Annotated in this window: 50 protein-coding genes and 2 tRNA genes (1 of these 52 cut by a window edge); 26 read left to right on the top strand and 26 right to left on the bottom strand. The window is 68.0% G+C overall.

What is annotated here, in order from left to right:
- Together RBB46_RS08850 and RBB46_RS08845 are read left to right on the top strand one after the other, a co-directional pair.
- Positions 1-311 carry the 3' portion of an LON peptidase substrate-binding domain-containing protein gene (locus RBB46_RS08850; RefSeq protein ID WP_306028625.1) on the top strand. It extends 370 nt beyond the left edge of the window, so 311 of the gene's 681 nt are visible here — the last part of the coding sequence; its start codon lies beyond the left edge, outside the window; it ends in the stop codon at positions 309-311.
- 91 nt (positions 312-402) lie between these two features.
- The gene (locus RBB46_RS08845) at positions 403-654 is read left to right on the top strand and encodes a Trm112 family protein (protein ID WP_336623150.1); all 252 of its coding nucleotides are present in this window, start codon (positions 403-405) and stop codon (positions 652-654) included.
- A 97-nt stretch (positions 655-751) separates the two neighbouring features.
- Here RBB46_RS08845 and leuB read toward each other — a convergent pair whose 3' ends face one another.
- The 11 genes from leuB to tsaD all read right to left on the bottom strand — a co-directional run bounded on the left by leuB (position 752) and on the right by tsaD (position 10,159).
- Positions 752-1,861 carry a 3-isopropylmalate dehydrogenase gene (gene leuB, locus RBB46_RS08840; protein ID WP_306028624.1) on the bottom strand — a complete coding sequence of 370 codons (1,110 nt, stop codon included), beginning with the start codon at positions 1,859-1,861 and terminating at the stop codon, positions 752-754.
- Positions 1,862-1,983: 122 nt separating this feature from the next.
- On the bottom strand, positions 1,984-2,946 hold the full coding sequence (locus RBB46_RS08835; protein WP_306028623.1) for a threonine/serine dehydratase: 963 nt from the start codon (positions 2,944-2,946) through the stop codon (positions 1,984-1,986).
- 43 nt (positions 2,947-2,989) lie between these two features.
- Positions 2,990-3,772, bottom strand: a complete 783-nt coding sequence (locus RBB46_RS08830; RefSeq protein WP_306028622.1) for a sulfite exporter TauE/SafE family protein — start codon at positions 3,770-3,772, stop codon at positions 2,990-2,992.
- A 12-nt stretch (positions 3,773-3,784) separates the two neighbouring features.
- Entirely contained in the window at positions 3,785-4,579 is a 795-nt protein-coding gene (locus RBB46_RS08825) for a helix-turn-helix domain-containing protein (protein ID WP_306028621.1), read from the bottom strand.
- A gap of 93 nt (positions 4,580-4,672) precedes the next feature.
- Positions 4,673-5,842 carry a M20 aminoacylase family protein gene (locus RBB46_RS08820; RefSeq protein WP_306028620.1) on the bottom strand — a complete coding sequence of 390 codons (1,170 nt, stop codon included), beginning with the start codon at positions 5,840-5,842 and terminating at the stop codon, positions 4,673-4,675.
- Positions 5,843-5,996: 154 nt separating this feature from the next.
- Positions 5,997-6,665: a methyltransferase gene (locus RBB46_RS08815; RefSeq protein ID WP_306028750.1), complete on the bottom strand. Its 669-nt coding sequence runs from the start codon at positions 6,663-6,665 to the stop codon at positions 5,997-5,999.
- Positions 6,662-7,084 (bottom strand): EVE domain-containing protein, encoded by a 423-nt coding sequence (locus tag RBB46_RS08810; protein ID WP_306028619.1) that lies wholly within the window; start codon positions 7,082-7,084, stop codon positions 6,662-6,664. The genes RBB46_RS08815 and RBB46_RS08810 overlap by 4 nt, the downstream gene beginning before the upstream one ends.
- 3 nt (positions 7,085-7,087) lie before the next feature.
- Positions 7,088-7,375, bottom strand: coding sequence for a YciI-like protein (locus tag RBB46_RS08805; protein ID WP_067224394.1), 288 nt, complete (start codon positions 7,373-7,375; stop codon positions 7,088-7,090).
- A gap of 98 nt (positions 7,376-7,473) precedes the next feature.
- Positions 7,474-8,490 carry an NAD(P)H-dependent glycerol-3-phosphate dehydrogenase gene (locus RBB46_RS08800; RefSeq protein ID WP_306028618.1) on the bottom strand — a complete coding sequence of 339 codons (1,017 nt, stop codon included), beginning with the start codon at positions 8,488-8,490 and terminating at the stop codon, positions 7,474-7,476.
- Positions 8,487-9,008, bottom strand: a complete 522-nt coding sequence (locus RBB46_RS08795; RefSeq protein WP_306028617.1) for an NUDIX domain-containing protein — start codon at positions 9,006-9,008, stop codon at positions 8,487-8,489. The genes RBB46_RS08800 and RBB46_RS08795 overlap by 4 nt, the downstream gene beginning before the upstream one ends.
- A complete protein-coding gene (gene tsaD / locus RBB46_RS08790; protein WP_306028616.1) occupies positions 9,005-10,159 on the bottom strand; it encodes a tRNA (adenosine(37)-N6)-threonylcarbamoyltransferase complex transferase subunit TsaD in 1,155 nt (384 codons plus the stop codon). The genes RBB46_RS08795 and tsaD overlap by 4 nt, the downstream gene beginning before the upstream one ends.
- Before the next feature lie 50 nt (positions 10,160-10,209).
- Here tsaD and hemC point away from each other — a divergent pair, with 50 nt between their 5' ends.
- The 5 genes from hemC (at position 10,210) to RBB46_RS08765 (ending at position 16,500) form a co-directional block, all read left to right on the top strand.
- Positions 10,210-11,145, top strand: coding sequence for a hydroxymethylbilane synthase (hemC, locus tag RBB46_RS08785; RefSeq protein WP_306028615.1), 936 nt, complete (start codon positions 10,210-10,212; stop codon positions 11,143-11,145).
- Positions 11,146-11,150: 5 nt separating this feature from the next.
- Positions 11,151-11,873 carry a uroporphyrinogen-III synthase gene (locus RBB46_RS08780; protein ID WP_306028614.1) on the top strand — a complete coding sequence of 241 codons (723 nt, stop codon included), beginning with the start codon at positions 11,151-11,153 and terminating at the stop codon, positions 11,871-11,873.
- A 160-nt stretch (positions 11,874-12,033) separates the two neighbouring features.
- Positions 12,034-14,010 (top strand): COG4223 family protein, encoded by a 1,977-nt coding sequence (locus tag RBB46_RS08775; RefSeq protein WP_306028613.1) that lies wholly within the window; start codon positions 12,034-12,036, stop codon positions 14,008-14,010.
- 95 nt (positions 14,011-14,105) lie between these two features.
- A complete protein-coding gene (locus RBB46_RS08770; protein WP_306028612.1) occupies positions 14,106-16,037 on the top strand; it encodes a heme biosynthesis protein HemY in 1,932 nt (643 codons plus the stop codon).
- Between the two features lie 387 nt (positions 16,038-16,424).
- Positions 16,425-16,500: transfer RNA gene (locus RBB46_RS08765), tRNA-Thr, on the top strand.
- A 111-nt stretch (positions 16,501-16,611) separates the two neighbouring features.
- Here the strand turns inward: RBB46_RS08765 and RBB46_RS08760 are convergent.
- Positions 16,612-18,009, bottom strand: coding sequence for a PLP-dependent aminotransferase family protein (locus RBB46_RS08760; RefSeq protein ID WP_306028611.1), 1,398 nt, complete (start codon positions 18,007-18,009; stop codon positions 16,612-16,614).
- 133 nt (positions 18,010-18,142) lie between these two features.
- Between RBB46_RS08760 and RBB46_RS08755 the strand changes: the two genes are divergently transcribed.
- Entirely contained in the window at positions 18,143-19,036 is an 894-nt protein-coding gene (locus RBB46_RS08755) for a DMT family transporter (protein WP_306028610.1), read from the top strand.
- Between the two features lie 88 nt (positions 19,037-19,124).
- On the opposite strand, the gene RBB46_RS08750 is transcribed toward RBB46_RS08755, so the two are convergent.
- The 6 genes from RBB46_RS08750 to RBB46_RS08725 form a co-directional block, all read right to left on the bottom strand.
- Complete coding sequence (locus RBB46_RS08750) at positions 19,125-20,237, bottom strand: ABC transporter ATP-binding protein (RefSeq protein WP_306028609.1); 1,113 nt, start codon at positions 20,235-20,237, stop codon at positions 19,125-19,127.
- Positions 20,237-21,964, bottom strand: a complete 1,728-nt coding sequence (locus RBB46_RS08745) for an iron ABC transporter permease (RefSeq protein WP_306028608.1) — start codon at positions 21,962-21,964, stop codon at positions 20,237-20,239. Before RBB46_RS08745 ends, RBB46_RS08750 begins: the two co-directional genes overlap by 1 nt.
- 140 nt (positions 21,965-22,104) lie before the next feature.
- Positions 22,105-23,460, bottom strand: a complete 1,356-nt coding sequence (locus RBB46_RS08740; protein WP_306028607.1) for an ABC transporter substrate-binding protein — start codon at positions 23,458-23,460, stop codon at positions 22,105-22,107.
- Positions 23,461-23,635: 175 nt separating this feature from the next.
- Positions 23,636-25,021: a sigma-54 dependent transcriptional regulator gene (locus RBB46_RS08735; protein WP_306028606.1), complete on the bottom strand. Its 1,386-nt coding sequence runs from the start codon at positions 25,019-25,021 to the stop codon at positions 23,636-23,638.
- On the bottom strand, positions 25,018-27,024 hold the full coding sequence (locus RBB46_RS08730; RefSeq protein ID WP_306028605.1) for an ATP-binding protein: 2,007 nt from the start codon (positions 27,022-27,024) through the stop codon (positions 25,018-25,020). The genes RBB46_RS08735 and RBB46_RS08730 overlap by 4 nt, the downstream gene beginning before the upstream one ends.
- On the bottom strand, positions 27,021-28,400 hold the full coding sequence (locus RBB46_RS08725; RefSeq protein ID WP_306028604.1) for an ABC transporter substrate-binding protein: 1,380 nt from the start codon (positions 28,398-28,400) through the stop codon (positions 27,021-27,023). Before RBB46_RS08725 ends, RBB46_RS08730 begins: the two co-directional genes overlap by 4 nt.
- Positions 28,401-28,694: 294 nt before the next feature.
- Between RBB46_RS08725 and RBB46_RS08720 the strand changes: the two genes are divergently transcribed.
- Both RBB46_RS08720 and RBB46_RS08715 read left to right on the top strand, forming a co-directional pair.
- Positions 28,695-30,056: a lipopolysaccharide biosynthesis protein gene (locus RBB46_RS08720; RefSeq protein ID WP_306028603.1), complete on the top strand. Its 1,362-nt coding sequence runs from the start codon at positions 28,695-28,697 to the stop codon at positions 30,054-30,056.
- Between the two features lie 442 nt (positions 30,057-30,498).
- Positions 30,499-31,482 carry a GNAT family N-acetyltransferase gene (locus RBB46_RS08715; RefSeq protein WP_306028602.1) on the top strand — a complete coding sequence of 328 codons (984 nt, stop codon included), beginning with the start codon at positions 30,499-30,501 and terminating at the stop codon, positions 31,480-31,482.
- A gap of 24 nt (positions 31,483-31,506) precedes the next feature.
- Here RBB46_RS08715 and RBB46_RS08710 read toward each other — a convergent pair whose 3' ends face one another.
- Positions 31,507-32,427, bottom strand: a complete 921-nt coding sequence (locus RBB46_RS08710) for a LysR family transcriptional regulator (protein WP_306028601.1) — start codon at positions 32,425-32,427, stop codon at positions 31,507-31,509.
- 191 nt (positions 32,428-32,618) lie between these two features.
- Between RBB46_RS08710 and RBB46_RS08705 the strand changes: the two genes are divergently transcribed.
- The 5 genes from RBB46_RS08705 to RBB46_RS08685 all read left to right on the top strand — a co-directional run bounded on the left by RBB46_RS08705 (position 32,619) and on the right by RBB46_RS08685 (position 38,496).
- Positions 32,619-33,845, top strand: a complete 1,227-nt coding sequence (locus RBB46_RS08705; protein WP_306028600.1) for a urate hydroxylase PuuD — start codon at positions 32,619-32,621, stop codon at positions 33,843-33,845.
- 234 nt (positions 33,846-34,079) lie between these two features.
- On the top strand, positions 34,080-35,090 hold the full coding sequence (locus RBB46_RS08700; protein ID WP_306028599.1) for a methyltransferase: 1,011 nt from the start codon (positions 34,080-34,082) through the stop codon (positions 35,088-35,090).
- A gap of 152 nt (positions 35,091-35,242) precedes the next feature.
- Positions 35,243-36,073 (top strand): MipA/OmpV family protein, encoded by an 831-nt coding sequence (locus RBB46_RS08695; protein WP_306028598.1) that lies wholly within the window; start codon positions 35,243-35,245, stop codon positions 36,071-36,073.
- A 31-nt stretch (positions 36,074-36,104) separates the two neighbouring features.
- Positions 36,105-36,764 (top strand): DNA-3-methyladenine glycosylase, encoded by a 660-nt coding sequence (locus RBB46_RS08690; protein ID WP_306028597.1) that lies wholly within the window; start codon positions 36,105-36,107, stop codon positions 36,762-36,764.
- A gap of 157 nt (positions 36,765-36,921) precedes the next feature.
- On the top strand, positions 36,922-38,496 hold the full coding sequence (locus RBB46_RS08685; protein WP_306028596.1) for an ankyrin repeat domain-containing protein: 1,575 nt from the start codon (positions 36,922-36,924) through the stop codon (positions 38,494-38,496).
- Between the two features lie 39 nt (positions 38,497-38,535).
- Here RBB46_RS08685 and RBB46_RS08680 read toward each other — a convergent pair whose 3' ends face one another.
- The 5 genes from RBB46_RS08680 to htpX form a co-directional block, all read right to left on the bottom strand.
- Entirely contained in the window at positions 38,536-38,922 is a 387-nt protein-coding gene (locus RBB46_RS08680) for a YkvA family protein (RefSeq protein ID WP_306028595.1), read from the bottom strand.
- A 139-nt stretch (positions 38,923-39,061) separates the two neighbouring features.
- Positions 39,062-40,678, bottom strand: a complete 1,617-nt coding sequence (gene purH, locus RBB46_RS08675; RefSeq protein WP_306028594.1) for a bifunctional phosphoribosylaminoimidazolecarboxamide formyltransferase/IMP cyclohydrolase — start codon at positions 40,676-40,678, stop codon at positions 39,062-39,064.
- Positions 40,679-40,806: 128 nt separating this feature from the next.
- Positions 40,807-42,459, bottom strand: coding sequence for a heparinase II/III family protein (locus tag RBB46_RS08670; RefSeq protein WP_306028593.1), 1,653 nt, complete (start codon positions 42,457-42,459; stop codon positions 40,807-40,809).
- A gap of 277 nt (positions 42,460-42,736) precedes the next feature.
- A complete protein-coding gene (locus RBB46_RS08665; protein WP_306028592.1) occupies positions 42,737-44,209 on the bottom strand; it encodes an RsmB/NOP family class I SAM-dependent RNA methyltransferase in 1,473 nt (490 codons plus the stop codon).
- A gap of 100 nt (positions 44,210-44,309) precedes the next feature.
- Entirely contained in the window at positions 44,310-45,308 is a 999-nt protein-coding gene (gene htpX / locus RBB46_RS08660) for a zinc metalloprotease HtpX (RefSeq protein ID WP_306028591.1), read from the bottom strand.
- Between the two features lie 163 nt (positions 45,309-45,471).
- On the opposite strand from htpX, the gene RBB46_RS08655 reads away from it, so the two are divergent.
- The 8 genes from RBB46_RS08655 (at position 45,472) to RBB46_RS08620 (ending at position 53,460) form a co-directional block, all read left to right on the top strand.
- A complete protein-coding gene (locus RBB46_RS08655; RefSeq protein WP_306028590.1) occupies positions 45,472-45,705 on the top strand; it encodes a DUF1674 domain-containing protein in 234 nt (77 codons plus the stop codon).
- Positions 45,706-45,895: 190 nt separating this feature from the next.
- Positions 45,896-47,149, top strand: coding sequence for an aminotransferase class I/II-fold pyridoxal phosphate-dependent enzyme (locus RBB46_RS08650; RefSeq protein WP_306028589.1), 1,254 nt, complete (start codon positions 45,896-45,898; stop codon positions 47,147-47,149).
- Positions 47,150-47,152: 3 nt separating this feature from the next.
- Positions 47,153-49,927 carry a DNA translocase FtsK gene (locus tag RBB46_RS08645; protein ID WP_306028588.1) on the top strand — a complete coding sequence of 925 codons (2,775 nt, stop codon included), beginning with the start codon at positions 47,153-47,155 and terminating at the stop codon, positions 49,925-49,927.
- Positions 49,928-50,052: 125 nt separating this feature from the next.
- Entirely contained in the window at positions 50,053-50,694 is a 642-nt protein-coding gene (locus RBB46_RS08640) for an outer-membrane lipoprotein carrier protein LolA (RefSeq protein WP_306028587.1), read from the top strand.
- A gap of 52 nt (positions 50,695-50,746) precedes the next feature.
- Positions 50,747-51,946, top strand: a complete 1,200-nt coding sequence (locus RBB46_RS08635; RefSeq protein ID WP_306028586.1) for an ATP-dependent carboxylate-amine ligase — start codon at positions 50,747-50,749, stop codon at positions 51,944-51,946.
- Positions 51,947-52,059: 113 nt separating this feature from the next.
- Positions 52,060-52,314 (top strand): hypothetical protein, encoded by a 255-nt coding sequence (locus tag RBB46_RS08630; RefSeq protein ID WP_306028585.1) that lies wholly within the window; start codon positions 52,060-52,062, stop codon positions 52,312-52,314.
- A gap of 4 nt (positions 52,315-52,318) precedes the next feature.
- Positions 52,319-52,879, top strand: a complete 561-nt coding sequence (locus RBB46_RS08625) for a hypothetical protein (protein WP_306028584.1) — start codon at positions 52,319-52,321, stop codon at positions 52,877-52,879.
- Positions 52,880-52,935: 56 nt separating this feature from the next.
- The gene (locus RBB46_RS08620) at positions 52,936-53,460 is read left to right on the top strand and encodes a hypothetical protein (RefSeq protein WP_306028583.1); all 525 of its coding nucleotides are present in this window, start codon (positions 52,936-52,938) and stop codon (positions 53,458-53,460) included.
- A 143-nt stretch (positions 53,461-53,603) separates the two neighbouring features.
- On the opposite strand, the gene RBB46_RS08615 is transcribed toward RBB46_RS08620, so the two are convergent.
- Positions 53,604-53,679: transfer RNA gene (locus RBB46_RS08615), tRNA-Ala, on the bottom strand.
- 267 nt (positions 53,680-53,946) lie between these two features.
- Between RBB46_RS08615 and RBB46_RS08610 the strand changes: the two genes are divergently transcribed.
- From RBB46_RS08610 to folD, 3 genes are read left to right on the top strand one after another with little or no spacing between them, the layout of a single operon-like run.
- The gene (locus RBB46_RS08610; RefSeq protein ID WP_306028582.1) at positions 53,947-54,237 is read left to right on the top strand and encodes a YggT family protein; all 291 of its coding nucleotides are present in this window, start codon (positions 53,947-53,949) and stop codon (positions 54,235-54,237) included.
- 43 nt (positions 54,238-54,280) lie between these two features.
- Entirely contained in the window at positions 54,281-54,637 is a 357-nt protein-coding gene (locus RBB46_RS08605) for a DUF167 family protein (RefSeq protein ID WP_306028581.1), read from the top strand.
- A gap of 30 nt (positions 54,638-54,667) precedes the next feature.
- Positions 54,668-55,561 (top strand): bifunctional methylenetetrahydrofolate dehydrogenase/methenyltetrahydrofolate cyclohydrolase FolD, encoded by an 894-nt coding sequence (gene folD / locus RBB46_RS08600; protein ID WP_306028580.1) that lies wholly within the window; start codon positions 54,668-54,670, stop codon positions 55,559-55,561.
- A gap of 86 nt (positions 55,562-55,647) precedes the next feature.
- Here folD and RBB46_RS08595 read toward each other — a convergent pair whose 3' ends face one another.
- Positions 55,648-56,304, bottom strand: coding sequence for a VUT family protein (locus tag RBB46_RS08595; protein WP_306028579.1), 657 nt, complete (start codon positions 56,302-56,304; stop codon positions 55,648-55,650).
- Positions 56,305-56,437 lie beyond the last annotated feature (133 nt).

The raw sequence follows: 56,437 nt of genomic DNA, 5'->3' as shown, positions 1-56,437 counted from the left end.
TATCGGTCGAGGATTTCACCATGGATTTCGACACGGGACGTGGCGAGAGCGCCGTCGACAGGGAGGGCCTGGTCAAGGCGCTTCGCATCTACCTGGACGCCAACGACCTGGAGGCCGACTGGGAGAGCATCGACCGCGCGTCGACGGAGGTCCTGGTCAATGCCCTGTCGATGATGAGCCCCTACGGCCCGGCGGAAAAGCAGGCGCTGCTGGAGGCGCCGGACCTGCGCACGCGGGCGGAGACCCTGGTGGCGCTGACGGAAGTGGACCTTGCCCGACGCGAGGGCGACGACGGCATGACCTTGCAATAGGAGCGGCCGCATGGCAGCAATCGGGACGGCGGCGCCCCGGTTGGGATCGAAGAACGGAGGCCGCCGCGCCCCTATGCCGGAGACCTGTGCCATGGCAACCGATACCGCTTCCGGAACCGGGAATGACAGCAAGCCCGAGACCAGGCCCGACACTGGGCATGTGCTCGATCGCAAGCTTCTCGAGCTGCTCGTCTGCCCCTTGACCAAGACGACACTGGAATACGACAGCGAGCGTCAGGAACTGATCTCGCGGGCGGCCAAGCTTGCCTATCCGATTCGCGACGGCATCCCGATCATGCTCCCCGACGAGGCGCGCGCCCTGGACGACGACGCGACAGCGTGAGGTCCCGCCGCGCTTCGCGGCCGACAGGCAGAACGAACAAAAAACCCGGCGCCACTTCTGCGGCGCCGGGTTTTTCTTTGCGGTTGCGTGGCCTCTATCAGGCGCTCAGCGCGTCCAGTTCGGCGACGATGGCATCGCCCATCTGGGACGTGCTGATGGTTGCCTCGCCCTTCTGCGCGATGTCGCGGGTGCGCAGCCCCTTGTCGAGCGCCGCGGAGATCGCTTTTTCGAGCAGGTCGGCCTCGGCCACGAGCTCGAAGGAATAGCGCAGGCACATGGCGAAGCTGGCGATCATGGCGATCGGGTTGGCCGCGCCCTGGCCGGCAATGTCGGGGGCGGAGCCGTGCACCGGCTCGTACAGCGCCTTGCGCTTGCCGGTCTCGGGATCGGGCGCGCCGAGCGAGGCCGAAGGCAGCATGCCGAGCGAGCCGGTGAGCATCGCCGCGACATCCGAAAGCATGTCGCCGAACAGGTTGTCGGTGACGATGACGTCGAACTGCTTGGGCCAGCGTACCAGCTGCATGCCGCCGGCATCGGCGAGCATGTGCTCGAGCTTGACGTCCTGATAGTCGGCATGGGCCTGGGTGACGACCTCGTTCCACAGCACGCCGGACTTCATCACGTTGCGCTTTTCCATCGAGGTGACCTTGCCGCCGCGGGTGCGGGCAAGCTCGAAGGCGGCGCGGGCGATGCGATCGATCTCGTAGCTTTCGTAGACCTGGGTGTCGACGGCGCGCTTCTGGCCGTTGCCAAGCTCGGTGATCTCCTTCGGCTCGCCGAAATAGACGCCGCCGGTGAGCTCGCGCAGGATCAGGATGTCGAGGCCCTCGACCACTTCGGGCTTCAGCGAGGAAGCGTCGGCGAGCGCCGGATAGCAGATCGCCGGGCGCAGGTTGGCGAAGAGCTGCATGTCCTTGCGCAGGCGCAGCAGGCCGGCTTCGGGGCGCACGTCATAGGGAACGCTGTCCCACTTGGGTCCGCCGACGGCGCCGAACAGCACCGCGTCGGCGGCCATCGCCTTGTCCATTGCCGCGTCGGAGATCGCCTTGCCGTGGGCATCATAGGCTGCGCCGCCGACGAGATCCTCGTCCGTTTCGAAGCTGACCGTGCCGCGGGCGTTGAACCAGGCAAGGACCTTCTTCACCTCGACCATGATTTCCGGGCCGATGCCGTCGCCGGGCAGGAGAAGAAGCGTGTGGGTCGTCATGGGGCGTATCCTCGTTCGTTGGAAGCGTGAAACCTGTTTTCCGCTTCTGCTAGAGCCTCGCGCGGCCGATGGCAAGCGGTAGAGGGGGGAGGCGCGGCCGGGGCCAAGCGGTCCGACAGGCCTTACGTCGCGGCGATGGTCTCGAGCGCGACATTGCCGCCGCAGACGAGCACGCCGACCCGTTCGCCGGGCTCGGGCGCATAGGCTCCGGAGGTCAGCGCGGCCAGCGCCGTCGCGCCGCCCGGTTCGGCGACCGTCTGCAGATCGCGCCAGAGCCGTGTCTGCGCATCGCGGATGGCGTCGTCGCCGACCAGTACGCTTTTGGCGATGCGCGTGGCGCAGATGGCGTGGACGAGGTCGCCGCAGCGCTTGGCGCCGAGGCTGTCGGCGGCGAGGCTGTCGACGGTCACGTCGACCGGCGCACCGGCGGCAAGGGCCGCATGCAGGGCGCAGGAGCCTTCCGGTTCGACCGCGACGACCTTGACCCGGCCCTCAAGCCACAGCGCGCAACCGGAAATCAACCCGCCGCCGCCGACGGCGATCAGCACGGTGTCGAGATCGGGCACCTGTTCCAGCCATTCCAGCGCCGTGGTGCCCTGCCCGGCGATTGTCGCGGCCGCATCATAGGCGTGGATGTCCATGGCGCCGGTTGCGGCGCGGTGACGGGCACAGGCCTCGGCCGCGTCGGCGTAGCGTGCGCCGCCCACATGCAGGCGCGCGCCGGCGGCCCGGATGCGGGCGATCTTGGCGGGCGAGGAGGTCTCCGGCACGAAGATGTCGGCCGGCAGTCCGAGCGTGCGGGCCGCGTAAGCGACGGCCGCGCCGTGGTTGCCGCCGGAGGCCGCGGCCACGCCCGTCTCGGGCACGTCCGCCGACAGCAGCGTGTTGAAGGCGCCGCGCGCCTTGAACGAGCCGGAATGCTGCAACTGCTCCAGTTTCAGCGAGATGGAGATATCGAGCCCGAGGGAACCCGCGCCGCTTTCGATCACCGGTGTGCGACGAACATGACCGGCGATCCGGTCGGCTGCGGCTTCGATATCGGCGCGCGTCACCGGTCGGTCGGTTTGCGGCTTGGGTGCGGTCATCGGAAGGATCCTTGCGTTCAGTCGGAGCCCGGTCGAGGGGACATCAGGCGGTGAAAAGGTCGGCGAGCCCGCGCAGGAGAAGGCTGCCGGCAAGCAGCGTCATGACGAGGCGGAAGCCGGTCCGGAATATCGTTTCCGGCATGCGGGCCAGCACTCTGGTGCCGGCGAGCGTGCCGATGAAGCCGCTGGCGATCATCGCCAGGATGAGGCCCAGCCATGGGGCGAAGACGAAACCGAGCAGGCCGAAGACGACGATCTTGAAGACATGCATCACCAGTGCGGTCACCGCCTGGGTGGCGACGAAGGCCTGCCGCGCGAGGCCGATGGCGGAGAGCACGGCGCCGCCGATCGGGCCGGTGGCGCCGAAGATCATGCTGAGGCCGGTGGCCACCAGTCCGGCGCCGGCCATGGCCCGTTTCGGCGCGCGGTCGAAACGCGGCGCCCGGCCCCAGACCATCCACAGGATGAACAGGCCCAGACCAAGGCGCACGGCGGCGGCCGGTAGGGAGATGGCGACGGCGCCGCCGAAGACCGCCCCGGCGGCGGCGCCGAGCATGAACCACAGGGCCGCCGGCCAGTTGACATGTTTCAGCAGCACCAGCGCGCGTCCGGCGTTGGAGCCCATCTGGACGACGCCGTGAACGGGGACCAGCGCCGGGATCGGCATCGCCTGGGCCATGATCGCGATCAGCATCATGCCGCCGCCAAGGCCGAAGGCGGCGGAGACCGCCGAGGTGGCGAAGCTGACGAGCACGAGCAGGACCTGTGCCGTGACGGACATGCCGGGCGCGGCGAGAAGCCCGGGAAGCTCGGAGATTTCAGGCATGGGTGGATCGCCTCAGGGCCAGCGGGTGCGGGCATATTCCATCGCCTCGCGCAGCTCGAGCTGCCGGGTGGAGTTGCCGCTGCGGACATAGAAATGGGTCTTGCCGGCATCGTTCAGATAGACGGCGCGCGGCGCCGGCTGGACCAGCACCATGCAGATGTCGTGGCCATCGAGGCTGGCGAAGGTGGTCTGCAGCGCCGGACAAAGGTCGCCGCCAAGAAGCCGCGTGACGATGTCGGCGATGGCGCGTTCGAAACCGTCCCGGTTGCCGTGGCGCAGCGTTGCGTAGTCGGCCTCGAGACCGAGCACGGTGCCATCGTCCGCGACGCCGATCAGTAGCCGGCCGCCGCGGGCATTGAAAAAGCCTGCGATCGTCTTGGCGATCACCGTTTCCAGGGCCTTGTTGACCCGTTCCTCCTTGATGTCCCAACGCATCGTCGACTTGAACTCGACGCTGGCCGTCTCGCCGCCCCGGATCAGGGTCGGGATTTCGTCGCCATGGATCTCGCGAAAGAAGCGGATGCCGCGTGAAAGATCCAGATAGGCGCGGGTGAAGAAACCGAAACCGAGGCCGACCAGTGCTCCCACCAGGGCAAAGGCGACCGCCATGTGCAGATGGCGCGGCACGACGAGAAGCAGCAGGCGGTCGGTCAGGAATGCGGTCAGAGTGGGTGCGTCGGGCACCAGTGCGCTGTACTCGATCCAGGTTATGGCGAGCACTGCGGGGTGAATGACGACCAGCCCGATCAGGGCGCCGGCAAGCGCGTAAGCGGTCAGCAGGGACAGCCGGGAGACGACAGGGGTCATGGGCGCAAGGTCATCGGCGCAGGGTCACGGGCATGAGGTCATGGGCGCGGGGCGGGGGCATGGGTCTGTCCCCGCGCCGGCCATGCAGTGTCGTCAACCCGCCGGCATCGCCGTCTCGACGAGCTTTACCCAGTAGGAGCAGCCGACCGGAATCAGCTCGTCGTTGAAGTCGTAGGCGGGATGATGAAGCATCGCGCTGTCGCCGTTTCCGGCGAAGATGAAGGCGCCGGGGCGCTCCTGCAGCATGAAGGAGAAATCCTCGCCGCCCATGGTCGGGGCGACGTCCGTCACCACATTGTCCGATCCGGCGATGTCGCGGGCGATGCCGACGGCGAAGTCGGTCTGGGCCTCGTGGTTGACCGTGATCGGGTAGTCGCGAATGTAGTTGACGCTCGCCTTGGCGCCGAAGGCGGCGGCGATTGTCGGCACGATCTCCTTCAGCCGCTTTTCGGCGAGATCGCGCACATCCGCGTCGAGCGTGCGCACCGTGCCGCGCAGCACGGCCGTTTGCGGGATGACGTTGTCGGTGAAGCCGGCGTTGAAGGTGGTGATCGAGACAACCACGGACTTCAGCGGATCGACATTGCGGCTGGCGATCGACTGGACCGCCTGGACGATGTGGCTGCCGACGAGAATGGTGTCGACCACGTCGTTCGGCTTGGCCGCGTGGCCGCCGACGCCTTCGATGTCGATCTGGATGCGGTCGGCAGCCGCCATGATCGAGCCCGGGCGGATGTGGAACGTGCCGACCGGCGCGCCGGGCATGTTGTGCATGCCGTAGACTTCCTGGATGCCGAAGCGGTCCATCAACCCGTCCTCGATCATCGCCTTGGCGCCGGCCCCGCCCTCTTCCGCCGGCTGGAAGATGACCACCACGGTGCCGTCGAAATTGCGGGTCTCGGAGAGATACTTGGCCGCGCCCAGCAGCATGGCGGTGTGGCCGTCATGGCCGCAGGCGTGCATCTTGCCGGGGACGGTCGAGGCATAGGGCTTGCCGGTGATCTCGTCGAGCGGCAGCGCGTCCATGTCGGCGCGCAGGCCGATCACCTTGCCCGAGCCGGTGTTGCGGCCCTTGATCACGCCGACGACGCCGGTGCGGCCGATGCCGGTGGCGATCTCGTCGACGCCGAAGGCCTTCAGTTTGTCGGCGACCACTTCGGAGGTGCGATGCGTGTCATAGAGCAATTCCGGATGGGCATGGATGTCGCGACGCCACTCGGTGATTTCCTCGGAGAGGTCGGCGAAACGATTGATGATCGGCATGACGGTCCTCGAAAGCTGTCGGATGGGCGGAGTGCGGCGAAATTGCCGACATGGCCGCGAAGAGGGCCGTATCTGACGCCGAAAACGGGCCGGCGCGCAAGTCCCGACGGTGATTTCGGCTGCATCAGTCGCCGGTTTCGAGCACGCCGCTGCGTCAGGCCAGGGACGGTGTGTGCAGCTCGAACACGCTGGAGCGCTTGATCTCGAAGTCCTCGAGCGACCGGTTCACCGGTACGTCATAGGTGGCGAGACATTCGAGCCTCTCCCTGGGCAGGTAGGCTCGGCCCGGATCGCCGACCAGCACACGCGACCCGGCGGCGAGCGCCCGGTCGGCCCAGGCAAGTACCCGGATCGCCATCGGTTTTTCGTAGAAGACGTCGCCGGTCAGGATCACCTCGGCGCGCGGTGGCGGCAGGTCGAGCGGGTCCTCGCCGGAAAGTTCGAAGTCGACGCCGTTCAGCTCCATGTTGAGACGGGTCGCGGCGAGCGCGAAACGGTCGATGTCGCAGGCGGTGACCGACGTGGCACCGGCCAGTACGGCGGCGATTGCGGCAAGCCCGGAGCCGGTGGCGAAGTCGTGGACGCTGCGCCCTGCGACCGTGCCCGGATTGTCGAGCAGGTAGCGGGCGAGCGCCTGTCCGCCGGCCCAGGCGAAGGCCCAGAAGGGCGGCGGCAGGCCGATGGCGCCGAGATCGTCCTCGGTCTTCTGCCACAGCGCCACCGCCTCGTCGGCAAGATGCAGCCGGATTTCCGGCGCATGCGGCACCCGGTGGACCCGCGTGTTCGCCAGCACGAAGGCGCGCGGATCGACCGGCGGCGTCATGCGTCGGTCACGCCGCCCATCTCGCAGACGATCTTCCATTCCTCCTCCGTCACCGGCTGCACCGACAGGCGCATCGACGTGACGAGCGCCATTTGCGCAAGCCTCGGCTCGGCCTTGACGTCGGCGAGGGTCACCGGTTTCGGCACGTCGCGAACCGCCTTGATGTCCACGCATTCCCAGCGCGGATCGTCGGTCGTCGTGTCGGGATGGGCCAGGGCGCAGACCTCGACGATGCCGACGACCTCCTTGCCGTCATTGGAATGGTAGAAGAAGCCGCGGTCGCCGAGCTTCATCTCGCGCATGTTGTTGCGCGCCTGGTAGTTGCGCACGCCGTCCCATTGTTCGCCGGCCTCGCCCTTTGCCTTCTGCTTGTCCCAGGACCACTTGTCCGGTTCGGACTTGAACAGCCAGTAGCGCATGCGTCAGGCCTCCGGGTTCTTGATGACCCAGTTCCACGGCCGGATCTCGACGCTTTCGAACAGACCGGCGCGGGCGTAAGGATCCTCGGAGGCGACGGCGAGCGCCTCGTCGCGATTGGCGGCCTCGATCACCACCAGCGAGCCGGTCATGCCGCCGTCGTCGTCGAGAAAGGGGCCGGCGGCCTTGAGCTTGTCGCCCATCGCCTTGAGAAAGGCGAGGTGGTCGGCGCGGTTGTCGAGACGGGTCTGCAGGGCACCGGGCTTGTCGGTGCAGATCAGGGCATAGAGCATGATGGTCCTTCCTGATTTCGGATGATGCGCAAAAGACTGTGCGGCCATAGATAACCGGTTCGCCAGCGGCCGCAAGCCGGTGCCCGCGCGAGGCGCGGTCACGCCTCGCGGCGCAAGGGGCGGGTCATCAGGCCGGTCAGCGCCGCGTCGAGGCCGATGCGCCCTTCAAGGACGGCGGACACGGCCGCGCCGATCGGCATCTCGATGCCGTGCCGGGCGGCCAGGTCGACGGCAATTGCGGCGGAATGGACACCCTCGGCAAGCTTGCCTCCGGCGGCAAGCTCCGCCACGCTGCGGCCTTCTCCCAGCGCAAGACCGAAGGCGAAGTTCCTCGACTGCGGCGAGGAACAGGTCAGCACGAGATCGCCCAGACCGGAGAGGCCTGTCAGCGTTTCCGGCCTTGCGCCGAGGGCAAGGCCCAGCCGTGTCAGCTCGGCGAAGCCACGCGCGGTGAGCGCTGCCAGCGCGCTTGCCCCCCAGCCCTTGCCGGCCACGGCGCCGCAGGCGATCGCCAGCACGTTCTTCAGCGCGCCGCCGACCTGCACGCCGACAAGGTCTGTCGAGGCATAGGGGCGGAACTGGGTGCCGGCCAGGGCTTGCGAGAGCGCGTCGGCAAGGTCGCCGTCCGCGGCGGCCAGCGTCACGGCGGTTGGCAGGCCGCGCGCCACGTCACCGGCGAAGCTCGGGCCGGAGAGAACGGCGGGTCGGCACGCGGGCGCTGCCTGGCTCAGCACCTCGCCGAGCAGCAGGCCGGTGTCGCGTTCGATGCCCTTGGCGCACAGAACGACCGGCGTCGCCGGCGCGAGATGCGGCGCGAGCGCTTCCGCCATCGCCCGCGTTGTCTGCGCGGGCGTCACCAGCAGCACGGCGTCGGCGCGTTCGAGCGCCACGCCGAGATCCCCGGTTGCCGTGATTGCCCGGTCGAAGGCTATGCCCGGGAGGTAGGCCGGATTGCCCTCTCCCGCGTTGATTGCCTGCACCGTTCGCGGATCGCGGGCCCAGAGCATCACCTGGCGCCCGGCGCGTGCGGCGGTGAGCGCCAGCGCGCTGGCCCAGGCGCCGCCGCCGATGACGGCGATCCGGTCGATGGCGACCGGCTGGTGCTGACCGCTCATGCTTCTTGCTCCAGCCGCCTGCCAAGCTCGCCGAGCGGTGCGTGGAAGCCGGTGAAGAAGCGCGTCGCGCCAAGGGCAAGCGCCTGGGACACATCGATCCAGAACAGCTCGAAGCGGATCGGGTCGCCGCCGGCGGAGGGTGTCATCTCGAAATGCTGCCAGCGTTCGCGCCGTGCGGCACCCTTGCGCAACCGGGCGTGATAGAGACGGCGGGCGTGGATGTCGCGGCCCTGGGCGTTGTCGAAGAGGACGGTCTGTTCGCCGAGCATGTCGAGCGCCTGCTGCATGACGAGGCCTGTCTCTTCGCGAAACTCGCGGCAGGCGGCAATCAGGTGGCTTTCGCCGGGATCGACGGTGCCGCCGGGCACCTGCAGGCCGACTTCCGGCTGGTCCGGCTGGCGGAAGACCAGCAGTTCGCGGCCGCAGGTCAGGTAGATATAGGCCTTGTGCTTGAGCCGGTCGAAGCGCTCGGGCAGGCGGTCGCAGACGGTGCCCTCGAAGAAACGCGGATCGTTCACGCCTTGGCTCCCTTTCGCCCCGAACCGAAGAGGCTGGCTGTCTGTGTGTCGAGCGGCCAGCGCGGACGCGCACTGGCATCGCGGTCATCCAGCACCACGCCGGCCGCGCGCGCGGCCACCAGCCGTTCGATCCCGGCCCAGGCGATCATCGCCGCGTTGTCGGTGCAAAGCCGGGCCGGCGGCGCGATCAGGCGGGCGCCTGCCCGGCGCGCCTCTTCGTCGAGCCGGGCGCGGATGGCGGTGTTGGCGGCGACACCGCCGGCGACGACCAGCACCGGATCGACTTGCGGGTATTCGGCGGCGAACAGCGCCAGCGCGCGCCGGCTCTTTTCGCCGATGACGTCGGTGACGGCAGCCTGGAAGCCGGCGCAAAGGTCGGCGATATCGGCAGGCGCCAACGGGGCGGCGGCGTGGGCTGCGGTGCGCACGGCGGTCTTGAGGCCGGCGAAGGAGAGGTCGGCCCCCGGGCGGTCAAGCATGGGGCGGGGCAGGGAAAATCGTCGCGGATCACCGCCGCGGGCGGCGCGTTCCACGGCCGGGCCGCCGGGAAAGCCAAGCTGGAGCAGCTTTGCGGTCTTGTCGAAGGCCTCGCCGAGCGCATCGTCGATGGTCGAGCCGAGGCGGCGGTAGCGTCCGACGCCCTCGACCAGCAGGAACTGGGTATGACCGCCCGAGACAAGCAGCAACAGATAGGGAAAGGCGACATCGTCGGTGAGCCGCGCGGTCAGGGCGTGACCTTCCAGGTGATTGACGGCGACAAGCGGCCTGTCGCATGCCAGCGCGATGGCCTTTGCCGTCGTCAGCCCGACGATGACGCCGCCGATCAGGCCGGGGCCGGCGGTCGCGGCGATCGCATCGAGATCGGCAAAACCGAGACCGGCCTCGGCCAGGGCCGCGGCGACCAGCCTGTCGAGGATGCGGATATGGGCGCGGGCTGCGATTTCCGGCACGACGCCGCCGAAGGCGGCATGATCCGCGGTCTGCGAGCGGATGATGTCGGACAGAATGTCGCGCCCGCCATCGGCGCGGAGCCGCACGAGGGCTGCCGCGGTTTCGTCGCAGCTCGTCTCGATGCCGAGGACCGTAATGGCGCCGCCGGACCGGAAATTGGTTTCGGCTGCATTGGCCGATGCGGTATCAGGGCTTATCATTCATGTTCCGCCTGTCGGACGCCACCCGCGTAACACCAGGACCGATATCCTTGCAAACAAAACATTCCGCTTCTCCCTTGCGCATCGGCACGCGCGGCAGCGCCCTGGCGCTGGCCCAGGCCCACGAGACGCGCGACCGGCTGATGCGTGCCCATGGCCTTGCCGAAGACGCGTTCGAGATCGTCGTCATCAAGACATCGGGAGACCGTATCCAGGACCGGCCGCTGTCCGAGGTCGGCGGCAAGGGGCTGTTCACCAAGGAGATCGAGGCGGCGATGCTCGAGGGCGGGATCGACATCGCCGTGCATTCGTCGAAGGACATGCCGACGGTGCTGCCCGAGGGGCTGGACCTGGTTGCCTTCCTGCCGCGCGAGGATGTGCGCGACGCCTTCATCTCCCACAAGGCGGCGCGCCTGCAGGACCTGCCGCACGGCGCGGTGGTCGGCTCCTCCAGCCTGCGCCGGCAGGCGATGATCAAGCGGCTGCGTCCCGACATCGACGTGGTCATGTATCGCGGCAACGTGCAGACGCGGCTGCAGAAGCTGGCCGACGGGGTTGTCGATGCCACGCTGCTGGCCCATGCCGGGCTGAAACGGCTCGGCCTTGGCGAGGTGGTGACCTCGGTGATCGGGACGGACGAGTTCCTTCCCGCCGTCGGCCAGGGCGCGATCTGCATCGAGGCGCGCGTCGACGATGCAAGGACGCGCGATCTGCTTGCCGCCATCCATCACGCCGAGACCGAGACCTGCCTTGTCGCCGAGCGGGCGTTCCTGCGGGTGCTCGACGGCTCCTGCCGGACGCCGATCGGCGGACTGGCCAGGCTGGTCGAAGGCGAGCTGCGGTTCGCCGGGCTGATCCTGACGCCGGACGGGCGCACCCAGCACGAGACCACGCGCGTGGGCGCGCCGGCCGACGCCGAAGCAATCGGCAGGGACGCCGGCGCCGAGCTGAAGCGCCGTGGCGGTCCCGGCTTCTTCTCCGGGTGAGGAGGATGGCGCGGGTTCTGGTGACGCGACCGATGCCGGCCGCCGCGCGCAGCGCCGCACGGATCGCGGCGCTTGGCCATCGGGTGCATGTGGCGCCGCTGCTTGTCTTCCGGCCGGTGCCGCCCGACGGCAATGCCCTGCCCGAGCCCGGCGATGTCGGCGCCGTTGCGGTGACCAGCGCGCGCAGTCTCGAGGCCATGGCCGGCACGGGTCGCCTCGCGCCCTATCTGCATCTGCCGGTCTTTGCCGTGGGCGCGGCAACGGCACTGGCAGCGCGCGCGGCGGGGTTCGAGATGGTCGCGGAGGCGGGCGGCACGCTCTCCGATCTTATCCGGCTGATCGACGGGGCCTGCCCCCGCGCGCCAATCCTGTATCTGGCCGGGCGGGAGCGGTCCGGAGACCTCGCCGGCACGCTTGCCCGGCGGGGTTTCGAATGCCGGCTGGTGGAGACCTATGCGATGGAGCGGCTCAATGCGATCCCGGACGCGGAGCGGTCCGCCCTTGCGGCGGATGACGACGGGCATCCCGTCATTGCTCCTGTCTACTCGCGGCGGTCCGCGCTTGCCCTTTCCAGCGCCCTGCGTTGCTGGGGGGACCGCCCGGACTTCCGTTTCCTGGCAATCTCAGGTCAGGCGGGAGAGCCGTTGGAGGGCTTGGGGACCGTCGTGGTGGCCGAGCGCTGCGAGGAGGACGCGCTTCTCGACCTGCTGCCGGCGGGGGAGTTGTGAGACACCAGATTTGTTTTGCACCGCGAAAGCGGCGAACATAGACAAAGGCATAGGACGAAGGATCTGAAGTCCGCGCCGGCTCGCGCTATAGTGGGGCGGGCAACGCGAAGCCGCCATGGCGCGGCAGGACGGGCGCATGACCGCAAGGGAGAGACCATCCATGGCTGCCGACAGCAAGAAGCCGGATCCGAAGACCGCCTCGCCCAAGGGCGCGAGCAAACCCGCCGGCGGCTCGCAGCGCAAGCCGGTGACCATCGACCTGGAAGCCAGGGAAGTGAATGCCGGCAAGTCCGGCGAGGCTCCCGCTTCAGCAGCTGCCGCATCGTCACGGCCGGCGACGCCGGGCTCCGGCCCTGCTTCCGGCTCAGGTAGTGCCGGCGGCACGGCACAGGCAAAGCCCGGCGTGCAGAAGCCGGATTCGGCTCCCGCGGGCGCGGCCTCCGCGAAGGCCGGCGACACCAAACCGACTGCAACATCCGGCGCTTCTGCGTCCGGGGCGAAGCCGGCGGAGACCAAGGCGTCCGGTGCGACGGCCGCGCAGACCGCTTCGGCCTCACCAAAGTCCGGGGATGTTCCCCGGCCAGACACGGCGGGCGGGGCGACAGCGGGGGCGAGCGCGTCTACCGCCTCGCCGAAACCGGCCGCATCCGCCGCCGGTGCGTCCGCCGCGAGCGATCCTGCCAGGCCTTCATCCGGGACGGCGGCCGACGCGAAAGCGGGCGCTGCGTCCTCGGCGAGTGCGTCTTCCGCCGCAGCATCCGAAAAGCAGGCATCCTCGCCACCGCGCCCGGATTCGTCCCCCGCCTCGACGAGGACCGGACCGGCGGCAGGCAGGGATGATGCGCCTCGGTCCTCGACCGGCCTCGGCGGTCTGATCGCCGCCTCGCTGGTCGGCGGCGTCGTCGCGCTTGCCGGTGCCTGGGGCGCGGGCAAGGCCGGGCTGCTGCCGGCCCCGGCGCCTTCCGCCGAACTGCGGACCGTGATCGCGGAAGCGCAGAACCGCGTTTCCGGGCTCGAGACCCGGATCGCCGAACTCAGCCAGGGCCAGGAAGCGGCATCCGGCGCCACGAACGACATGGCGGCGGTGCGCACGCGCATTTCCGAGCTTGAAGCCACGCTTGAGGGCCTTGCCGGCGGGGCCTCCTCGTCGATTTCGCAGGAAGCCTCGTCCCGCATCGCCGAGATCGAGAACGGGCTTTCCGAGTTGCGCCGTTTCGTCTCCTCTGACGGGGCGGGTGAGAGCGCCGGGCTTGCCAGCCTCCAGGACGCGCAGGCAAAGCTCGTGCAATCGGTCGAGGGGCTGGCGAAGACGCAAGGCGAGCAGGCGGCGACGCTTGAAGGACTGAGCGGTGACGCAGCGGGTCTCGAGGCCGTAGAAGGCGAGATCGCGAGCCTGAACGAGGGAACCGCCGCGCTCCAACAGGCGTTCGACAGCACGAAGGGGCAGGTTGCCGCGCTCGGCGGCGATCTCGACACGCTCGGCAAGGGCCAGTCGGCACTGGAAGCGCGGCTGGACACCGGGTTGAAGGATGTGAGTACGCGTCTTGCGGCGCTGGAAGAGCGCATTGCTCCGATCGAGGCGCAGATGGGCGATGCCAGCGCGCGCGAGACAGCCGCCCGGGCGGTGGCCGTCTCGGCGTTGAAGTCGGCGATGGACCGCGGTGCCCCCTTCGCCACGGAACTGGCTGCCGTTGCCTCGGTACTGCCGCAGGGCACCGATCTTTCGGACCTCACGGCGCGGGCGCAGGCGGGCGTGCCGACGCGCACGGCCCTGCGCGAGGAGTTCGCGGCGGCGGCGCGGCGGATGTCGGCTGCCATGGATGCGCCGGCCGAAGGCGATCTCGTCGACAGCCTGCTCTCCAACGCCCGCTCGCTGGTGTCGGTCCGCCAGCCGGGCGAGAGCGACGCGGCAACCCCGCAGGCGGCGCTCGGCCGTATGGAGGCGCGTGTCGGGCGCGGCGACTTCGCCGGCGCGCTTGAGGCCTATGACGAGTTGCCGGAGGATGTGCGCTCGGCCGGCGCCGGATGGGTCGCCGATGCGCGGGCCCGGCTGGCGGCCGATGCGCTTGTCGACCGGGTGACCGGCGATGTGCTCAAATCGATGGGGCAGGCGGCCGCGCCGGCTGCCTCGAACTGACAGGTGACGACCGGCGCGGGCCCGCCCGCGCCGCCCTCAGCCGATCCGGACAGTGTCCGGGCCGACCGGACATTCGCCGGGGAGAGTAGACGACCATGATCCGCTTGCTGATTTTCATTGCCCTGCTGTTTGTCGTCGCGCTGGGGGCCGCGTGGCTCGCCGACCGGCCCGGCGTGATCACTCTCGACTGGCAGGGATACCGGATCGAGGCCGGGCTGATGACCGCGGCCGTGGCGCTTTTCGCGCTGCTGGCCGCCGGCATCATCGTGTGGAACCTGGCGCTCTTCATCCTGCGCTCGCCCGGGCTTGTCGGGCGCTTCTTCCGCCGCCGCCGCAAGGATCGGGGCTATGAGGCGCTGTCGCGCGGCATGCTGGCGCTGGGCGTCGGCGATGCCGTGACGGCCTCGCGCCAGGGCAACGAGGCGCAGAAGCTCTTGAGGCAGGAGCCGGCGGCCGAACTGCTGCTGGCCCAGAGCGCGCAGCTTGCCGGCCGGCACGAGGAGGCACGCGGCCGCTTCGAGGCGATGCTCGAGGACCCGGATCTCAAGGCCGTCGGCCTGCACGGGCTCTATGTCGAGGCGGAGCGGCTCGGCGAGCCGGTGGCGGCGCTCCACTATGCCGAGGAAGCGGCGAAGCTGGTGCCGGGCCTGCCCTGGGCGGGGCGGGCGGTGCTCGGCTATCAGGCGGTGTCCGGTGACTGGGAGGAGGCGATCAAGTCGCTGGAGCGCAATTACGCGGCCAAGCTGGTCGACAAGAAGACCTTCCGCCGCCACAAGGCGGTGCTGCTGACCGCGCAGGCGCTCGAATGCGAGGACCGCGATCCGGACGCGGCGCGCGGCCTTGCCGGGGAGGCGCACGGCCTGGCACCGGCATTGGTGCCGGCGGCCGTGGTTGCCGCGCGGCTGGCGACGCGGCGCGGCGACATCCGCAAGGCGATGAAGGTGGTGGAGACCAGCTGGAAGCTCAATCCCCATCCCGAGCTCGCCGAGGCCTATGCCCATGCGCGCAACGGCGATTCGGCGCTCGACCGGCTGAAGCGGGTGAAGGCGCTGGCGGCGCTGCGCGCCCACAATGTCGAGGGCGCGCTGGCCCTGGCGCGCGCCGCGCTGGAGGCCTCGGACTATGCGCTGGCCCGTGCCCAGCTGAAGGCTGCGCTGACGCTGGAGCCGACGCGCCGCGTCTTTCTGCTGATGGCCGAACTGGAAGAGACCCAGCATGGTGATCGCGGCCGGGTGCGCGAATGGCTCGCCCGCGCGGTGCGTGCACCGGCCGATCCCGCCTGGGTGGCCGATGGCGTGGTCAGCGAGAGCTGGGCGCCGGTGTCGCCGGTTGACGGGCGGCTCGATGCCTTCACATGGGCCTTGCCGCCGGCAACGCTCGACCATGAGGACACCTCGCTGGAAGCCCTGGACGAGGCCTTGTTCGAAGCACTGCCGGCCGTCGCGGCCTCCATTCCGGCGGATGTCCCGTCCGCTTCGCCTGTGGCCGGTGATCGTTCGAGCGAGGGGGCGTCCGGTGCCCGCGCGGACGTTGCCGTGCCGCCGGTGGAGGAGGCGCAGGTGGTCGAGGACGCAGCCGAACCCGCCACGCCGGCTCGCGCCGCCGCATCTGCGACGGACACTCCTGAAAAGTCTGTCCTGCCGAGGGATGCCGGGGAGGAGGCGGCGAGGACGCCGACCACGGCGACGTCGCCTGCCGTGACACCTGCGGATGGTCCGAAGACGGCCGATGCGCAGTCGCCGGGCAAGGCGCCGGCGGACGGATCGACCGGGGCTGGCGCCGCCGCTCCGGTTTCGACCGCACCCGCCAACGGCACGGCCGGCGAGGCCGGGAAACCGTCTGCCGAGACGGGCGACAAGAAGCCGGCCGGGCAGACCTCCGCTTCTGCCGGCGGATCGCCGGCGAAGGCGGGCCCGGACCTGTCGCGGCCGATCGAGTTTCCGCTGAAGCACATGCCCGACGACCCAGGCCCCGACGGGGATGACGAGGAACCGCCGAAGAAGCCGGGCTACCGCTTCTTCAACTGAGCGTGGCGGAACCATCTGCCCCCGCCTGATCACGTCTGATCACGCCCGATCGGGGCTGGCTACGACACGGAGGCAGGGTGCGGACCGCGTCCTGGCAGGAGTGCTGGAATGGCGGGGGAAGCGATGCCGTCGCATCCTGCCTGCCGCGGTCCTTCTTCCCCGTCACGCTGATTTGGCTGCCTGCGATCGGCCGTCTTGCGAGGTGCCTTGAAAAGCTTGCGCGGGGACCGCAAAGCCTCTTGCGCGGCGCGGTCTTGTCCGCTATCACACGGCCACCCTGGCGGTACGGCGTCGCACGGCCCAAGTGGCTGTTGTCACGTCACGCAAGCGACAGGGATACATACGGGGACCCGGCTTGCGGCCGGAACCATGTCCCCGGTCTGGTGCGCCGGTGTAGCTCAGTTGGTAGAGCACGTCATTCGTAATGATGGGGTCGGCGGTTCGAGTCCGTTCACCGGCACCACTTTCTTCTTGAGCTGAAGCCATCGCGAGAAGCTGCTTCCTGTGTGCCGGAAGCGGTCGGTGCCTCATGCCGCGCGGATCCGCAACCCAGGCGGGCTGCCGCATTCCTCCCCTATCCTCCCGCCTGCCGGATCGCCTCGCGCAGCACGTCGAAGACTTTTGGGGGGCATTGCGAGACGTTGAAGCGCATGTGGCTGGTGGCCGAGCGCGAGACGCTGAAGACATCGCCCGGCGCCAGCACCACGCCCTGCACCAGGGCGGCGCGCGCCACGTCGGCGGCATCGATGCCGCCGGGCAATTCGCACCACAGGAACATGCCGGCCTGAGGCTCGATCCAGGGGATCACGCCGAGCGCCCGCAACCGGGGCGCAACCTCGGCCATGGCGCGGGCGAGGCGCTCGCGCAGCGTCTCCAGATGCCGCCGGTAGCCACCGTCGCGCAGCACGCCCAGCACAAGCTCCGCATTGAGCCGGCCACCGCCGAAGCTGGTGGCGATCTTCAGATCCGCCAGTCCCTCGATCCAGTCGGGCCTCGCGGCGATATAGCCGCAGCGCATCGAGGCGGACAGCGTCTTGGAGAAGCTGCCGATCTGGATGACCCGGTCGAAGCCGTCGAAGGCGGCGAGCCGGGGCGCTGCCACATGCTCCATATCGGCGAAAATGTCGTCCTCGATGATGGTCAGGCCGTGCTGTTCGGCCAGTTTGAGCACCCGGTGAGCGGTCACCGGCGACAAGCTGGCGCCGGTCGGGTTGTGGATCGCGGAATTGGTGATGTAGAGCCGTGGCCGGTGCTCGCCCAGCACCGCCGCGAGGCGCCCGATGTCGGGCCCCGAGGGGGTGTAGGGGACGCCGACGATCCTGACGCGGTGGGCGCGCAGCAGCGCCTGGAAGTTGAAGTAGCAGGGGTCGTCGACGAGCACGATATCGCCCGGCTCGACCAGCAGGCGGCACAGGAGGTCGATGCCCTGCGTGCCCGATTCCGTCAGCAGGATCTGTTCGGGAAAAGCCTCTACGCCCTTTTCCGCCAGCCGCCGGGCGATGAGTTGCCGCATGGGGAAAAGACCGAGCGGCGACCCGTAGTCCGCAAGCGCGCTGCTTTCGGCGCGGGCGAGGGACCTGAGCGCCTTGCGCAGGTTCTCCTCGGGCAGCCATGACGGGGGCAGCCAGCCACAGCCGGGCTTGAGGTCCGCCTCGCCGGCCTCCAGGGACTGGCGGGAGACCCAGAGCGGATCGATGGCGCGGTCGCGCCTCGGGCCGACCTGGGACAGGGCGAGCGGGGCCGCATGGCTGGTGACATAGAAACCCGAGCCCGGCCGCGCCGCGATCTGTCCCTCGGCCACCAGGCGTTCATAGGCCTCGACGACGGTCGAGGGCGAGACCTGCATGTGGCCGGCCATCCGCCGGATCGAGGGGAGCTTTGCCCCCGGAGGCAGGCTGCGTCCGGCGATGCGCTGCCGGATCACATTCATCACGCGCTCCGTCAGGGTGCCGTTCCCGCTCGTCTCCGTCATTCGTCCACCCGGCTTCTGCAAGGATCCGTATTGCAGTTGTTACCCTAACAGTTTTTCGAAACTGTATTCCACTGTCTCTGGTTGCGCAGGCTCCGGCGCGCGATAGCGGCTGGGCAATCAAACGGAGGCTGACGTGGACAAGACGACAAGCGGCTGGATCAACGGTTTCATCGGCGTGGTGATTTTCAGCGGATCCCTGCCGGCAACCCGGACGGCGGTGCTGCAATTCGACCCGGTGTTCCTGACCGTTGCCCGGGCCGCCATCGCGGGTCTGCTGGCACTTCTGCTGGTGCTGGCCTTTCGCGAAAAACGTCCGGCCCGGACCGATCTCGTTCCGCTTGCGATCGTGGCGCTCGGGGTTGTCGTCGGCTTTCCCCTGCTGACCGCGTTGGCGCTGCAGCACGTCACCTCGGCGCATTCCATGGTCTTCATCGGCCTGCTGCCGCTCGCCACCGCCATCTTCGGGGTGATCCGGGGCGGTGAGCGGCCGCGGCCGGCCTTTTGGCTGTTCTCGCTTGCCGGCAGCGCCGCCGTCGCAGGTTTCGCGCTGATGCAGGGGCTGTCGGCCGGGACGGGAGGGGCGGCGGGCGCGTTCGCCTCGTCGACCGGCGATCTCCTGATGCTGGCGGCAATCGTCGTTTGCGGCCTGGGCTATGCGGAAGGGGCGCACCTGTCGCGCCGGCTGGGCGGCTGGCAGGTGATCTCCTGGGCGCTCATCCTGTCGCTGCCGGCGATGATCGTGCTCGCCATCGTGTCGATGCCGGCCAGCTTTTCCGGCATCGCGCCGCCGGCATGGACCGGGCTTGCCTATGTGTCGTCCTTTTCCATGCTGATCGGTTTCGTCTTCTGGTACCGGGGACTGTCGCAGGGCGGCATTGCGGCGGTGAGCCAGTTGCAGCTGCTGCAGCCGTTCCTCGGCCTGGCGCTTGCCGCCTGGCTGCTGCATGAACCGGTGACCTGGACGATGCTGGCCGTCACCCTTGCCGTGATCGCCTGCGTGGCCGGAGCGCGGCGCTTCGCCCGCTGAAGGCCTGCATGAATGGGTACGCCGACGGCCCTTGCAGACCGTCGGCGCCCGTGCATCCGGCTGTCTTGCAGCCCGGGAGGAGCTTCGATCAGGCGCGGATCAACACCGCCTGGTCGTGGTTCAGCCGGATGCGGACCGTCTCGCCCGGATCTCTGCGGGCGACCCCGCGCGTGTGGCGCTCGTCGACCAGGAGATCCTGGTCGCCGACACGAACCTGGTAGCGGATGACGCTGCCGAGGAACTCGGCCGCGACAACGCCGGCCTCGACGCTGTCCGGGCCGGTTCCGTCCGTGAAGTCGATGCTCTGCGGACGCAGGACCATCTTCGCCGGTCCGTCCTGCTCGCCGGCACGCAGTGGAACGACAAGCCCGGAGCCGGCGCGAAAGAGCGGTGCGCCGTCCGCATCGCGACCGACGGTTCCCTCGACCACGTTGGCGGTGCCGAGAAACTTCGCCACGAAGCTGTTGGCCGGCGTGTCGTAGACATCGTCCGGCTTGCCGACCTGCTGCACCACGCCGTCGGCCATCACCGCGATGCGGTCGCAAATCGTGTTCGCCTCCTCCTGGTCATGGGTGACGAAGATCGTGGTGATGCCAAGCCGGCGCTGCAGCTTGAGAAGGTCCTGGCGCATCTGCACCCGCAGGTTGGCGTCGAGATTGGAGAGCGGCTCGTCGAGGAGCAGCACGCGCGGTTCGACGACGATGGTGCGGGCGAGCGCGACACGCTGCTGCTGGCCGCCGGAGAGCTGCGAGGGATAGCGCTCCGCATAGGCTTCCATGCCCACCAGTTCCAGCGCGGCGCGCACGCGGCGGTCGGCTTCATCGCCCCGGATCTTCCGCTCGTTGAGGCCGTAGGCGACGTTTTTCGCCACCGACATGTGTGGCCACAGCGCGTAGTTCTGGAACACCATGCCGACATTGCGCCGCCAGGGCGCCTCGCCGACAATGTCTGTGCCGTCGAGCAGGATGGCGCCGCGCGGCGTCGGGCCGAAACCGGCGATGGCGCGAAGCAGCGTCGACTTGCCGGATCCCGAGGGGCCGAGAAAGGCGAAGAACTCGCCCGGTTCGATGGTCAGGTCGATACCCTTCAGCACCTCGGTCGAGCCGAAGGAGAGACCGAGGTCGCGGATCTCGATGCCGATCGCGGAAATGGCGGCGCCGACGGCGGCATTGCCGGGTGTCCAGCCGGTTGAAGCGTTCATCAGCGATGTCCTCCGCTGTTTTCGGGTGTGCTGCGGTCGCGGCGCGTCTTTTCCACGAGGCGATGCGAGAGATAGGTGGCAAGGCCGACGATCAGGACGGCCATGACGCCAAGGGCAGCGCCAGGTCCGCGGCCGGCGGCCGACTGCATGAACAGATAGAGGCCGTAGGAAAGCGGCGCGTCGTTCTCGCTGGAGACCAGCATGATGGTGGCCGACAGCTCGACGGCGGCGGTGGCGAAGCTGGTGACGAAGCCCGCGACCAGGCCGCCCGCCATCAACGGCACGACGATGCGCCGCACGGTGCGGAACTTCGATGCGCCGAGGTTTTCCGAAGCTTCTTCCAGCGCCGGGGCGATCTGCTGCAGGGCGGCGGTGCACGAGCGCAGCGCATAGGGCAGCCGCCTGATGGCGAGGGCGATGACGATGATCCCCCACCAGGTGGCCAGCGGCTGACCGGTTCCGGGCATGTCGATGCCGTAGAACATGCGCAGGTAGCCGATGCCGAGCACCACGCCGGGAACGGCAAGGGCGGCGACGGCGATGTGGTCGAGCCATTTGCGGCCGACCACGCCGGTGCGCATCACCACATAGGCGATCGCGGTGCCGAGCACGATGTCGATCAGGCCGGCAAGTCCCGCATAGATCAGGGTGTTCTTGATGAAGGTGCCGGCCGAGGTCAGCGCCGTGCCGTAATGGGCGACGGTGAAGCCGTCGGGCATGACGCTGAACGACCAGACCGTGCCGAAGGAAAGCAGCAGCAGGCCGAGATGCGGGGCGAGGACGATGCCGAGGATCAGGAACACGACCAGGTAGCAAGCGGCCGCCTCGTGAGGGCGCAGGTCGCGCCGGGCAATGCCGCCGCCGCCCTTCTGGGTGGTCGAATAGTCCTTGCCGCGCATGCCGAGGAACGACACCCACATGGCGAAGACCGAGAAGATGATGAGGATCGTCGAGATGACATAGCCCATCGGGTCGGAGATGCCGACCGAGGAAATGCGCAGATAGGCCTGCGGCGCCAGCATCGTGTTGACGTTGAGCAGCAGGGGCGTGCCGAGATCGTCAAAGACCTTGACGAAGACCAGCGATGCGCCGGCGATGTAGCCGGGCATGGCCAGCGGGAAGACGATCTTGCGGAACAGCCGCAACCCGCTCGAGCCGAGCATCTGCGCGGCCTCCTCCATCGAGCGATCGATGTTGTGCAGGCTCGCCGAGAGGTTGATCAGGATGAACGGGAAATAGTGGATGCTCTGGACGAAGATGACGCCGTTGAGGCCGTCCATGAAGGGCACGGTGATGCCGAAATTGTCGCGCAGCAGCAGGTTGACGCTGCCGTTTGAACCGAACAGCAGCTGCATCGCCACCGCGCCGATGAAGGGCGGCATGATCAGCGGCACGAAGGACAAGGTCTGGATGATGACCGAGCCGGAAAAGTTGAAGCGCGAGGTGAAGTAGGCGAGCGGCAGCGCGATCACGGTGGCGATCACCACCGAGACGCCGGCGACGTAGAGCGAGTTGAAGAAGGACTGGCGGAACAGGGCGCTGTTGAAGAAATCCTGGAAGTTGACCAGCGTGAAGCCGCCCGTTCCCGGGTCCTGGAAGGCGACCTGGATCACCTTGAGGACGGGAACGACGAGAAACGCGCCGAGAAACAGCAGGATCAGGCCGGCGACCACATACGGGCCGAGCGACACTCCTCGCGCCGGCCGCCGCAGGGCAACGGACGTCATGACGAAGTACTCCGGATTTTCGGGACAGGTGGGCGGAAGCGCCGGAGACAGGACATCCCCGGCGCGGACCGATGGCGGCCACGGCGCCTTCGCGCCGCGGGTGGGATCCGCCATCCGCCTCCGCTTGCGGCGCTATGCCGTCAAAGCATGCCGGCCGCCTTGTTGGCGAGTTCGACGGCCAGGCTGTAGTTGCGGATCACCTTTGTGTCCCACTCCTGCTCGATCTCGGCCTGCCGCCCCTCGACCTTGACGTCCTTGGACTTGCGCTTGGTCTTGAAGATGGCGTTGAAGTCCGGGTCGAGAGCCTCTGCCTCGGACACCGGCAGTGCCGAGATCAGGGCCCTGGCCTCATCGATGAGTGCCGCCGCCTCGGCATTCGCCGCGCCGGACTGCTCGAGCTTTGCCTCGGCCTGCTGCACAGCCTGCGTCGCCGCGCGCAGGTCGTCGAGACGGTAGGTGATCATCACGTCGAACAGCGAGTTGACCACGTTGTAGCGCTTCTCCGACAGGTCGCTGTCGAAGTTGACTTCCGTCTTGATCGATCCGTCAAACGGGTTGGGCAGGCCTTCCGGGGCGTTGTCATAGGCGTTCTTGTTGACCGGCAGGCGCATGATCTTCGCATCGAAAAGCAGCTGCTGGCCGTCCGGCGACAGCAGGAAGTCGACGAACTTCTGCGCCGGCGCCTCGTTCGGCGCATTGGCCACGACGCCGATATTGGCGGGCACCAGCGCGGTCACGCTCGGATAGCGGAAGTCGACCGGGAAACCGGAGGCCTTGGAGGAGAAGCCGAAGAAGTCGATGACCACGCCGATGCCGAAGGAACCGCTGTTGACGCCGTCCGGCACGCCGAAGCTGCGCTCGGTGATCGTCTTTGCGTTGCCGCCCATGGCGAGAATGGTCTGCCAGCCGTCCTGCCAGCCTTCGCCCTGCAGGATCGTCTCGATGGTCAGATGGGTGGTGCCGGAGCGCGACGGCGCGGAAATGCCGACATGGCCGTGATAGACGGGCTTTTCCAGGTCGCTCCATTCCTGCGGCACCGGCAGGCTGTAGGCGTCCATGTAGCGGGTGTTCCACATCATCCCGTAGCCCGACAGGGCGAAGCCGAGATAGCGGCCGTCCGGATCGTTGATCGGGTAGCCGTTGAGGTCGGAGGGGATGCCGTCGACCTCGCGCGAGTACTTGGCAAGAAGACTCTCGCCCTTGAGCACCTCGAAGGCATCGGGGGCGGATGCCCAGAAGATGTCCGACTGGTTGTTCTGCGCGGTCTCGATCAGGTATTTCACGCCGCTCGAGGTGCTCTTGTTCAGAACCTCCACCGCGATCGAGGGATGCTTGGCCATGAAGGCGGTCTTGAAGACATCCGTCAGGTCGGTGGGAAAGGACGTGACGATGACGAGCTTGTCGTCGGCCGCGTGGGCCGCCGCCGAGACCAGGATCGCCGCGGCCGCGACGCCAAGCCCGAGACGGCGCATGGTTGCCTGAAATCTGTTCTGCATGAGTTCCTCCCTGAGATGGCCGTTCGTCGAACCGCGAACCGCCTGGGAGGTGAATTGCAACCGGTGTGCCACTCCGGCCGGATCATTGGGATTTCGGTAATATATTGATATTTAAGAATTAAATTCCATCTTACTGGTCAATGCAACGTTTGGTAAGGGTCACTAATGACCCGTTCTAATTCTTATCCGGGTCATTATCGACACCTTCGTCGGCCGCGTAGTCCTGCCGATCGAGGCCGTGACGCTGCATGCGCAGGTAGAGCTTCTTCCGGGGGATGCCGAGATGCCGGGCGGTCATCTGGATCCGTCCGCCGGTCTCGCGAAGCGCAGCCGCCAGCACGCCGCGCTCGAAGGCATCGATGCGCTCGGGCAGCGTCTGACCCGTGGCGGCGTCCTCGAACGGGCGCTCGGGAGCCGGGTCGATGCCCAGCGCGAAGCGTTCGGTGAAGTTGACCAGTTCGCGGACATTGCCCCGCCACGGCATGCGCATCAGTGTCTCGAACAGCGACGGCGCGGGCTCGGCCAGCGGCAGTCCGTGACGTTCGGCGGCGCGCGCCGCGTAATGCATGAAGATCAGCGGGATGTCCTCGTTCCGCCGCCTCAGCGGCGGGATCGACACTTCCGCGACGGCGATCCGGTAGAACAGGTCCGCGCGGAACGCACCCCGGGTCGAGGCCTCCTCGAGGTCGACCTTGGCGGCGGCGACGACGCGCACGTCGATGCGGATTTCCTCCTTGCCGCCGAGCCGCTCGATGGTCTGCGCCTGCAGCGCGCGCAGCAGCTGGGTCTGGTGCGACAACGGCATGCTCTCGATCTCGTCGAGAAACAGCGTGCCGCCGCTTGCCTGTTCCAGCCGGCCGATCCGTCGCCGGTCGGCGCCGGTGAAGGCGCCGGCCTCGTGCCCGAACAGTTCGCTGGCGATCAGCGTGTCGGGAAGCGCGCCGCAGTTGAGGGCGACAAAGGGTCCCCGGCGACGCGGCCCGCATTCGTGCAGGGCGCGGGCCACCAGTTCCTTGCCGGTTCCGGTTTCCCCGTAGACGACCGTGTTGACGTCCGCGGGGGCGACCGCCCGGATGCGGTCGCGCAGGCGGGCCATGGCCGGGCTGTTGCCGATCAGTTCCTTCTCGATGTCGTAGGCGCGCCCCGTGCCTTCCGTCAGGCGGCGGTTCTCCAGCACGAGTGCGCGCATCTGGGCGGCGCGGCCGACCACGGAGAGCAGCATTTCCGGGTCAGTCGGCTTCTCGACAAAGTCGTAGGCTCCCGCCCGCACGGCGCGCACCGCCATGGGAATGTCGCCATGGCCGGTGATGATGATCACCGGGAGCTGCGGGTCGATCGCCCGTACCGCCTTGAGGATGTCGAAGCCGTCGAGCCCGGGCATGCGCAGGTCGGTGACGACCACGCCCGGCCAGGCGGGAGAGAGGATTTCCAGCGCCTTCGCCCCGTCGGCAAAGGCCTGGGGGCTATAGACCTCAAGCGCCAGCGTCTCGGACCATGCCTTGCGGATTTCAGCTTCGTCGTCGATCAGCAGGACGGGGGTACCGGAGGTGTTCTGGCTCATGTCTTGAAGAGTTCCACTGTGGCGATGACGCCGCCTTCTTCGGCGCGTCCGATATCCAGCCGGCCGCCGAGGTCGCGAACGATATTGTAGGAGATGGACAGGCCTAGCCCCAGCCCCTCGCCCGGCGGCTTGGTGGTGAAGAAGGGGTCGAAGACCCGGCCGCGCGCCTCGTCGCTGAGGCCGGTGCCGGTGTCGCTGAGGCTGACACGGGCCAGACGCCCGGTTTCCTCGATCCAGATGGTTAGCCGGGGGGCGTCGCTGTTCTTCATGGCATCGAGAGCGTTGCTCACCAGGTTGACGAAGACCTGCTCGAGTTGCGCCGGCTCGGTCATCACGTCGACCGGTTCGCCGGGCTGGCGCCAGACCACCTCGACGGCCTCGCTGGCGATCCGTTGCTCGAACAGCGACAGGGCGTTGGCCACGACCTCGCGGACGTCGTGGCGCGTTGCCGCTTCCTGGGGACGTCTGGCGAAGGTCTTCAGATGGTTGGAGGATTTCGACAGGCGCTTGATCAGGCGGTCGATGTCGCCGAGCTTCTCGCGGCACATCGCAGTCTCGCCCTTCTCCAGATAGCGCACCGCATTGTGTGTGTAGGATCCCATCGCCATCAGCGGCTGGTTGAACTCGTGCGCGATGCCGGCCGACAGCTGGCCGAGGGCGGCGAGCTTTGCGGTCTGGACCAGCTCGGCCTGCGTTTCGCGCAGGTCGTTCTCGACGCCGCGGCGCCGGGCGATCTCGTCGGTCAGCGCGATGTTGGAGCGGTTCAGTTCCCGGGCGCGCTGGTCGAGGGCCTGCGACTTGTGGCGGAACAGGCGGACCGCGTCGGCAAGCTGGCCTATCTCGTCCTTGCCCTCGACCGGGACCTTGACGTCCTTGTCGCCATCGGCGATCGCCTGCATCGAGGTGAGCACCGCCATCAGCCGGCCGAAGAGCTGACCGCGTACATAGAAGATCGTGAAGGCGAGCAGCAGACCCAGCATGACGAGCATGCTGACGACGCTGAACACCCGGCCGCGGGCGACGGTGCCGTCGATCTCGGCCGCCACGGTTTCCGAACGCAGTCCGCTTTCGCGCACGGCCCCTGCGACAATGCTGCCGAGCCGTTCCAGCAGCACGCCGTTCTCTTCCTGCAGGCGCAGGCTTTCCGCGCTCAGCGCGTTCTCGCGCAGCTTCAGCGCCAGCAGGTCGCGGCCCGGCTGGCCGTAATTCGCGATTTCCTCCCAGAGCTGGCGCAAGGTGATGGCGCTCGGATTGACCGACAGGCCGGCGGCGTTGACATTCGCCTCGGCGATGGTGTCGGCCAGGCGTCCCTTCAGGTGCTCGATGCGCCGGAAGTCGGTCTCGGCCGCGCCCCGCAGCATCAGGCCGACGGCGAGATTGGCATTGGCGTGCAGCCGGCCGAGGGCCTCGGCGTTGCGGATCTCCACGGCGACGCCGTCCCGCCGCTCCTGCCAGGGGCGGCCGGCGCTGCCGTCTACGTCCCGCAACGCGGCGGCGACATTGAACTTGGCATCGGTCAGGAGCGGGTCGACCTCAAGCAGGAAATCGCCGTGCAGCCGGTTGATCCGGGCGATCTGCGCGCTGAGCACCGCGCGCTGGCCGAAGCGGCGCGCGACGCTGCGGTCGAGGTCCTGCACGGTGGCGTCGAGCCTGCCCAGAACGTCCTCGACGGAGGCGGCGAAGCCGGCCGTCGCCCGTGTTCTTGGAAGCAGGGCGCGGAGCGTCTGGAAGTGCTGGCGCAACCGTTCGGCGGCGGCCTCCCGGTCGAACTGCGTCTCGGCATTGCCCAGCAGCGGAACGTCGACGCGGACCGCCTGGCCGATCTCGGCGAAACGGGCGTTCGCGGCCGCCAGCGACAGGGTGTCGGAGGCAAGCCGGCTGACCGACTGGCCGACACGGGTCAGCGTCAGGCTGGTGACGATCGTGGCGATGATCGCGACCCCGGCGATCAGCGCGATCGAGGCGATCAGCTTGAGCTTGAGGCTGGCCAGGTCCGATTTCACGGCCGGTCCGCCGTCGCCGTGTCGGCAATGAACGCATCGAGCTGGGCGACCAGCTCGCGAGCCCGGTCGAAGCGGTTGCTGAAGTCGTGTGCCCAGCTGTCCTGGATCCTCAGGCGACCGTCGAGCGAGCGGAACTCGACATCGGCGGGCAGGGGCTCGAGAAGGTTGAGATCGGCCATGAAGGGGGCGACCGGCACGCTCTCAAGTAGGGTGCGGACCCGGTCCAGATGGCCGCTCATCACGGAGGAGGCGGAGATGAGCGGCTCCCCCTCCAGCCGGTGCACCGCGTCCCAAAGCTGGGCGAGCTCGACCTGCCGATAGGTGATCATCTCGTCGAAAAGCGCCGTCACCACCGCAAGGCGCCTTGCGGCGAGCCGCGCGTCGAACGCCGGGGCGTCCGGAGAGCGGTCAGGGGTGAACCCGGCCTCGCGCCAGAGCCCGGGCAGGACGGGGATGCGGGCGATGGCCGGATCGAGCAGCAGCGCCTGCGCCCCGGTGGAGCGCAACTCGTCGACGAAGTCTCCCGCAAGGCGGTTGCCGGCGCCCTTGCGCGTTATGGCGACGCTTGCCGGAAAGACTTGCGGCGACAAGGGCTTGAAGGCAAGGCGACCCGGCGGCTTGCGGCCGACGCTGGCGAGGAAGTCGATGCCGATGCCGAAGGCGAAGCGACCCTTGCGCACGCCTTCTGGCACGCCGAAGCTGCGGGCGGTGATGGTGGCGATGTTGCCGCCGAGCCGGGAGATGACGGCCCAGCCTTCCTGCCAGCCATACTGCTGGAGGATGACCTCGACGAAGAGATGCGTGGTGCCGCTGCGCGCCGGCGAGGTCATGCCGATCCGCCCGGCAAGCGTCCGGTCCGTGAGGCCCTTCAGGTCGGACGGCACGGGCAGCGTCGTCGTCTTCGCCCACATCAGGCCGACCCGCGACAGGGCGAAACCGAACCGCGAGCCGTCCGGCGCATCGACCGCGAGCCCGCCGAAATCCGCCGGAGGACGGACCTTCTCGGGAACCCGCGCCAGCAACTCGGCATCCTGGAGCATGCGAAAGGCGATCGGCGAGCTCGACCAGATGAGGTCCGGTTCCGGTTGCCGTTGCTCGCGCATGTGGTCGAGGATCGAGATCGTGTTCTTGTTGATAACGCAGGTCGCGGCGCGGGCGGCGGCCGAGAAGCGGTCGACGAAGGGGGCGTAGAAGCTTTCGGGATAGGACGTGAGGATGGTCAGCTCGCAATCGGGATCGACAGCGAGGCCGGTCTGGGGAGACTGCGCATTGGCGGATGTCCCGGTGGCAAGGAGCAGGGTGCCGGCCAGCAGCAGCGCCGCGCGCACGTTTTCGTGATTGCCCTGCCTGCCGGAATGCGCTGCGCGTCGCCGCAAGCGGGCGCGGCCGATTTGCCTTCTTCCTCCCATGGGGCGATTAGCGACCACCGTCCGGCTTTCGTCAACGGCCAGTTCGCGGTCCGTCTGTTCCCTCAAGCGATCTGGACAATTCCGGCCAAGTCGGGCGACAAGTCTGGGAGGCCTGCGGACTGGCGTCTGTTCCGTTGCGGCGCGCACGGAAAATTAAACCTCGACACGCTAGGCTGGCGCCGGTCGACCGAAAAGGAGCTGCCGACTTTGCGCCTGTCCCTGTTGACATGGGCCGAACGGGTCTTGCCCGCAATCGTCTTGATGCGCTTGCGTCCGGCGCTCGCGCGCCTCGAGGCGGTGCTGACCGGAGAGCCGGACACGTCGCGGGCGCAGCGCATGGCGTTGATCGTTTTCGGCGTTCGCGTTCTTGGCGCGGTGATGGCCTATGTGCTGCAGGTCATCCTGGCGCGCATGATGGGCGGCCACGAATACGGGATCTACGTCGTCGTGTGGACGATGGTCATCGTGCTCGGCATCTTCGCCCCCTTGGGCTTTTCCTCATCGGTGTTGCGGCTGATCCCGGAATACCGGGCACAGGGCGCCACCGGGCGGCTGAACGCGCTTCTCATCGGCAGCCGGCTTGCCGGAGGCCTGTCGGCGACGGCGATCGCGCTTGTCGGGGTTTGCGTGGTCTGGCTCGCCGGCGACCTCATCGCCTCCTATTACGTGCTGCCGCTGCTGCTGGGCGCGATCTGCCTGCCGCTGTTCACCATCGGCAGCATTCAGGACGGCATCGCGCGCGCCCATGACTGGCCGCTGCTGGCGATGCTGCCGCCGTTCATCTGGCGACCGCTGGCGATCCTCGTCGGCATGGTCGCCGCCGTCTGGCTCGGCGCGCCGGCAACCGCCACCGCCGCCTGCATCGTCACGATCGTCGCCACCTGGCTGGTCACGCTGGCGCAGATGTTCGTGCTCGGCCGCTCGCTGAAGAGCGAACCGCCGCGCCTGCCGTCCCGCGACAACTGGGCGATCTCGACCTGGCTGAAGATCTCGCTGCCGATCCTGCTGGTCGAGGGGTTCTTCCAGCTGATCACCAGCGCCGACGTGATCCTGGTCAGCCTGTGGCGGCCGCCCGACGAGGTGGCTGTGTATTTCGCCGCCTCGAAGACACCGGCCCTTGCGCATTTCGTCTATTTCGCGGTTCGCTCGGCGACCGCGCACCGTTATTCCCAGCTCTACCAGAGCGGGGCCCATGCAGAGCTCGGCACGCTGGTCAGCGACACCGCGCGCTGGACGTTCTGGCCGACGCTCGGCCTGTGCGCCCTGCTGGTGGTGATCGGGCCGTTCCTGCTGGCCCTGTTCGGGCCGGGCTTCACCAGCGGCTATCCGGTGATGCTGATCCTGCTCGCCGGTGTGCTGGCGCGCGCCTCGGTCGGTCCGGTGGACGCGCTGCTGACGATGGCGGACCAACAGAACCGATGCGCGCTGATCTACGCGCTCGCCTTCACGCTCAACATCGTGCTCAACGTCTCGCTGATTCCGGTTCTGGGCATTGTCGGTGCCGCCCTTGCCACGGCGATGGCGATGATTTTCGAGGCGGCGGCGCTTTGTCACCAGGCGCGCGCCCGGCTCGGGCTGAACCCGTTCATCCTGGCCGGAGCGAGCCGGAAGCCGGTCTTGTGAGTGCGGCGCGGTTCACGCGGCTGTGTCTGCAAGGTTAACCAAAGACTAACGAAATTACGACAATCGCGGAATGGTTGTGGCATGGTCCGGCTTCATGTCGGCGCGGATGGGATCGCGCCGCGCCTGCGTGACGGGACATGTCGATGGCGATTGCCGAGAGACAGCAAAAGCCGCATCCTGCAACGAGCGGCAGGACGGTGCCGGCCGGGACGAGCGCGACAAGGCCGTGTGGACGCACCCTGGCTGGTGCCCCGCGGCGGGGGGCGAATGGGCGACAGGTGACGACCGGCAGCAGCATGACGGCCATTGTCTTTACGGCCGGAGAGGCGGGAGCGCATCTGGGCGCGTGGCACGCATTGGCGGGTCTGGCGCTGGAGCCGAATCCGTTTTTCGGTCCGCAGTTCCTGCTCCCCACCTGCAGCACATGGAGCGGAAGGATGTCGTGATCGCCGCCATCCGCGATGCGGCGGACGGTGGCTTCCTTGCGCTTGCGCCCTTCGCGCTGCGGCGCGAGGGCCTGCTGGCGCGGCGGGTGACCATGCTTGCCGGCGAGTACGGCCCGCTCGGCGCGCCGTTGTTGGCGCCGGATGCCGATCCGCAGGTGCTCGACGCCCTGCTCGATGCGGCGGTCGGGCATTTCGGCGGCGGGCTGGTCGCGCTCCCTTATGTGCGTACGGACGGTCCGGTCTTCGATCTGTTGCAGGATGTCTGCGCGCAGACCGGTTGGCGCCTTGCCCGCGACAATGACAGCCTGCGCGCGGGCCATGCGACCGGGGCGACCGGGCACGAGCAGTACCGCCTGCTCGGGACGCGCCGGCGCAAGGAGCTCGACCGCCAGTTCCGGCGGCTGGGCGATGCCGGTGCGACCCGGCTGGCCAGCGTGACGGACAGCGCCGGAGTTGCCGAGGCCTTCGAACGGTTCCTGGAACTCGAGGCGGCCGGCTGGAAGGGGCGCCGCGGGACGGCGCTCGCGAGCGAGCCCTCGCGCGCCGCCTTTGCCCGGGCCTTCGTCCAGGGCATGGCGCAGGCAGGCAAGGCGCGCATCGACATGCTCACGCAAGACGGGGACGCGGTTGCCATGCTGGTGATGCTGCGCGATCGCGACCGGGTGTTCTCCTGGAAGATCGCCTTCGACGAGGCGCGTGCCCGCCTTTCTCCCGGAGCCCAGATCACCCGCTATGCGATGCGGCGCAATCTGGAGGAGGCGGGTCTGGCGGAGGCGGATTCGCTCGCCATTCCCGACCATCCGATGATCACGCCGTTGTGGCGCGGCAAGGTGCCCTACGCGAGACTGGTTGTCGCGCGCGGTCCGCTCGCCGGCCTGGCGCTCGCATTCGCGCGGGCGGATCTGGCCGCCAGGCGCGGCCTGCGCCGGATCGCCAAGGCGGTTCTTCGCCGGTTGCGGCCGGCCGCGGACGCGGCCTGACCGGAAACCGGGCCTTGAACGGCGTCAGCCGCCGCGCAGCAGCCGGTCGACCGCCGCCTTGCAGCGGGTCGTGACGAAATCGATGAACAGGCGGATCTTGGGATCCTGGTAGCGCTTGTGCGGATAAAGACAGGCAAGCTGGACCGGCGGGGGCGGGGTTGCCCGGCAGACCTCCTCCAGTCGCCCGGCGCGCAGGTGGTGGGCGACCTCGAAAAGCGGCTTGTTGACGATGCCGCAACCGGCGAGCGCCCAATCCGTGAGCACATCGCCATCGTCGGATTCGTAAGGGCCCGTCACCTCGTGGCGGACCGGACCGTCAGGGCCGACCAGCGTCCAGTTGAATTCGCTGGTTCCGGGAAAGCGCAGCAGCAGGCAGTGGTGGCGATCGCGCACAAGGGCCGCGCCGTCGGCGGGATGCCCGTGGCGATCGAGATAGGCGGGCGCGGCGCACAACACGCGGGCGCAGTCGAGAACCGGGCGCATGCGCAGCGCCGAATCGGCCGGCTGGCCGAGCACGAAGGCGATGTCGAGCCCCTCTCCATGCACGTCGACCTTGCGGTCCGACAGGCGCAGGCGGACGTCGATGTCCGGATAGGCGGCCTTGAAACCGGGAATGAGGGGAGCGATCAGCCGCCGGCCGATGCCCAGCGGCGCGGCGACGAAGATCGAGCCGCGCGGGTTGCGGGCGACATCGGCCACGGCGGCTTCCGCCTCCTCGATCGTGTCGAGGATCTTGACCGCGCCCTTGTAGAAGATGGTTCCGTGTTCGGTCGGGGTCAGCTTGCGGGTGGTGCGGTTGAACAGGCGTACCCCGAGATGCTTTTCCAGCTCGCCGATGCGGCTGGAGACGACCGCGGGCGACACCCGCTGGTCGCGCGCCGCGGCCGACATGGAGCCGAGGTCGACGACGCGCACGAAGACCTTGAGATTGTTCACATAGGACATGAAAGGCTCGTACCATTTTCAAGAAAATCTTGATAGTGATCGAAGCGTTGCCCGACTTTTTTGCAAATCGGGGATCTGCGAAGGTTTCTGCTGCTGCCGAGAGACGCCGCGACTGGCATGTTTCGTGATTGAAGTTGACGGCAGGGGAGCCGGAGCCCGGCCCCGGCACCGATCCTGAAGGGGGACGCAAGATGGAACTGCTGATCGCGTGGGACTGGCTGTCCTTTGCCTTGCGCTGGTTGCATGTGGTCACCGCGATCGCCTGGATCGGCTCATCCTTCTATTTCATCGCCCTCGATCTCGGCTTGCGCAAGGCGCCGGACCTGCCCGCCGGCGCGCATGGCGAGGAATGGCAGGTGCATGGCGGCGGTTTCTACCATATCCGCAAGTACCTGGTGGCGCCGGCGAGCCTTCCCGAGCACCTCACCTGGTTCAAGTGGGAGAGCTATGCGACCTGGCTCTCCGGCTTCGCGCTGATGGCGGTCGTCTACTATGTCGGTGCCGATCTCTATCTCATCGACGCCAATGTGCTGGAGATGACGCAGCCGGTGGCGATCGGCGTGTCGATCGCCTCGATCGCCCTTGGCTGGATTGTCTACGACCTGCTTTGCCGCTCGCCGCTGGGCAAGAGCACGACCGGGTTGATGCTGCTTCTCTACGTCGTGCTGGTCGCCATGGCCTGGGGCTATACGCAGCTCTTCACCGGCCGGGCCGCCTTCCTGCATCTGGGCGCATTCACGGCGACGATCATGTCGGCCAACGTGTTCATGGTCATCATCCCGAACCAGAAGAAGGTGGTCGCCGCGTTGCTGGCCGGCGAGACGCCCGATCCGGCGCTGGGGGCCCAGGCCAAGCAGCGCTCGTTGCACAACAACTACCTGACGCTGCCGGTCGTCTTCCTGATGCTGTCGAACCACTATCCGCTGGCCTTCGCCACGCCCTACAACTGGGTGATCGCCTCGCTGGTGTTCCTGATGGGCGTCACCATCCGCCATTTCTTCAATACCACCCATGCCCGCAAGGGCACGCCGTGGTGGACCTGGGCGGTCACGGCCGCGATCTTCCTTGCCGTCGTCTGGCTGTCGGCACAGAAACCGGCCGGCGAAGCCGATACCGCCGGGGCCGGGCCGGTTCCGCCGCGCCTTGCCCGTTTCGTCGATGATCCGCATTTCGAGACGGTGCGCGACACGGTGCTCGGCCGCTGTTCCATGTGTCACGCGGCCGAGCCGCTGTGGGAAGGGCTGGCCGTCGCGCCGAAGGGCGTGCGCCTGGAAACCGACGCGGAAATCGCCGCGCATGCGCGTGAGATCTACCTGCAGGCGGGCCGTTCGCACGCGATGCCGCCGGCCAACCTGACCTATATGGAGCCATCGGAGCGCGCGCTTCTGGCCGCCTGGTACGAAAGCGCCACCCGCTGACGCAGGGTCGCGCCGGCCGCAAGCCAGGTCGGCTGCCCAAAATACACGCATCCGCGCCCGCTGCACTGGATTGCGGCGCGCTTTCGTATTATCAAGTTCCCATCGCCACCAACAAGCCTGCGCAAGCGAAGCGTCATCGACGTTCTTCGTTCCGGGATCGTATTGCCACGTGATGGAAAACCTCCATTCGTGCATCGAAATCGGACAGGATTTGCAAGAGGAGACGGGACACACATGACGGTTCTGACAGAGGCCGAGGAAATCTCGGATATTGCTTTCGGCTACATGGGATCGAAGGCATTGTTCGCCGGACTTCACTTCGGAATCTTCACGAAACTGGATGAGGGTCCCGCGTCGGTCGACGAGATTGCCCCGCAGATCGGATTGCCTCGTGAGCGCTGCCGCACCCTGCTGACGGCCCTGACGGCGCTGGGCCTGACGGAGACGCGCGAGGGGACCTATGCCAATTCGCCGGCGGCGGAGCGGTTTCTGGTCAAGGGCGCGAAATACGATTTCGGCGACTATCTGCGCCTGCAGGTCGGCCAGCAGATGTATCCGCTGATGGACCAGATCGAGCCGGCGCTGGCCGGCGAGCTGCCCGAGGAGGCGACGGCCTCCTATGCCGACTGGTTCTCCGACGCGGAAGAGGCCCGCCTTTATTCGGAAAGCCAGCATGCCGGTTCGCTCGGCCCGGCGCGCGGTCTGGCGAAACGCGTCGACCTGTCGAAGGCGCAGACCCTGCTCGATGTCGGTGGCGGCACGGGCGCCTTCGCCATCACCCTTTGCAAGGCATTTCCGCAGCTTGCCGCCACGGTCGTCGAGTTTCCCAATGTGGCCGACCTGGGCGAGGCCTTTGTCGCGCGTGCCGGGCTTTCGGACCGCATTCGCTACCTGAAGGGCAACGCGCTGGAGGCCGAATGGCCGCGGGAGCAGGATGCGATCCTGATGTCCTATCTTCTGTCGGGCGTGCCCGATCACGCCCATGAGGCGCTCTTTACGCGGGCCTTCGCGCATCTGGCGCCCGGCGGCGTGCTGATGATCCATGACTTCGTCGTCGATGCCGACCGGAGCGGGCCGAAGAACACCGCGCTCTGGCAGTTGCAGCACACGGCGTTCACGCCGGAGGCGCGCTCGATTGCCGACGACTGGCTGGAGCGGCGCCTCGTCGCGGCCGGTTTCGAGGATGTCCGCGTAGACGTCCTGATCCCCGGCATGACCAAGATCGCGACGGGGCGGCGTCCCTGAGGGATGGCGCTCCCGGGCGATGCATACCTGCAACAGGGTGACGCAACACGGTCACATTGCTGCGAAATCGCTTCGCCGTAAGGGAAGTGTCAGGTAAACCGGACTATAAAGTTCGGCACCAGATGCCGACAGCCGGAACAGGTTCGACCGCCATGCGCAAAAGCACGTTTGTCTCCGCCCTCACCGCCGCCGCCCTTCTGGCCGGCGCGAGCCTGGCCACCGCACCGGCCAGGGCGCAGGACGGCATGTCGCCGCCGGAGGACCTTCCGCTTCCCAGCAAGCAATATGTGATCGACATCGGCGTCGGCGCGCTGGTCCAGCCGAAATACGAAGGCGCGGACAAGATGCTCGTCTCGCCGCTGCCGATCATCTCGGTCGGCCGCTTCTACCTGCCGGGCTTCGGCCAGGTGGCGGAAGGGGGAACCACCAAGCGTGGCTTCTTCATGTTCCCGTCGATCAACTTCATCGGCGAGCGCAAGGCTTCCGACAGCGTTTCGCTGACCGGTACGCGCAAGGTCGACTGGGCGCTGGAGCTCGGGCTCGGCGCCGGGTTCCGCTATGACTGGTTCCGTGCCTTCGTCGAGGTGCGCCAGGGCATCAACGGCCATAACGGCCAGGTCGGCCAGGTCGGTGCGGACATCATCGTCAATCCGATGGAACGGCTCGAGCTGAGCTTCGGCCCGCGCGCCGACTTCGCCAGCGGCCGCTACATGGACACCTATTTCGGCGTGACGGCGGCCGAGGCGGCCGCTTCGCTCGGCAACCTGACCGCCTACAATGCCGGCGGCGGCTTCAAGTCCGTCGGTCTTGTCGGCCGCGCCAGCTACGCGGTGACCGACACGACGGCGCTGCATCTGCAGGCCGGCTGGGACCGCTATATCGGCGACGCCAGGAACAGCCCGATCGTGCGCGGCGGCAACGAAAACCAGTTCAGCATCGGCGCCGGCGTCACCTATCGCTTCGCCTTCGACCTGTTCGACTGAACCACCGGCAAGACCTGCCGCGGAGGCCCGCATGGGCGCTGCACCCGGTCCTCACCGGATCGACGACGAGGCCGACCTGGCGGCAGGGCTTGAGGCGCTTCTCGCGCTCGACCCCTCGCTTTGCGGGATCGCGGCCCGCGCGGGGGACCTGCCGCTGCGGCGGCATCCTGCGACTTTTTCCGAACTTGCCCGCATCATCACCGCGCAGCAGGTCTCGCTTGCCAGTGCGGCCGCGATCCAGTCGCGGCTCGAGGCGCTGGTGGTGCCCTTCGAGGCGGCGACGCTTTTCCGCCTGAGCGACGAGGCGCTGGGCACGGCCGGGTTGTCGCGGGCCAAGATCGCCGGCTTTCGGGCGCTCGCCGAGGCGGTGACGGGCGGGCTCGACCTGTCGGGGCTCGCGGCGCTGCCGGTGGAGGAGGCGGCGCGGAGACTGGTCGCAATCCGAGGCATTGGTCCGTGGACGGCCGAGGTCTTCCTGCTCTTCTGTGCCGGCCATGTGGATATCTTTCCCGCAGGCGACGTTGCCTTGCGTGCGGCCCTGCACGACGCGCTCGACCTGCCGGAGCGCCCGGATGTGCGCGGGGCTGCGGCGATCGCCCGGCGCTGGGCGCCGCTCCGGGGCGTGGCGGCACGGCTGATGTGGGCGCATTACCGCGTGGTGACCGGGCGCGGGACGGGCCTTCCCGTCTGAGACCTTGACCTCGACGGGCTTCGCGTGGAAAGTGCGCGTGGCGGATGGAGACCGCCGCCCGGCCCACGGAAAGCGACCGCATCTCCCTTGACGCCTTGCGCATGATATCGACCGGATCCGTCCCGCCGGTGGGCCTTGGGGACTACGGAGATGGTCCATGCCTGACGTCAATTCCAACCCGAATCACGCCCTCGAGACCGCCCGGCGCTCCGCCAAGGCGCTGAAGCGCTCCGTTCGTGCCGGTGATGCCGATGCCCTGTCCCGCATCGACGCGGTCTTCGACACGCGCCCCGATCCTGTCCGCCACTCCCATTGCCTGCACGCGATCGCCCGCGAGGCGGGCAGCCGCAGCTGGCCGGCCCACAAGACCGCGCTGGAACTCGCCGCGCTCGATCGCGATCAGGCGGCCGCCCGGCTCGGATTGGCACTCTATGCGGGCCGCGACCGGATCAGCGAGCAGCTGCTTTTACGCGAAAGCGAACTTGTCGCCGACAGTTTCCATCTCGCCCTGGCGCTGGCCGACGAGGAGAGGGTGGGCGACTGGCTGGACCGCCATCCGGATGCGGCGAGCGTGCCGGGACGAACCGGTACGGCAAGCAGTTTCGAACTGGACCCGCTGGTGCGGGTGGCCGGCTCGACCATCCTGCGGCATCGGCCGGAGCGGGCGGCGGCGCAGCGACGCATCGTGGAACGGCTGTTGTCGCTCGGCGCCGATCCGGATGCCCGCCACAGCGGACCGGAATTCCCGGATGCGTCGCTCTCGGTGCTCTACGCGACGCTCTGCGTGGCGGACAATCTGGAAATCGCCAGGCTGTTGCTCGAGGCCGGGGCCGATCCCAATGACAATGAATGCGCCTATCATTCGGCCGAAGCCCCGACCCTTGAGCCCCTTGCCCTGCTGATCGCGCATGGCGTGCGCTTCGAGCGTACCAACGCGCTCTTGCGCATGCTCGATTTCGACAAGCTCGACGGCGCACGGATGATGCTCCAGGCGGGCGCCGATCCCAACGAGGCGCCGGGTCATGGCAGCGACGGGCCGTCGGCCTATGGCAACGCCCTGCATCACGCCATCCTGCGCGGCCGCGACGGGCGCCTCGCCGATCTCCTGCTCGATGCTGGCGCCGATGGATCGGTTCTGCATTTCGGCCGCAGCGCCTATGCGCTTGCCGCCGTCAATGGCAATGGCCCGATGATGGAGGCACTGGAGCGGCGCGGGCTGGCGAGTGAACTGTCTCCGCGCGACCGGTTCCTGGCGGCGCTTGCGCGGGGTGATGCGAAGGGCGCGCGGAACGTTGCCTCGGCGTATCCGGCCGCCGAGGGCGAGCTGACCGAGGGAGACCGGCAGCGGCTTGTCGATTTCGCCCGCATGCCGGGCCGGATCGAGGCGATCCGGGCGATGCTCGATGCGGGCATCGATCCGCAAACCACCGACCGGGAAGGTCTGACGCCGCTGCATGCCGCCTGCTGGTTCGGGCGGATCGAATACCTGCCGCTGCTGCTGGAGCGCGGCGGCGACCTCGAGCACACCAACATGTACGGGGGCACGGCGCTCGGCACGGCGGTACACGGTTCAGCGAACTGCCCGACGCGGGGCGAGGGAGACTATGCCGCCTGCGTTGCTCTGCTGCTTGCGGCCGGGGCGCGGATCCGCCCGGAGCACGGAGACCTGGTCTCCGGCTCAGCCGAGGTCACGGAACTGCTTGAGGACTGGCTCGAGGAGCGCGCGGACTGAGGTCCGGTCCCGGAGGCAGGGCCTTTGGGGGGCGGCGGGTCAGCCTTTGGGCGACCTGTCGCCCCTGCGCAGGGCCTCTTTGGCGGCGCCCAGGTGCTCGTCGCGCACATGGGCGCGCACCAGCGCCATGACGCCGAGCAGGACGCTGGCATCGTCGGTGAAGCCGATGCCGACGATCATGTCGGGAATGCCGTCGAGGGGCAGGACGAAATAGGCGAGCGCTGCCAGGATGGCGCCGCGTACGCGCGTCGGCGTGGCCGGATCCATGGCGCAGTAGTAGGCGGCGACCACGTCTTCCATGAAGGGGATCTGGCCGGCCGCCTTGCGCACCACGTCGAAGAAGCGGGCGCGCACCTTTTTCTCGTGGTCCCTGGAAGGGCCGAGAAACTCCGCGTCGAATTCCGGATTGTCGTAGCTGCCGGTCATGGCCTCTCGCCTCCCTTCGCCTTCTTGCGCAGGGACCTGGAACCGCAAGGCCGCCCGCCGGGCCGTTTCCCGCCCGACCGTATATATGGGAAGGGCGGCGGCGAAATGCAAAGACATCGCGCCGCCAGCCGGGTCCGCCCTAGTGGCGGAAGTGCCGCATGCCGGTGAAGACCATGGCAAGACCGGCTTCGTCGGCCGCCGCGATCACGTCCGCGTCGCGCATCGAGCCGCCGGGCTGGATGATCGCCGTCGCGCCGGCCTCGGCCGCCGCCAGAAGACCGTCGGCGAAGGGAAAGAAGGCATCGGAGGCGACGACCGATCCGATCGTCCGGGGCTCGGCAGTGCCTGCGGCCTCGGCCGCGTCCTGCGCCTTGCGGGCGGCGATACGGGAGCTGTCGATACGGCTCATCTGCCCCGCCCCGACACCCACCGTCGCGCCGTCCTGGACATAGACGATGGCGTTCGACTTGACATGCTTGGCGACGCGGAAGGCGAATTTCAGGTCGGCCATCTCGCGCTCGCTCGGCGCCCGCTTCGTCACCACCTTGAGATCGAGGTCGTCGACCGTGCCGGTATCCCGGTCTTGGACGAGCAGCCCTCCGGAGACCGACTTGACGATCCTGGCGCCGGCGCGTGGATCGGCGAGGCCGCCGGTGACGAGCAGGCGCAGGTTCTTTTTCGCCGCGACGATGGCCATCGCCTCCTCGCTGGCCTCCGGTGCGATGATCACCTCGGTGAAGATCTTGACGATCTCCTCGGCGGCTGCAGCGTCGAGCAACCCGTTCAGCGCGACGATGCCACCGAAGGCGGAGACCGGGTCGCAGGCGAGCGCCTTTTCATAGGCGTCCTTCAGCGTGGTCCCGGTGGCGACGCCGCAGGGATTGGCATGCTTGATGATGGCCACCGCCGGGGCGATGCCGGGATCGAACTCGCTGACCAGCTCGAAGGCGGCATCGGTGTCGTTGATGTTGTTGTAGGACAGTTCCTTGCCCTGCAGCTGGCGCGCGGTGGCGACGCCGAAGCGCTTCTCCGGGGTCAGGTAGAAGGCGGCCTTCTGATGCGGATTCTCGCCGTAACGCATGACGGAGGAGAGCCTGCCGCCAAAGGCGACATGGGCGGCCGCGTCCTCGCCGATGGCGGCGGCGAACCAGCCGGAGACGGCCGCGTCATAAGCGGCGGTGCGGGCGAAGGCCTTCTGGGCGAGGCGCTTGCGCAGGGCGAGCGGCACCTGGCCTGAGTGGCCCGTGAGGGCCTCGATCACCGCCGGATAGTCGGCCGGATCGCTGACCATCGTCACATAGGCGTGGTTCTTGGCCGCCGCGCGGGTCATGGCGGGGCCGCCAATGTCGACATTCTCGATCGCGGTGGCGAAATCGGCGCCCGAGGCGACCGTTTCCTCGAACGGATAGAGATTGACGCAGACGAGGTCGATACCGGCAATGCCGTGCTCGTTCATCGCGGCGGCATGGTCGGCGTCGTCGCGAATGGCGAGCAGACCGCCATGGACCATCGGGTGCAGCGTCTTGACGCGCCCGTCCATGATCTCGGGAAAGCCAGTGATCTCGGAGATGTCGATCACGTCGAGGCCCGCATCGGAGAGCGTTGCGCGCGTACCGCCGGTGGAGACCAGCTCGACGCCGAGCCCGGCAAGGGCGGTGGCGAAGTCGACGAGGCCGGTCTTGTCGGAGACCGACAGGAGGGCGCGCTTGACGGGAACGAGATCGGGAACGGGAACGTGTTTCGACACCACGGCCATTGCGGTAAGGTCCTTCGAAGGTCGGCGGGCTGATGATGCTCTGCGCCTATCACGAAGCACGCCAAACAGGAAGGTGCGCAAGCGGCGCGGCGGCACTTTTGTGCCGTTTCAGCCGATGGCCGGGAGGGTCAAAGGTCGAGTTCGCCGCCGGTCGTGTCGCTGACCCTGCGGCGCGCCGCCTTGGGCGCGGCCGTGCGGCAGAACTGCCAGGCCGCCTCGCGGCGATGGGTGACGCGGCCATAGATGACGATCTGCTCGCAGCGGCGATGGCCATAGCTGTCGGAGAGATAGATGGATTCCTCGATGGCCGTCTCGCAGCCGGGGGCCACGAACTCCCAGGCCTCCCCGTCCGGGGCGACCAGCAGGATCGCCGTGCCCGAACGGATCGTGCTTGCCTTGATCGACGGGTGCAGGTGGAAGCGGATCGCGTATTCGTCGCTGCGCGAGGTCTTGCCAAGCGCGCGGAAGCGGTCGACGCCGTCGAGCACGCTGCCATCCTCGGACAGGGTCAGGTCCCGCTCGTGGATCAGCCGGTGGGTGTCCTGGTAGCCGTTGTGGCTGGCGACGATCCGGATGCCGGATGGGCTTTCCTCGCGGTCGACCGGCACCAGGGTCGGGCCGGCGAGGATCGGTGCGCCGAGCCAGCCGCCATAGCGGGTTTCCGGCAGGAAGCGGGCGGAGGAAGTGTCGTCGATTGTTGCCGTCGAATGGGCGGCGGTCGAGCGGGAGACGGCGCGCCAGACGCCGCGCTCGCTGTTGGAAACGCCGCAATTGACGATGATCCGGGTGCGGCGCGACGACATCTCGAACGACAGGCAGCCGGCATGGGCGCCAAGGCTGAGGGGGGCCTCCGGCGGCGTGCCCGTTTCCATCAGGACCAGCGTGTCGCCGGCGGACAGGCGCTGGTAGCCGGAATAGGGCGCGTTGACCGGCGGGCTGCCGCGCGCGTCGTCATAGGCCAGGATGGTTGCAACGAGATCGGCCGGCGTCGAGCCCATGCCGTTGAAATGCGCGAAGGTGCCGTCGCCGTGCCGGAAGAAGCGGATCATCGGCATCATCCGGTCGATCGCCTGCATCACCGTCGGCGAGGCCGGCATGCCCTGCATGGTGAGCGCCTGGCGCACGGGCAGCAGGTCGACCAGGATGTCGAGAAGGGCGGCCGGGTTGCGCGAGACATGGCCGCCATCGGCGAGGATCTGCCGGGCCAGTTCCTGGTCAAGCCGCCTCAGGCTCTGGCGCACGAAGCGGCCCTGGCCAGACATGGAAACGGTGGCGGCGGCCACGGCGATCGCCGCCTGCAGGCGCGGCACCCCGTCGGGCGTCTCGTTCATGGTGCGGCGCAGGTAGCGCACCTGGCGGGCGAGCGAGCGCAGGAAACGGCGATAGAACTCGCGGTCGCAACCGTTGAGAATGAGCGGTGACTGGGACAGCCAGGCGAGCACGCGGCGAGCGACGACCGCCTGTTCCCAGGCGGTGTCCTGCCAGTAGCCGCAGCTGCGGATCCAGTCGTCGACAAGGGCGCGGGCGTTCTGCCGCGCGACCACCGTGTCGGCCGCCTTGAGATGGCGTAGCCAGCCGAAGCCGTGCAGCGCCCGGGCCCAGTCGGCGGAGGGGGCGGGAATCTCGAAGGGGGACTGGCCGGAGGCCTCGACCATCTGCCCGGCGAAGAGGAACCGTCCGGCGTAGATGTCGGCGGCATTGGTGCCGTCGGCGGTCCTCAGGTCCTGCGGTGCGATGAGCAGCCGCGCCGGCGAGCCGGCGAACGGGCGCCAGCGGAACATCGGGCCGCCATGAACCCAGCGCAACAAGGATTGCCAGGCGGTCTGCGCAAGGAGACGCCACACCCGAGCCCTTTCGGCAAAGGAGAGAAGCGTCGCTTGCGTCAATGTACCCCCCTCGCGCCTGTCTCGTCGTACCGGAGCCCTTTCGCGAATCCTGTTCATCCGCAACCTAAAGTGTCCGGGAACAGGGTTAGCGATCCGTTACCGATTTGAGCGCGATTCGAAACAAGTGACCTGTCAAAAATGCAGGGCTCGAAGGGTTCGGGCCATTTGCGTCCTAACTCCGCACCAGACGGGCGGCATAGAAGCCGTCGAGACCGCCGCTGGCGAGCGGGTCGAGCGGCAGCGAAACCGGCAGCGTGCGGAGTTCGCCGCGCGGCGTGACAACGCCCTCGATGCCGACCTCCTCCGGCGTCAGGGCCGAAATCCGGAATTCGGGACGGGCGGCCAGGAAGCGGGTGATCACGTCCTCGCCCTCGCCCGGCTCAAGCGAGCAGGTGCAATAGACCAGCGTGCCGGCCGGCGACAGCCAGTCGGCGGCGCGCTCCAGCAGGGCGAATTGCTGCTCGGCGAGGGTGGCGACGTCGCCGGGGCGCCGGTTCCAGGCAACGTCCGGATGCCGGCGGATGGTGCCGGTCGCCGAACAGGGGGCATCGAGCAGGATCGCATCGAAGGGGGCATCCGGCGTGTACTGGGCAAGGTCGGCGGAAACGACGTCCGCCTCGAAGCCGAGCCTTGCCAGGTTCTCCGACAGGCGCTCCAGCCGCCGGGCCGAGATGTCGATCGCCGTGACGCGGGCGCCGCCTGCGCAAAGCTGGGCGGTCTTGCCGCCCGGCGCGGCACACAGATCGGCGACGCGCTTGCCCGCGACATCGCCGAGCAGGCGGGCGGGAAGGCTTGCCGCCGCATCCTGCACCCACCAGGCGCCTTCATTGTAGCCTTCCAGCGCCTCGACACGGCCGCCCGGCCGGACAAGGCGGACGGTGTTGCCGGCGATGACGCGGCCGCCGAGCCGTTCGGCCCAGCCGTCCGCACCGTCCTTGACGGCGAGATCGAGATTGGGCTCGTGCAGGTGCATGGCGGCGATGGCGAGCGCGGTTTCCTCGCCATAGGCCTTCTGCCAGGCGGCGAAGAGCCAGACCGGTACGTTGCGCCAGGGCGCGGCATTGGCGGCAAGCAACTCCTCACGCTCCGCCGTCATCCGTCGGAGCACGGCGTTGATCAGCCCCTTGTAGCGGCGGGTGCGCCCGTCCCGGTCGGCGATGGTGACCGCGATGGCAACGGCGGCGCGGTCGGGGATCTCCATGAACAGGATCTGGGCCGCCGCCACATGCAGGATGTCTAGGACCAGGCCGGTCTTCTCCGGCACGGGGCGCTCGAGCAGCCGGTCGAGGATGGCGGCGATCTGGCCGCGCCGGCGCAGTGCGGTGCCGAGAATGGCGCGCACCAGAGCGCGATCCCTTGCCTCCAGCGCGAAGAGCTCGGGATGGCCGCCGGTCTCGCGCAGCTCCTCGTCCAGCGGACGGCGCTCGCCGATCACCTTGTTGAGGATGTCGACGGCAATCTTGCGGGCCGGGATGCCGGCGGTCGCCGGTTCGGCCTTTTCGGAAGGCCGGGGGCCGGACGCGCGCGGTCCGCCGGCCCGTTTCGGGTCGTGCCTGCCACCCGCTTTGCCGCCCTTCCCGGGAGCGCCATTGCGCCGGCCCTTGTGCGGCTTGCCTTTGGAATTGTCCTGGTTCGGTCCGGTCACGATGCCTGCGATGTCTGGGATGCGGAAAACCGCGAAGGCGCGGGTATGCACCCGCACGCCGCGGTTTCACAAGGAAAAAGGTTGGCGGTCCGCCCGGAATTCAGCCCCAGGGGCCGCGTGTGTCGGTGTTGCGCCGCGAGGAGGCGCGTCCCCAGGGGCCGGGAGGGTCGGTGCGCGGCGCGCTGCGCGTTTCGCCGGCGCCGGCGCCGGCCCTGCCCGAGCGGCCGGACGCGATGCCGAATCCGCCCTCGCCGCCCATGCGGTCCGCCATTTCCTGCAGCGCGCGGATGCGGTTGTCGGTGTTCGGATGGGTGGAGAACAGGTTGTCCATCCGCTCGCCCGACAGCGGGTTGATGATGAACATGTGCGCGGTCGCCGGATTGCGCTCGGCGTCGGGGTTGTGAATGCGCGCCGCGCCGCCGGCGATCTTGTTCAGCGCCGAGGCAAGCCAGATCGGATTGCCGCAGATCTCCGCTCCCATGCGGTCGGCGGCGTATTCGCGCGTGCGGCTGATCGCCATCTGCACCAGCATGGCGGCGAGGGGGGCGACGATCATCGCCAGCAGCACGCCGACGAAGCCGAGCGGATTGTTGTTCTCCCGGTTGCCGCCGAAGAAGAAAGCGAAATTGGCGAGCATCGAGATCGCGCCGGCAATCGTCGCCGTGATCGTCATGATCAACGTGTCGTGGTTCTTCACATGGGCAAGCTCGTGCGCCATGACGCCGGCGACTTCCTCGCGCGACAGGCTGTTGAGCAGGCCGGTCGTCGCCGCGACCGCCGCGTTCTGCGGGTTGCGGCCGGTGGCGAAGGCGTTGGGCTGCGGATTGTCGATCAGGTAGACCTTCGGCATCGGCAGGTCGGCGCGGGCCGCGAGCTCGCGCACCATGTGGAACAGTTCCGGCGCCTGGGCTTCGCTGGCTTCCACCGCATGGTGCATGCGCAGCACCATCTTGTCGGAGTTCCAGTAGCTGAAGAGGTTCATCGCGGCGGCGACGAGCAGCGCGATCATCATGCCGCTCTGGCCGCCGATCATGAAGCCGATGCCCATGAACAGCGCCGTCATCGCGGCAAGCAGCAGTGCGGTGCGGAAATAGTTCATGTCACCCGTCCGTCTGGTCGTCCGCAGGCCTGATCGCCTGTCCTGTCACTGGCCGGAGCGGCCTGTTTCGCCCTATATGTTGGCGGAGGTGCGATTTTCTGCAAGAGAGGACCGTGTCGAGCCGGCGCCGGAAGGCGCGTTTTCCCTGACGAACGAGACGAGCATGAGTGAGCAAGACGATACCGGCACGGGCAAGGGTGCCCCGGACGAGACCCCGCGCCGCCGGCCCGAGGACCTGCCGGAGGCGGCCCGACGGGCGCTGGCGGAGGCGGAAGAACGCCGGCGCGAGATCGATGCGCGGGGCAAGTCGATGCCGCGCGAGATCGACGGCCGCGGCGGGCTCGAGCCGACGCGCTACGCCGACTGGGAGATCAAGGGCATCACCTGCGACTTCTGATATGCGGGACGGATGCAGGTTCCGCAGCCTTGGTTAATGAGGGATTTACCATCGGGGGCTAGGCTTCGGCGTCACAAGCAGTCCTTTCCGGCGCTGCCGCTTGCGCGGTGGACCGGGAGGGCGCGATTTCCAGTGAGCTGGGGCAGGCGTCGGCGACGGGCCGGCCTCCCCGGGGAGTGGTACGAGCCGAATGTCCGTTTCTTCCGCCCAGACTTCCGCCCAGAGTTCCGACGGCAGGCCTTCGCAAGGCACGACCGTCGCAACGCTGCCTTCGGCCAATCCGTTCGAGCGGCTGGCGGCGTTGCTTGCCGGCCTTTCGCCCGGCGGCGAACCGATCGTCATGACGATCGGCGAACCGCGCCATGCGGTGCCGGATTTCGTCGGGCCCGTCCTCGCCGGCAATCTCAAGGATTTCAGCCGCTATCCGAATATTCGCGGCACGGATGCCTTTCGCGAATCGGTCGCCGCCTGGCTCGACCGTCGCTACGGCCTGCAAGGCAGCCTCGATCCGGCACGCGGCATCCTGCCGCTCAACGGCTCGCGCGAGGGCCTGACCTTCGCCGCCATCGGCGCCCGCGACTATCTGAAGAAGCCGGGGGCTGCGCGACCGACGGTGCTGATGCCCAACCCCTTCTACCAGACCTATGCGGCGGCGGCACATGTGGCGGATGCCGAGACGGTGACGCTCGATGCGCGGGCGGAAACCGGCTTTCTCCCTGACCTGGACGCGATCGACCCTGCCGTTCTGGAACGGGCGGTTGCCTTCTTCTATGCCTCGCCCGCCAACCCGCAGGGCGCGGCGGCAAGCCTCGCCGACTGGTCGAAGCTGATCGGTCTTGCCCGAAAGCACCGTTTCCTCGTGGTCGCCGACGAGTGCTATTCCGAGATCTATCGCAGCGCGCCGCCGGCCGGTGTGCTCCAGGCCGCCCATGCGATGGGCGAGGGCCACGCCAATGTCATCACGATAAATTCGCTGTCGAAGCGCTCGAATCTCGCCGGCCTGCGGTGCGGATTCGCCGCCGGCGATCCGGACTTTCTCGACGCCTGGTCGCGGTTCCGCGGTCTCGCCGCGCCGCAGGTGTCGATGCCGCTGCAGGCGGTCGCGGCGGCGGCCTTTGCCGACGAGGCGCATGTGGTCGAGAACCGGCGTCTCTACAACGCCAAGTTTGCGGTCGCGGAAAGGCTGCTGGCGCCGCTGTTCGGCAAGGTCGTGCCCGAGGGCGGCTTTTTCCTGTGGCTGGACGTCGCGCGGTTCGGCGGCGGCGTCGAGGTGACGCGCCGGCTGTGGGCCGAGGCCGGGGTCAAGGTGCTTCCCGGGGCCTATCTGGCCATGGACGGGGCGGCCGGAAACCCGGGTGCGGACTATATCCGTCTTGCCCTGGTGGATGATGAAAAGACCGTCGAGGCGGGGCTTGCCCGCCTGGTCGACGTGCTGGGAGGCTGAAGGATGCGCCGCACCACCCCGATCAGAAGCGGCCGTGCCGCGGCCCTGGGCCTTGAAGACACGGAAGCCCCGTTCAAGCGGTTCATGAGGCGCAACATGATCGGCGCGGCCGGTCTGGCGCTGATCGCGCTCTGTGCGGCGCTGGCCTCCGCGCTCGCCACCTGGTCGACGACGGATCCGAGCTTCAGCCATGCCACGTCCGGGCCGGTGCGCAATGCGCTGGGCCAGCCCGGCGCGGTCGTCGCGGACCTCTTCATGCAGGCGATCGGCCTTGCCTCGGCGGTGTTCCTGGTGCCGGTGGTGCTGTGGGGCTGGCGGCTGGTCGCGGCGCGTGCCACGCGCATCGCGCCGCGCCGCATCGCCTTCTGGGGCGCCGGCACGCTGCTTGCCGCCGGTGCGCTCGCCGCCCTTCCCGTTCCCGCCAGCTGGCCGCTGCCGACCGGGCTTGGCGGGTTCCTTGGCGATTTCATTCACCGCTTCCCGGCGATGCTCACCGGCGAGCTGACGCAGGGCATGGCGATGATCGTCGGCATGCTCGGGCTCGGTGTTCCCGCCGCGGTGTTCATGCTGCGCGCGGCCGGATGGCTTGGCCGAGATCCGCAGCCCGCGCCGCGCCCCCTGCCCGAGCCGTCCCGCCATGCCCGTTCGGTCGGGGCCGTGCCGGATCACGGCGAGGATGAGGAGGACGAGGACGAAGGCGGCGGCCGCTTCTCCGCTTTTGCCGGAGCCGTCACCCATTTCGGCCTTCTGGCGCGCGCCAACCTGCGCCGGCTGACCGGTCGCGGCGGCAGTGCCCGCCGGCGCTCGTCCGACCCTTATGACGACGATTTCATCGATGGCGGCCATGACGGCGACTGGGACGAGGCCGACGCTCCGGTCGAGGAGGACGACGATCCGGTGCACCGCCATGGCGGGTTCTCGGCGCTGCGTCGCCGTCTCGCCAACCGGCTGTTGCCGCCGGAGGACGACGGGCTCGACGCCTTTTACGGTGGCGGGGCGCCGGCCGAACCGGAAATCGAGGACCCCTATGCGGACGAGGCCGATTTCGACGCCGGCCCGACCATCGACGACCTGCCGGACCTTGATGAGGATGACGGCTCGGGCGAGCTCGGCACGCCGCTGCCGCGCGCCATCGCCGGGCCCGCCGGACGGACCACGCCGCCACCTGCCGGACGCGTCGTGCCGCCGGCCGGCCGGCCGAAGCCGGGGCGCCGCGTGACGGAGGAGGCGCAGCCCTCCTTCCTGCGCAATCCGGGCGTCTACGAGCTGCCGCCGCTGCACCTGCTGTCGGAGCCCAAGGCGACTTCGAAGCAGACGGCCATCAACACCGATGCGCTGGAGCAGAATGCCCGCATCCTGGAAGGGGTGCTGGAGGATTTCGGCGTGCGCGGCGAGATCATCGAGGTGCGTCCGGGCCCCGTCGTGACGCTCTACGAGCTGGAGCCGGCGCCGGGCATCAAGTCGTCCCGCGTCATCGGCCTTGCCGACGACATCGCCCGCTCGATGAGCGCCATCTCGGCGCGCGTCGCGGTCATTCCGGGCAAGAACGCGATCGGCATCGAGCTGCCCAACCAGCGCCGCGAGACGGTTTATCTGCGCGAACTGCTCGCCGCCAACGACTACGAGAAGACCAAGGCCAAGCTGGCGCTGACGCTGGGCAAGACCATCGGCGGCGAACCGGTCATCGCCGATCTTGCCCGCATGCCGCACCTGCTCGTCGCCGGCACCACCGGCTCGGGCAAGTCGGTCGCCATCAACACGATGATCCTGTCGCTGCTCTACCGGCTGGAGCCGGAGCAGTGCAAGCTGATCATGATCGACCCGAAGATGCTCGAACTGTCGATCTATGACGGCATTCCCCATCTGCTGACGCCGGTCGTCACCGACCCGAAAAAGGCGGTGGTGGCGCTCAAGTGGACCGTCCGCGAGATGGAGGAGCGCTACAAGAAGATGTCGAAGATGGGCGTGCGCAACATCGACGGCTACAACACGCGCGTCGCCCAGGCGATGGAGAAGGGCGAGGTCTTCACCCGCACGGTGCAGACCGGTTTCGACCGTCACACCGGCGAGCCGATCTTCGAGGACGAGGAGCTGCCGCTCGAGACGATGCCGTATATCGTCGTCATCGTCGACGAGATGGCCGACCTGATGATGGTCGCCGGCAAGGACATCGAAGGCGCCATCCAGCGGCTTGCCCAGATGGCGCGCGCCGCCGGCATCCACCTGATCATGGCAACGCAGCGCCCTTCGGTCGACGTCATCACCGGCACGATCAAGGCGAACTTCCCGACCCGCATCTCCTTCCAGGTGACCTCGAAGATCGACAGCCGCACGATCCTCGGCGAGCAGGGCGCGGAGCAGCTTCTGGGCCAGGGCGACATGCTCTACATGGCCGGCGGCGGCCGCATCCAGCGCGTCCATGGCCCCTTCGTCGCCGACGAGGAGGTCGAGCACATCGTCAGCCACCTGAAGCGGCAGGGCACGCCACAATATCTGGAGGCGGTGACGGAGGAGGACGAGGTCTCCGACAGCCCCTATGACGCGCTCGCCGGTGGCGGCGACGGCGACGAGGGCAACGACCTCTACGACAAGGCGGTGGCCATCGTGCTGCGCGACAAGAAAGCCTCGACCTCCTATATCCAGCGCCGCCTGTCGATCGGCTACAACCGCGCCGCCTCGATCATCGAGCGGATGGAGAACGAGGGGCTCGTGGGTCCGGCCAATCATGCCGGCAAGCGCGAGATCCTGGTGCAGAACGGGGTCGAGGACGATTATTGACGGTGACGGGCGGCAAGCCGGCGACACGTCGCAACTTTGCCACAGGCGCCTGTTAGCGCATCCTGACAATTGACGGCGCAGGCGCGACCCCGCGTCCGCCTTGCCAAGCCGACGGAGCCTTTGCAATGACCACCGCTCGCCGCACTTTCCTCGCCCTGGCCACCGGCGCGTTTCTCGCGCTTGCAGGGGGCGTGCCCGCCTGGGCCGCCACGCTTGATGCCGAGCAGAAGAAGACGCTGGCCGAGGTGAATTCCTATTTCAACTCGGTGAAGACCATGCATGGCGACTTCATCCAGTTCGGTCCCAATGGCGAACGGGCGGAAGGCAAGTTCTACATGGCCCGGCCGGGCAAGATCCGCTTTTACTACAACCCGCCGGCCAAGGTGGACATCGTCGCCGACGGCAAGTCGGTCTCGGTCAAGGACCGCAAGCTCGCCACCCAGGATATCTGGCCGCTGAAGGAGACGCCGCTGCGTTTCCTTCTCGCCGACAAGATCAACCTGGAGGCCGATGCCGAGGTCGCCAATGTCTCGGTGGAGCCGGACCTGGTCACCGTGGTGCTGGCCGACAATTCGACCTTCGGCACCGGCAAGCTGACGCTGATCTTCGATGCGGCGTCGATCGCGCTGAAGCAGTGGACGGTGACGGACGCGCAGGGCTACGACACCTCTGTGGCGATCTACAACACCACGGTCAACGGCCCGACCAATCCGAAGCTCTTCCATATCGACTACAACGCCAACCTGATGCAGCGCCGCGGCAACTGAGCCGCGCGGGCAGGGCTTGCGCGAAAGAAGGCCGCGGGGGGCGGACCAGGGCGTGCGTGACGCGAAACGGGATGCGCCCGCACGACGCCGGGTGCCGGTCTTCGTCGAGATCCTGACGCGGCTGGCGCGCGCGCGCGGCGCGCGGGTCGAGGTCGAGCCGGTCTACGGCTATGCCGGGGCGCTGGTCGAGGCGTCCGGCCGCCGCCACTTTTTCAAGGGCACCCATTTCGACATCAACCGGGCCGGCGCGGCGGCGCTTGCCCGCGACAAGGACTATGCGGCGCGGTTTCTCGCCGCCGCCGGGCTTGCCGTGCCGCGCGGCGTGCTGCTGCACAGCCCGCGCCGTGCCGCCCAGCTTGCCCTGAAAAATCCCGATGTCGCCGCGCGCCTGCCGGCGCGCGATGCGGCACGCGCCTTTGCCGGCGACACCGGCTATCCCGTCTTCGTCAAGCCGAACGAGGGATCGGAAGGCGAGGGCGTCACCCGGGCCGGGGACATGGCCGCGCTCGACCTGGCGCTCGACACGCTGTTTGCGGTGCATGAGAGGGTGCTGGTGCAGCAGGCGGTGGCGGGCGCCGACATTCGCGTCGTGGTGCTCGACGGCAAGGTGGAGGCCGCCTTCCTGCGCCGCCCGCTGGCCGTTTCCGGCGATGGGGTGACGCCGCTTTCCGCGCTGATCGCGGCGGAGATCGCCGGCTTTTCCAGCGGCGGCAAGGGCAGCCGCATTGCTCCCGATGATCCGCGCATCCTCGCCCATCTCGCCTCGGCCGGCCTTGGCCCGGACAGCGTGCCGGCATCCGGCGCTATCGTGCCGCTCTTGGCCAATGCCAACCTTTCGACCGGCGGCACCGCCCGGGACATCACGGACAAGCTGTCACCGGAGCTGGCGGATGCCGCGCTGCTTGCCTGCGCGGCGCTCGGCCTGCGCTTTGCCGGTGTCGACCTTTTGCATGAGGGGGAAGTGGAACGTTCCGCTGCCGGTGAGACGGCTATCGGGGGACGCGCCACCGGTGAACCGCCTGCCGAGGCGAGTGCAGCCCGTGCTTCGCCGGTCGGCACTTCCTTCGATCGGGGTCCGCTGGTTGGGGGGCTTGTCGCAAGCGCGCCGATGGATGCGATGTCGCGCCCGGTGGTGCTGGAGGTCAATGCCGCGCCGGGTCTCTCGTATTTCCAACGGTTGGGACCAGAGGCCGCCGCTCGCGTCGAGACGATCTACGCGCATCTCCTCGACGCACTGCTGGGTGGTGGGTAGCGCTATTGCCTGTTTCGGGTGTGCTGGCGCTGGTCGAACAACCAAGTCATAGTACGAGCAGTGACAGTTTTTATTTTGTCGTTTGACAATTTAATATTCTTGGAGCATTGCTGTTGGCACGCGACCGTCATCCGAAGAAGGAAATCGAGAAGGTTCTGCGCGAGCTTGAGCAGCTTGGTTGGACCGTCGAGCGGCGCGTCGGAAAGGGTCATGCTTGGGGGCTGTTGCGCTGTCCGAAGCCCCGTGAGGATTGCCGGTGCGGCCTGTTCTGCCAGATGACGATCAATTCGACGCCGCAGAACCCGTCGAACCACGCGGCAAAGCTGCGGCAGAAGGCGCTCGGATGCGTCGGGGCAGGGAAGGGGTAAAAAGATGGCTGAACTGCTGGAGTTCGAGCTTGTTTTTGCGCTGCCCTCGGGCATACATGATCCCTTCATGCTGTCCGATACGGTGTTCGAGGCGGGCTTTGAGGATGCGGTCATCGGTTCCGGAGATCGGCGCCTGCTGGCCGTGCAGATCGAGGCGGCGGGGGAGGATCCGGAGCGTGTCATCTTGGATGCCGCGCGTGCCATTTTGGCAGGCTTGCCTGCCGGAACCCGGATCCGTGAGGTCCGACCTGATCTCGTCAGCCTCGCGGATGTTGCGGAGAAGCTGGATGTGAAGCGGCAGGCGCTGCAGCAGCGCGAGATGCCGCCGCCCGTCGCGGGGGGGCTCTATCGCATTGACGAAATGCTGGAGGTCCTGACGCGGGCCCTGGAGCCGCAAGCCGGCCGTCGTCGTCCCCGTTTCGATCTGGAGGCGGCGCGCAAATGGTTTGTCGCCGGCCGAGCCGCGCGGCGAATCAATGCCCGGCTGACGACGCGCGAACTCGACCCGGTGACGCTCGAGACCGTGCCCGGCAGTGCTGGCGATGGGCGCCGGAAGGTGGGCTGAGGGACGATCCCGCCGCGATACATGGAGATATATTTCCATCAATTTTTGAGGTTGCATTGAAAAACATTCCAGATCATGAGCGTCAGGCAGTAATTTGGAGTTTTTATAAACCGCGCCATACCCACGCGTGGAACATGCTTGTATTGTCTTGGCGAGCATTTGATGCGCCATCTGACGCCGATATGCCATTTGAAGACGAGTATCTGTGGGAGAACTTCATAATTCGACTGTGGTTGTATCGGAGTGCGGTAAAAACGTTGACACGATTGAGTGCTGTAAGTGCAGACGCAAGAGACATCCTTGCGAAATTTGATCGGAGTTTCGAGGTAAGCGGTCAGAATAGCCTAAAAACCATCCGCGATATGATTGAGCATTTCGATGACTACGCGGCGGGTATTGGTCGCGGCCCAGCGATGCGTGAAGACGAACTCGACCCGTGGCGAAAAATTTCGCGCGACATGTTTGAACGTGGAAGGTTTGTGATCTTCAGGATATCCGCATATGACGCTGCGATAAACTTGCGGTCGGATGCGAAGCAGGTAAGTGACGCGTTTATAACGTGGTACAAATCTTCATGTTGAAATATTGTTATACCTGCATGGTCACGTCTTCATGCTTCTTCGCAGAGTTTCAAACGAAGACAGGCCGTAAAATAGCCAAGCTGGACTTCAAATTGAAGCTGCGGATCTTGGCGTAGAAAACTGGCGCGAATGATTTCAGAGCTTGGTGGAGCCGAGGGGAATCGAACCCCTGACCTCTGCAGTGCGATTGCAGCGCTCTCCCATCTGAGCTACGGCCCCGCGCTCGTCGAGCGTGAGCGGCATTTAGGAGAGGGCGGGTGTTGCTGTCAAGCGATTCCCCGGTCGGTGCCCGGGTCCGGTGTGGACCGTCGGGAGGGCGTATTGCCGCGTACCGCCGGTTGCCGTCCGCCGGGCATGCCGGCGCGGTGCGGGCCGGCAGCGGGGCCACGCATGCGGGCCGCCCGCGAGAGCCTTGCGGGCCGCGTCCGTCGCGGTTACATGAGGGGAAACCGTCCGACCCGCCGCCAAGCCGGAGCCCCGACCTTCATGCGCGCCATTCTCGACGTCATCCTCATCATCCTCAATCTCTATACGTGGGTGATCATCGCCAGCGCGATCTTCTCCTGGCTCTATGCCTTCAACGTGATCAATTCGAGCAACCAGTTCGTCGGCATGATCGGCCAGGCGCTCTACAACCTGACCGAGCCGCTGCTGCGCCCGATCCGCCGCGTCGTGCCGGCCATGGGCGGGCTCGATATCTCGCCGATCGTGCTGTTGCTCGGCATCTTCCTGCTGCAGCGGATCATCGCCTATTACATCTATCCCAACGTCTTTTGACGCTGTCGGCCTCCTGTGAGGCCTTGAGGCGAGGGTCCCTGCGATGAGCGCGGAGGGGGCGGCTCCGCTCGCCTGGAGCCATTGTGAAGGTGGCGTCCGGTTGCATGTCAGGGCGAGCCCGCGCGCCTCGCGCGATGCGGTCGAGGGCCTCAAGCTGCTCTCCGACGGGCGCGCCGTGCTGGCGGTCAGGGTGCGGGCGGTTGCCGACAAGGGCGCGGCCAATGCGGCGGTCGCAGCGCTTCTTGCCAGGACGCTAGGCCTTGCCAAGGGCGAGGTGCGGCTCGTCTCGGGGACGAGCGCGCGGCTGAAGACCTTTCTCCTGAGCGCTCGCGATGACGCGGATGCGCAAGCGATTGCCGCTCGCCTTGCCGACATGACCGGCGCGGCGCGGCTAGAATGACCTGAGTTCGGCGGTTTTTCCGGAGGTTCCATGACTGCAAAGCTGATCGACGGCAAGGCGCGGGCCGCGCGCCTGCGCGGCGATGTCCGCGAGGCGGTGTCCGCGCTGAAGGCGGCCCACGGGCTGATGCCGGGGCTGGCCGTGGTGCTGGTCGGCGAGGACCCGGCCAGCCAGGTCTATGTCGCCAACAAGGTGCGCCAGACCGAGGAATGCGGCATGCGCTCGATCGAGCACCGGCTCGACGAGACGACGACGGAAGATGCGCTTCTGGAACTGGTCGCACGGCTCAATGCCGACCCGGATGTCGACGGCATTCTGGTGCAGATGCCGCTGCCCGCCCATATCGACACGGACAGGATCGTGCTTGCCATCGACCCGGCCAAGGATGTCGACGGATTGCATCCGACCAATGCCGGGCGCATCGTCCTCGGCCGCCCGGGGCTGGTGCCCTGCACGCCGAAAGGCTGCGTGCTGCTGGCGCGCGAGGCGATGGGGGATCTTTCCGGCGTCAATGCCGTGGTGCTCGGTCGCTCGATCCTCGTGGGCAAGCCGGTCGCCCTTCTTCTGCAGAACGAGAATTGCACGGTGACCATGGCGCATTCGCGTTCGCGCGACGTCGCAGCGCTCTGCCGCCAGGCGGACCTGCTGGTGGCCGCCGTCGGGCGTCCGGAAATGGTGCGCGGCGACTGGATTCGGCCCGGCGCGACGGTGATCGATGTCGGCATCAACCGGATCGCCGCGCCGGAGCGGGGCGAGGGCAAGACGCGGCTTGTCGGCGATGTCGCCTTCGAGGAGGCGTCGCAGGTCGCCGGCGCGATCACGCCGGTGCCCGGCGGTGTCGGGCCGATGACGATCGCCTGCCTGCTCGCCAACACGGTGCAGGCGGCCTGTGCCCGGCGTGGCATCGAGGCGCCGACGCTTTAGGGCATGGATGCATGACCTGAAACAAAAGACCCCGGCGCGGAGGGTTCCGCCCGGGGTCTTTTGTTTGCTGCGGCGCGGTTGCCGGTTCAGGCGCGGCCGGCACTCCGGCCTGCCGGCACCAGCCAGGCGAGCAGCAGGCGGTAGGGCAGCAGCAGCGCCGCGGCGACGAGGAGCTTCACCGTCATGTCGCCGGCGGCCCAGGAGAGCCAGCGCGGCGCTTCCAGCGTGAAGACGCCAAGGAGCGGCGCGACCTCGGTGGCAAAGGCGTCGCCATAGCCGAGCAGCGGCGTTGCCGCGGCGGAAAAGGCGAGGCCGAAGAACAACGCCGTGTCGAGCGCCGAGGCAATCACCGAGGAGACGGCCGGCGCCAGCCACCAGGCGAAGCGGCGCAGCCGGTCGAAGACGGCGATGTCGAGCAGATGCGCCATCAGGAAGGCGGAGCCGGAGGCAATGGCGATGCGCGGCGTCGCCAGCCAGACGGAGAGCGCCAGGGCAAGGGCGAAGCCGACGAGCACCACCTTGCGCGCCGCCTTCGGGCCGAAGCGGCGGTTGGTCAGGTCGGTGACCAGGAAGGCAGCCGGATAGGTGAAGGCGCCCCAGGTCAGCAGGTCGGCCAGGTTGATGCCGCCGAGCGTGCCATGCACCGGATACTGGACCAGCACGTTGGAGGCTACGATGACCACGGCCATGGCGGCGATTGCCGGCACGAAGCGGTTCAGGGAAAAGCGTTCTGCGTCCGTCATCTTGCCAGGGCTCCGGCCGTCAAGGGGTGGTAGCCGCCGCCATCACGGTGGCGACAAGGCGGTGCCGACAAACGCCAAAAGAGGCGCGAAGGGCGCCTCTTGCGGGTGTTTCTCGGCGTCGCGCGGGGCGTCC

Source organism: Stappia sp. MMSF_3263 (assembly GCF_030733745.1).
Classification (GTDB): Bacteria; Pseudomonadota; Alphaproteobacteria; order Rhizobiales; family Stappiaceae; genus Stappia.
This window is presented reverse-complemented; position numbering and strand designations above follow the sequence as displayed.

Bases quoted from the DNA above. Each gene is read 5' to 3' on its own strand.
- RBB46_RS08845 (WP_336623150.1), top strand. From the start codon at position 403: ATGGCAACCGATACCGCTTCCGGAACCGGGAATGACAGCAAGCCCGAG.
- leuB (WP_306028624.1), bottom strand. From the start codon at position 1,861: ATGACGACCCACACGCTTCTTCTCCTGCCCGGCGACGGCATCGGCCCG.
- RBB46_RS08835 (WP_306028623.1), bottom strand. From the start codon at position 2,946: ATGACCGCACCCAAGCCGCAAACCGACCGACCGGTGACGCGCGCCGAT.
- RBB46_RS08830 (WP_306028622.1), bottom strand. From the start codon at position 3,772: ATGCCTGAAATCTCCGAGCTTCCCGGGCTTCTCGCCGCGCCCGGCATG.
- RBB46_RS08825 (WP_306028621.1), bottom strand. From the start codon at position 4,579: ATGACCCCTGTCGTCTCCCGGCTGTCCCTGCTGACCGCTTACGCGCTT.
- RBB46_RS08820 (WP_306028620.1), bottom strand. From the start codon at position 5,842: ATGCCGATCATCAATCGTTTCGCCGACCTCTCCGAGGAAATCACCGAG.
- RBB46_RS08815 (WP_306028750.1), bottom strand. From the start codon at position 6,665: ATGACGCCGCCGGTCGATCCGCGCGCCTTCGTGCTGGCGAACACGCGG.
- RBB46_RS08810 (WP_306028619.1), bottom strand. From the start codon at position 7,084: ATGCGCTACTGGCTGTTCAAGTCCGAACCGGACAAGTGGTCCTGGGAC.
- RBB46_RS08805 (WP_067224394.1), bottom strand. From the start codon at position 7,375: ATGCTCTATGCCCTGATCTGCACCGACAAGCCCGGTGCCCTGCAGACC.
- RBB46_RS08800 (WP_306028618.1), bottom strand. From the start codon at position 8,490: ATGAGCGGTCAGCACCAGCCGGTCGCCATCGACCGGATCGCCGTCATC.
- tsaD (WP_306028616.1), bottom strand. From the start codon at position 10,159: ATGATAAGCCCTGATACCGCATCGGCCAATGCAGCCGAAACCAATTTC.
- RBB46_RS08780 (WP_306028614.1), top strand. From the start codon at position 11,151: ATGGCGCGGGTTCTGGTGACGCGACCGATGCCGGCCGCCGCGCGCAGC.
- RBB46_RS08775 (WP_306028613.1), top strand. From the start codon at position 12,034: ATGGCTGCCGACAGCAAGAAGCCGGATCCGAAGACCGCCTCGCCCAAG.
- RBB46_RS08770 (WP_306028612.1), top strand. From the start codon at position 14,106: ATGATCCGCTTGCTGATTTTCATTGCCCTGCTGTTTGTCGTCGCGCTG.
- RBB46_RS08760 (WP_306028611.1), bottom strand. From the start codon at position 18,009: ATGACGGAGACGAGCGGGAACGGCACCCTGACGGAGCGCGTGATGAAT.
- RBB46_RS08750 (WP_306028609.1), bottom strand. From the start codon at position 20,237: ATGAACGCTTCAACCGGCTGGACACCCGGCAATGCCGCCGTCGGCGCC.
- RBB46_RS08745 (WP_306028608.1), bottom strand. From the start codon at position 21,964: ATGACGTCCGTTGCCCTGCGGCGGCCGGCGCGAGGAGTGTCGCTCGGC.
- RBB46_RS08740 (WP_306028607.1), bottom strand. From the start codon at position 23,460: ATGCAGAACAGATTTCAGGCAACCATGCGCCGTCTCGGGCTTGGCGTC.
- RBB46_RS08735 (WP_306028606.1), bottom strand. From the start codon at position 25,021: ATGAGCCAGAACACCTCCGGTACCCCCGTCCTGCTGATCGACGACGAA.
- RBB46_RS08720 (WP_306028603.1), top strand. From the start codon at position 28,695: ATGCGCTTGCGTCCGGCGCTCGCGCGCCTCGAGGCGGTGCTGACCGGA.
- RBB46_RS08710 (WP_306028601.1), bottom strand. From the start codon at position 32,427: ATGTCCTATGTGAACAATCTCAAGGTCTTCGTGCGCGTCGTCGACCTC.
- RBB46_RS08705 (WP_306028600.1), top strand. From the start codon at position 32,619: ATGGAACTGCTGATCGCGTGGGACTGGCTGTCCTTTGCCTTGCGCTGG.
- RBB46_RS08700 (WP_306028599.1), top strand. From the start codon at position 34,080: ATGACGGTTCTGACAGAGGCCGAGGAAATCTCGGATATTGCTTTCGGC.
- RBB46_RS08695 (WP_306028598.1), top strand. From the start codon at position 35,243: ATGCGCAAAAGCACGTTTGTCTCCGCCCTCACCGCCGCCGCCCTTCTG.
- RBB46_RS08690 (WP_306028597.1), top strand. From the start codon at position 36,105: ATGGGCGCTGCACCCGGTCCTCACCGGATCGACGACGAGGCCGACCTG.
- RBB46_RS08685 (WP_306028596.1), top strand. From the start codon at position 36,922: ATGCCTGACGTCAATTCCAACCCGAATCACGCCCTCGAGACCGCCCGG.
- RBB46_RS08680 (WP_306028595.1), bottom strand. From the start codon at position 38,922: ATGACCGGCAGCTACGACAATCCGGAATTCGACGCGGAGTTTCTCGGC.
- purH (WP_306028594.1), bottom strand. From the start codon at position 40,678: ATGGCCGTGGTGTCGAAACACGTTCCCGTTCCCGATCTCGTTCCCGTC.
- RBB46_RS08670 (WP_306028593.1), bottom strand. From the start codon at position 42,459: ATGTTCCGCTGGCGCCCGTTCGCCGGCTCGCCGGCGCGGCTGCTCATC.
- htpX (WP_306028591.1), bottom strand. From the start codon at position 45,308: ATGAACTATTTCCGCACCGCACTGCTGCTTGCCGCGATGACGGCGCTG.
- RBB46_RS08655 (WP_306028590.1), top strand. From the start codon at position 45,472: ATGAGTGAGCAAGACGATACCGGCACGGGCAAGGGTGCCCCGGACGAG.
- RBB46_RS08650 (WP_306028589.1), top strand. From the start codon at position 45,896: ATGTCCGTTTCTTCCGCCCAGACTTCCGCCCAGAGTTCCGACGGCAGG.
- RBB46_RS08645 (WP_306028588.1), top strand. From the start codon at position 47,153: ATGCGCCGCACCACCCCGATCAGAAGCGGCCGTGCCGCGGCCCTGGGC.
- RBB46_RS08640 (WP_306028587.1), top strand. From the start codon at position 50,053: ATGACCACCGCTCGCCGCACTTTCCTCGCCCTGGCCACCGGCGCGTTT.
- RBB46_RS08625 (WP_306028584.1), top strand. From the start codon at position 52,319: ATGGCTGAACTGCTGGAGTTCGAGCTTGTTTTTGCGCTGCCCTCGGGC.
- RBB46_RS08610 (WP_306028582.1), top strand. From the start codon at position 53,947: ATGCGCGCCATTCTCGACGTCATCCTCATCATCCTCAATCTCTATACG.
- RBB46_RS08605 (WP_306028581.1), top strand. From the start codon at position 54,281: ATGAGCGCGGAGGGGGCGGCTCCGCTCGCCTGGAGCCATTGTGAAGGT.
- folD (WP_306028580.1), top strand. From the start codon at position 54,668: ATGACTGCAAAGCTGATCGACGGCAAGGCGCGGGCCGCGCGCCTGCGC.
- RBB46_RS08595 (WP_306028579.1), bottom strand. From the start codon at position 56,304: ATGACGGACGCAGAACGCTTTTCCCTGAACCGCTTCGTGCCGGCAATC.